Here is a 54,722-nt window from a genome sequence, read left to right on the forward strand (position 1 = left end):
CGTCCGGCATGCTCCAACCTCTCAGCGACATAACGGGATTGACGTGTGGCGGCCCAGGGAGGGAAACCGGCCGTTGGCGGGGACGGTATCAGGCCGGTGACGTGGGCCGACACGGGGATGTCACGCTCGGTGAGGGGAAACGGTTCTGTAGCCCGTGGGCCGTGCGGTTCCGCGGCCGCCGAAGCCACCGCGGACCACCCGGGCACAAGCTCCCCGGAGCTATCCCGCGAGATCGCCGAGCGTCTCCGCCAGCACCCGCGCCGCCCGCTCCACGTCCGCGAACCCGACGTACAGCGGCGTGAACCCGAACCGCAGGACGTCCGGGTGCCGGAAGTCCCCGACCACCCCCCGCTCGATCAGCCGCTTCATCACGTTCCCGGCGTCGTCGCAGCGCAGCGCCACCTGGCTGCCGCGCTCCCGGTGGGCGAGGGGGGTCAGCGACTCCACCCGCCCCTGGGGGACGTACGCCGACACGCACTCCAGGAAGAAGTCCGTCAGCGCCAGGGACTTGGTGCGGACCGCCTCGATCGAGACCCCGTCCCAGACCTCCAGCGCCGCCTCCAGGGCGAGCATGGACAGGATGTCCGGCGTGCCGACCCGGCCGCGCAGGGCACCGGCCGCCGGTTCGTACGCGGACCGCATCCCGAACGGCTCCGCGTGGGAGTTCCAGCCGGGGAGCGGGGAGTCGAAGCGGTCCTGGAGGTCCTGGCGGACGTACAGGTACGCCGGGGAACCGGGGCCGCCGTTCAGGTACTTGTAGGTACAGCCGACCGCCAGGTCGACGCCGTGCTCGTCCAGCCCGACCGGCAGCGCGCCCGCGCTGTGGCACAGGTCCCAGACGGCCACCGCGCCCGCCGCGTGCACGGCGGCGGTCAGCGCGGACAGGTCGTGCAGGCGGCCCGTGCGGTAGTCGACATGGTTCAGCAGGACGGCGGCCGTACGGGCGGACAGCGCGTCCGGCACCTCCGCCGGGGTCACCGGACGCAGCGTGCACCCGGTCATACGGGCCGCCGACTCGGCGATGTAGCCGTCGGTGGGGAACGTCGTCGCGTCCACGAGGATCTCGTCCCGGCCCGTGCCGGACACCAGCCGTACCGCTCCCACAAGAGCCTTGAAAACATTGACACTTGTCGAGTCACCCACGACGATCTGCCCGGCCGCCGCCCCGACCAGCGGAGCGATCCGGTCGCCGATCCGCTCGGGCGCCGTCCACCAGCCGCTCTCGTCCCAGGAACGGATGCGGAGCGCACCCCACTGCCTGCGTACGACGTCGTCCACCCGCCCCGGGACCGCAGCCGGCAGGGCGCCGAGCGAGTTCCCGTCCAGGTACACCACCTCGTCCAGCACGAACTGCTTGCGCGCTCCGGCCAGTTCGTCGACGGCGTCCAGCTCCCCCGCCCGTGCCTTCAGCCCGAACACCTCGGATGTCTCAGACATGGGACCTCGCCGTCCACAGCTCGGGGAACACGTTCTTCTGCGCGCGCTTCTCCAGCCAGGCGACGCCCGCCGAGCCGCCCGTGCCCGGCTTGGAGCCCATCGCGCGGCGGGTGGCGACCAGGTGGTCGTTGCGCCATCGCCACACCAGCTCGGCGACGTCGGTCAGCGCCTCGCCGAGGCGCGCGAGCTCGGCGTTCTCGTCGCCCGCGTAGATCGCGGTCCAGGCGGCCTCGACGGCCTGAGACGGCTCGTACCGCCGTGAGACGTCGCGGCGCAGCACGGAACCGGGGATCGCGCAGCCGCGCCGCGCCATCAGCCGCAGCACCTCGTCGTAGAGGCTCGGCTCGGCGAGGGCCTTCTCCAGCTCGGCGTGGACGCGGGGCGCGCCGCGGTGCGGGACCAGCATGGACGCGGACTTCTCGCCGAGCAGGAACTCCATGCGGCGGTACATCGCCGACTGGAAGCCGGAGCCCTCGCCGAGCGCGCTCCGGTAGGAGTTGAACTGGACCGGGGTCAGCTGGCCGAGCGGCTTCCAGGAGGCGTTCAGCGCCTCCAGCTCCCGTACCGAACGCTTCAGCGCGGCGACGGCGGTCGGCACGTCGTCGGAGCGCAGGGCGTGCGCCGCGGTCTCCCACTCGTGGACGATCACCGTGAACCACAGCTCCATCACCTGGGTGGTGACCAGGAAGACCATCTCTCCGGGGTCGTCGGAGAGGGTGTGCTGGAGGTGGGTGAGCACGTCCGCCTTGACGTAGTCCTCGTACGGCGTCGTACCGGCGAAGTCGAGATGCGGAGTCTCGGGCTCCGAAGCCTCGTGGGGCTGAGCCTGGTGGGACATCGCTGTCTCCTGTTGTTGCTCCGGGTAGCGGTCCGCCCCTGCCGTTACCGACACGGGGGCCCCGGTCCCCGCCGGGCATCTTCTTCGATGGTCCGCCCGGAACGCAAGGCCCGCCCGGTCACCGGCTCGTCGAGTCGCCGCAGGGCCCGCAGTACGCTCGGCGCGCACAGGACCCGTTGTCGAACCCTTTGACGAAAGGCACGGCTGATGTCTGAGAAGAGCACCTCGTCCGAGGTGGTCTCCGTCCCGGTGGGCCGGGTGGTCGGCGGACGCGAGGAGGTCCGTGACGACGACTGGGGGAAGGTCGAGGCCGTCATCCGCCTGGACGGCGACCAGTTCGACGCGGATGCGCTGGCGGGCCTGGACGCCTTCTCCCACCTGGAGATCGTCTACCACTTCGACCGCGTGCCCGTGGCGAGGATCGAGACCGGTGCCCGCCATCCGCGCGGCAACACCGACTGGCCGATGGTCGGCATCTTCGCGCAGCGCGGCAAGAACCGCCCCAACCGCCTCGGTGTCTCCCGCTGCCGCCTGGTGCGCACCGACGGACTCGACCTGCACGTCCAGGGCCTCGACGCCGTCGACGGCACCCCCGTCCTGGACATCAAGCCCTACATGAGCGAGTTCGGTCCCCAGGGCGCCACCACCCAGCCGGACTGGGCCACCGACATCATGAGCCGCTACTACTGATCCGCCCTCCGAAAGCCACTGCTCAGCGCGGCACAAGGCCCGCCCGGTCGCACCGGGCGGGCCCGAGAGGAAACCGCGGCGGACCGCTAGCCCAGGGTCTGGGCCGCCGTCGGCGAGGAGTCCTTCAGGAACTGGGTGCAGCGCTCGTACTCCTCCTGCTCGCCGATGGAACCGGCGGCGCGGGCGAGGGCGTGCAGGGCGCGCAGGAAGCCGCGGTTCGGCTAGTGCTCCCCGAGGCCGAGCAACGCGGCGAACGGGTTCCCGGTTCCCTCTCGAGCAGACGAAATCTGAACCGTGGGCCTCTTCGCCCCGAGCCGGGTTCGGTCCAGATCGATACCTGTCCGCTGTCCGGTTCCGGCGTGCGCGAGCATCCCGCGGGCGCGGTCGGGGCGTCAGCCGAGGGCTTCGCTATAGGCCGGCTGGGCGGCTGTCTCGTCGGCGCGGGACTCGGAGGGAACGGAGTACGCCCAACACTCCAGCTGTACATCGTGACCTTCATGTCTGGGATACGACTTGTCGCTGGTAATGGCTGGCGCGTGATCTTGCTTGATGGCGGCGGCGCCGGTCGCACCAGGAAAGGTGGTGGGGCCGCGTTCCCGACGGGCCGGACGACGAGCGCGATGAACAGGCGGCAGATCTACGACTTGCTTGGAAACCTGGAATATTGCGGCCACTTGACGAGACATCATTCAAAGGGTGCTGGCACCGGCCTATCCTGCTTGCGGTCGATCGCGCACGATCGGGGGATCAATGGTTCGGATGGGCCGCTGGGCAACTGCGGTACTCGTGTCACTGCTGGTGTTCGTGGGCTGCGCCGCGCTACTGATGGGTGTCCGCTTCCCGTGGACACCTGACGCCGAGAGCGACCGGTGGTTGGTCGCGCTCACGGTCGCCGCGTTCCTCGGCACCGGAGTCGGTGGTGGGCTGGCCTGGTGGGCCGGCCGTGAGGAAGCAGTCGACGGAGACGGCGGCGCCGCGCGGAATCTCGCACCGGCCGAGGGCAAGAGGGTCACGCAGCGGGCGAAAGTGGGCCGCAGCGGCACGAACATCATGGCCGGTCGAGACGTACGCATCCGTCGCCACGGCGAGCGCCCCGATGGGCGGCCCGACCATGAGTGGGAGTGAGCAGCCGCCGCGACGGCAGGTGTCACAGCGGGCGAACGTCAGGCCACACGGCAGGAACATCATGGCCGGCCGGGACGTGAGCACCACAGAGATCAACAACTACCTGGGCCCGAACAGCGGCCCTGGCCGGGGCATCAGCCGGAAAGGGCTGGCGTTGCTCGTCGTCGGCATACTCGTCCTGAGCGCCGCTGGTTTCCGGGCCCTGTGGTGGGAGAGCGGCCAGCACACCGCGGACACCCCGCAGACGCAGCGCACCACGCCGTCATCCGCGTACAGCACAGACACCACGACGGCTCCTGCGGCCAGTGCCACGACGGCTCCTGCGGGCAGTCCCACGACGTCGGCGGCCAGTGCGGGACCGCCGTTCGTCGCCCGGTCGTCATTCCCGGGCAGCGAGCTCGATCCGATCGCGACCGGCTCGCAATGGGCATTTGTCCTCGATCACACGCTAACGCCGAGTCAAATCGCCGGCCTTGAGCGACTGGACGGACTCGACGGGCAGGCAGTGTGGGACTATCTGCGCCCCCTCGGGGCGCGGATCGCGTCGGACAACTGGGCGACCGGGCCCCGGATGACCTTCAAGCTGCTGTTCCTGCGCGATACCAGCACAAGCCTGAGCATCCAGAGCATGCAGCCTGAACAGATCGCCTGCACGCCGAGCACCGCTCTGACAGTGATCGACTTCGCCAGCGAGGGCGACGATGCGGTTCCGACCGTCGCATTCTCCCTGCTGAAACCGCACGTGCCACTCGCCGGGGTGAACAGCTCAGGCGAACCGACGGGCCCCTATTTCAGCAGTCACCAGATCGATCTCGGTGCTGGCGCCACCCCAGGAGCCCTCGACGTCCAGGCGACTGGTGAGGCGGGCAAGTCCTGCACTTGGCGATTCAAGGTCGGCTTCGCCACCGCGTCCGGCCAATCCGCCCAGGTAGTCGACAATGCCGGCAAGCCGTTCACCATCGAGGCCGCCCCGCTCCATCCGCTACAGCACATCCAGTACGGACTCGACACGTCCGGCCGCAAACGCTGGGCAGACTGCACCGCGGCCGGCGACTGCAACTGAGCCCCCAACGCAGGCATGACTCGGTCAGGAAGCTCGGTTCCGAAGCGGGGCCGGAAAACGCAGCCACCAAGTCCGCCACTGCTCCTTCTACCAGGCCGCGCACCTCTCATCGCCATCGGCGACCAGATCCATTCTCGACGGGGCGTGGCATCTGTCGGTGACGCCGATCCGTACGAGATCGTCCGTGACGCGCCGGACGGATACCCGGGCCAAACGGCACGAGGTGTGCGGCTTCGCCGAGGTCTTCGGCATCGACCTGCGCAACCTCGTCGGCCCCCCGCAACTCGCCGCCCAGGCCCGCGCCATGGAACTGATCGACGAGGTCGTCGACGCCTTCCGCGAGACCCAGCGCGCCAACGCCGCCTTCGCCAGAGCGCGCGACGCCCTCGACGCCTACCTCACCGAGCACCCCGACGTGAGCGAGGAAGCGGACGTCATGGTCTCCAACGCCCTCGCCGAGGCGTCCACCAAGCACCTGCTGCAGACGTACGGGCCACCGCCCGGCGACCACGACGCCGACGAGGCATAGCCTCCCGCCTCTACTCCCGTCCTGGGCCCGCAAACCCCCGGCACGGGCACCTCACCCCATCCCCAGTGATCGACCGGCGGTCCGGCGTTGCCGCGCCACGCCCGCCAGAAGGGGACTCACCCCTTGCGCCAACCTGCAATTCCGCTTGCACCCGCATTTACCCCGCAATCGGACGTCCGGCCTCCCATGCCTGCCTCACCGTGTCCCCCCGCCGCGTTTCCGCCCATCCGGCGGCCACGGCAGTGCGGCGCGGGAGGTCAGGCTCTTTGACTGAGGGCGAGTGGCTGCGCCGACTGGAGGCTCAGCTCCCCGAACGGGACGAGGAGTGGGTCGATGACCTGCTCCGGATCTTCGGCATGGACCGCGCGTGAACGAACGAAGCCGGGCCCCATCCACAACGGAGCCCGGCTTCTCCACGTCACCTGAGCACTGGCTCGATGTCCGCCGGCTCGAAGATCGGCCCGTTCGAAGCGGGCTTGACGACGACCGCACGGAAGACCTTGAGGACAGCCGCGCGCTGCTGCTCGATCGTCAGCTTCTCCCACCGCTCCCTTATGTCGATGGGCCCGACTTCGAAGGTCGCGACCTCGGCGCGGTGCAGCGCACGTTCCCGGTGCAGTTCCGCGATCTGTTTCTCCAGGTCCTCGGTGAGCGCGATGTAGCGAGCGGCCGACATGCGCTTCTCCTGCCACGCCTGCTTGAACTCCGCCATGTCCCGTTCCAGGGAGGCGAGTTGCTCCTCCTTCGTCCACTCCGGCGGGCGCTGGCGCACGTGCGCCAGCGCCTTGTCCGAGCTGAGGAACACGGCGTTCCTGATGAGGCGGTCGACCGGTTCGCCGGCCCTGGCCACTCCCCCGCATCCCCCGTCGTTCTTGCCCGGGCACGCGTACCGGAACTGGGATGACGTCTTCGACTTCCGGTAGGACGGGAAGGCCCGCATCTTGGCGCCGCATCGACCGCACCGAGCGATACCGGAGAGCAGATACTTGGTGGCGTAGTCCCGTGCGGTGCGACCCTCCGACTCCTTCCGGACCTTCTCCATGAGCAGGTACCACTCGTCGGGGGTGACGATCGGCTCCCAGTCGCCGACGACAGGGGCACCGTGCTCGTCCAGGAACAACTCCCCCTGGTGCATCCGGTAACCGCAGATCCGCGGGTTCACGAGCATGCGCTTGATCTTGGAGTCGTCGAAGACGCCACCGCTGTGCGACCTGACCCCCTTGTCACGCCACTCTCGCGCGATGGACGCCCATCGGACGCCGCCCAGGAAGTCCCGCACGGCCTTGCGGAGGTTCTCCGCCTCGTCGGGTACCAGCGTCCTGCGATCCTCGCGGTTCCAGCCGTACGGCGCCCGGCCGCCCGGCAGCTTGCCCTTCGCTGCAAGTTCCAGGTGTTTGCGCTTCGTCCGCTTCGACGTGTCCGCCGAGGACTTGTTGGCGATGGTCACCTTGATCCGCGCGATGAACCGGCCGTTCTCCGTGGACAGGTCGATGTCCGACGCCGAGACGGAGTCGAAGACGAGGTGGCGCTTGCGGCGCTCGGCATCCTCGTACTCGTCGATCCACGCCTCCAGTTCGCGTGGCTGGCGTGTGAAGCGGTCGATGTCCCAGGCGACGACTCCGTCGATCCGCCCCGCCTTGAGATCCTCCAGCATCTGGCGGAACTCCGGGCGCACGGTCTTGCGCTTGTACGCCGAGAGGTCGTTGTCCTCATAGACCCTGGCCACCTCCCAGCCCCTGGCGGCACAGTGCAGTCGGCAGTCCTCCTCCTGCCGCGCGACGCCCAGCCCTTCGGCCTCGTCGTCCTTGCTGATCCGGGTGTAGATGCCCACCTGTATGGCCCCGGAGGACCCCCGTCGTGCTGCCATGCGCCGGATCGTCGCACATCGCGATCAGGTACATCAACCGCCGTTCTCATTTACCCTCGGGCCACGGCCGATTCCTCGTGCGGACGTCCCGAACGCCTGGCCACAAGTGGCAGACTGGCGGCATGACGACGCACAAGAACCTGCTCGGCGGTCCGGATCCGACATACCTCCCGGAGAACGAAGAGGCGTACCGCCTGCTGGGCGAGGAGTCCCGGTCACCGGCCGAGGTGGCGGCGAAGTACCCCACGTTCTCGCTCGCCTGGGCCATGCTCGCCGACGACGCCTTCGAGGCGGGGCGAGTGATCGAGTCGTACGCCTACGCGCGCACCGGCTATCACCGCGGTCTGGACTCGCTGCGCCGAGCCGGGTGGAAGGGGCACGGCCCCATCCCTTGGGACCACCGGGCCAATCGCGGGTTCCTGCGCTGTCTCGCGGCCCTCGCCCGTGCCGCCGGCGAGATCGACGAGAAGGACGAGACGGAGCGTTGCTGGCAGTTCCTCAAGGACAGCAGCGCCGAGGCATACACCGAACTGAAGCGGTAGTCACCGCAGTTGAAACGTCTGTGCCGCCGTCACTCAGACAGCGGCGGCGGCACGGAATACAGAAACGATACGGGCACCGGGCCGTGGCCCTTCCAGCCGCTGCGGCGCAGAGCGTCCAGGCCGCGGTGGTAGCCCGTGCGGGCGTAGGCGTACGACTCCACGACGCTGCCCCGCTCGAACGCCTCGTCGGCCAGCTGGGCCCAGGCCAGTGAGGACGTGGGGTACTTGGCGGCGACGTCCGCGGGCGCGGTGCCGCCCGCCAGCAGCTCGCGGGGCGCGGGGTCGTCGGGGAGGTGGGTCGGGGGCGGGCCCCCGAGAAGGTTCTCGTGAATCGACATGTGAACCAGTGTCGCCCCTGCTGGGGGCTGCCGCCCCCAGGCCCCCGCTTCGGCCCTTGAGGGGCCTGGTCCTCAAACGCCGGACGGGCTGGTTGCAGCCGACCCTGGCTGAAAAGCCTCGGTCACGCGATCCGCTTCTGCGCGCGCGTCCCCTCCAGCGGCGGCGCCGTCACCGAGCCGTGCGTACGGCACTCCGGGCGGCGGCAGCCGGGCGGCAGCGGTCGTATCGTCGCGAAGGCGACGACCGAGCCGATCACCAGGACCCCCGCGCACAGCAGCATCGCCCGGTGGAAGGCGTCGTCGAAGGCGCCCGGGGAGAGATACGCCTCCGGGCCCATCCCGGCGAGCAGCGGCAGTGCGGCCACCGCGATCAGGCCGGCCGCGCGGGCCGCCGCGTTGTTGATGCCGCTGGCCAGGCCCGCCCGCGCGGTGTCCACGGAGGCGAGGACGGTGGCCGTCAGCGGTGCCACCAGGGTGACCATGCCCGCGCCGAGGACCAGGACCGCGGGCAGGACGTCGAGCACGTACGAGGCGCCCGGGCCGACCCTCAGCATCAGCAGCATCCCGGCCGCGCACAGGAGCGGGCCGACGGTGAGCGGGATGCGCGGCCCGATGCGGTCGGCGAGAGCGCCCGAGCGTGCGGAGAACAGCAGCATCAGGGCGGTCGTCGGAAGCAGGGCCGTGCCGGCGGCGAGCGGTGACCAGCCCACGGCGACCTGGAGCTGCAGGGCGGTGAGGAAGAAGAAGCCGCCGAAGGCCGCGTAGACGCAGAGCGTGACCAGGTTGACGGCCGTGAACTCGCGGGACTTGAAGATGGCCGGCGGCATCATCGGGTCCGGGCGGTGCTTCTCGACGTACACGAAGGCCACGCCCGCGCCCAGCCCGGCCACCGCGGTGACGGCGACCACGAGGGAGCCCTGCCGGGCCTCGATCAGGGCGTATGTCACCAGGGCGAGCGCGAGGGCGCCGAGGACCGCGCCGAGCACGTCGAAGCGGCCGTGCGTGCGGCCGTCGGCGGACTCGGGGACGTGGCGTACGGCGATGGGGGCGCACAGCAGCGCCAGCGGGACGTTGAGCAGGAAGACCCAGCGCCAGCCCGGGCCGTCCACCAGCCAGCCGCCCAGGAAGGGGCCGACGGCCGCGCCGATCCCGCCGAAGCCGGACCACAGGCCCACCGCCCGCCCCCGGTCGTCCGGGTGGAAGGACGCCTGGATCAGCGCGAGGGAACCGGGCGTGAGGAGTGCCCCGCCGACCCCCTGCAGCGCGCGGGCCGCGACGAGCACGCCCGCGCTCGGCGCGAGACCGCACAGCAGGGACGCCGCCGCGAACCACACCACGCCGATCACGAAGACCTTGCGGCGGCCGTAGTGGTCGCCCAGGGAGCCGCCGAGCAGGATCAGCCCGGCCAGCGTCAGCATGTACGCGTTGACCGTCCACTGGAGGGCGGCGAGGTTCGCGTCCAGGTCGCGGCCGATGCGCGGCAGGGCGACATTGACGACGGTCGAGTCCAGCAGGGCCATGCTGGAGCCGAGCACGGTGGTCAGCAGGATCCACTTGCCCTGCGGGGTGGCGATCCGGACGTCGGGCATGCCCCCAGGTATACAGGGAGCCCGGTGCCGAGGCACCGGGCTCGCCAAAGACCTTCGTGTACGACGGCCTTACTTGATCTTCGTGCCCGTGGAGCGCAGGTTGGCGCAGGCCTCGGTCACGCGCCTGGCCATGCTCGCCTCGGCCAGCTTGCCCCAGGTGCGCGGGTCGTAGGTCTTCTTGGAGCCGACCTCGCCGTCGACCTTCAGGACGCCGTCGTAGTTGCGGAACATGTGGTCCGCGACCGGGCGGGTGAAGGCGTACTGGGTGTCGGTGTCGAGGTTCATCTTCACGACGCCGTTGTCCAGCGCGGTGGCGATCTCCTCGGCCGTGGAGCCGGAGCCGCCGTGGAAGACGAAGTCGAACGGGGACTGCTTGCCGTACTTGGAACCCACGCCCTCGTTGAGCTCCTTCAGGAGCTCGGGGCGCAGGACGACGTTGCCCGGCTTGTACACGCCGTGCACATTGCCGAAGGACGCGGCCAGCAGGTAGCGGCCCTTCTCGCCGAGGCCCAGCGCCTCGGCCGTGCGGATGGCGTCGTCGACCGTCGTGTACAGGGAGTCGTTGATCTCGTGGGAGACGCCGTCCTCCTCGCCGCCGGTCGGGGTGATCTCGACCTCGAGGATGATCTTCGCGGCGCGGGCGCGCTCCAGGAGCTCCTGGGCGATGGCCAGGTTGTCGGCGAGGGTCTCCGCGGAGCCGTCCCACATGTGCGACTGGAAGAGCGGGTTGCCGCCGGCCTTCACGCGCTCCTCGGAGATCGCGAGCAGCGGACGTACGTACCCGTCGAGCTTGTCCTTGGGGCAGTGGTCCGTGTGCAGGGCGACCGTGACCGGGTACTTCTCGGCCACGATGTGCGCGAACTCGGCGAGGGCGACCGCGCCGGTCACCATCTCCTTGCTGTACTGACCGCCCAGGAACTCGGCGCCACCCGTCGAGATCTGGATGATGCCGTCGCTCTCCGCCTCCGCGAAACCGCGCAGGGCCGCGTGCAGGGTCTGGGTCGAGGTCACGTTGATCGCCGGGTAGGCGAACTTGCCTGCCTTCGCCCGGTCCAGCATCTCGTTGTAGACCTCGGGAGTTGCGATGGGCATCTGTCCGCTCCTTGGTATGTGCGGGTTGGCGTGCTGCGTACTGCGGCCCTGACCTAGACCTTGGGTGGTGACGTCATCGTCGGGCCCATCTTTCCAGACTTGGCCTGATGCTTTGCCCGCCGTGTCCGTCTTGTGGACAACGCGGCCGGGGTACCCGGGAGTAGCCCGGCCGGGGGCGTCAGTCGAGGCCCAGGTCGTCCTTGGAGTAGGCGAAGAGGTACGGCACTCCCGCGCCCTCCTGGATCTTCTCGGCGGCGCCGGTGGCCCGGTCCACGATGGTCGCGACGGCGACGACCTCGGCGCCGGCCTCACGCACCGCCTCGACGGCGGTCAGCGGGGAGCCGCCGGTGGTGGAGGTGTCCTCGACGACCAGCACCCGGCGGCCCTTGATCTCCGGGCCCTCGACGCGGCGCTGCAGCCCGTGCGCCTTGGCCGCCTTCCGCACGACGAAGGCGTCGACGCGCTTGCCGCGGGCGGCGGCCGCGTGCAGGACGGCCGCCGCGACCGGGTCGGCGCCCATGGTGAGACCGCCCACCGCGTCGAAGTCGAGGTCGGCGGTCAGGTCCAGGAGCACCTGTCCGACCAGCGGGGCGGCCTCACCATCAAGGGTGATGCGGCGCAGGTCGATGTAGTAGTCGGCCTCCAGACCCGAGGAGAGGGTCACCTTGCCGTGCACCACGGCCTTGTCCTTGATCTGCTGCAGCAGCTCGCCACGTACGTCCGTCGTCATGCCGCCCAGCTTAAAGGCGGTGCCAGGTCCAGGTGGTCGAGGCCTCGAGCGGCTCCAGCGGCGTGACCAGGCGCGGCAGGGTGTTCAGGCCGTTGGGCGGGCCGGTCTGGGGTTCCACGCAGACCGCCTCCTGCTGCTCGTCGTAGACGACGACCCACTCCTCGCGGCTGGTGACCTTCAGCTCCAGCTGCCCCGGCCAGGTGAGGGTGACGTCGACGCCGCCGGGCATGCCGAAGCAGTCGTCCCAGGGGCCGGGGCGCGGGTCGACGCGGTTGCCGGTGGGCAGATGGTCCTCGCCGCGCTCCTCCTGCCAGGCGGGAGTGAAGTCGAGCTGTACGTCCTTGCCCCCGAGGTTCCGGTTGAACCAGGGGTGCCAGCCGATCTGCGCCGGGAAGGAGGAGTCGATCGTCTCCACGGACATCGTCAGGGTCAGGGCGTCGGGCGTGAGCGCGTACTGCTGGGTGACGCGCCCCGCGTAGGGCCAGGGGTCGACCAGGTCGTACGTGAGGACGGCCTCGTCGGTGTTCACGCGCGCGGGGTGCCAGGCGCCGTCGCGGACGGTGCCGTGGATGGCGTGCGGCGGGGAGTTGAGCGGCATCTGTTGGACGGTGGCGCCGTCCCGGAAACGGCCGTCGCGGATCCGCCCGCACCAGGGGACCATCGGGAAGCAGCCGAACCGTTCGCCCTGGCGGAGCAGTTCCATGCCGCCGACGCGCAGTCCTGAGACCCGGCCGCCGTTGCCCGGCTGCACGGTCACCTCCGCGTCGCCCGCGGTCAGCGTGATGTCTTCGTTACTCACGGGACGACCCTACTGGGGCGATCAAGACCGCCGTCAGTGACGCCTGCGCAGCAGCCGGCCCACGACGATCGCGGACGCGACCACGAGGGCCGCCGCGGGGGCCGCCCAGCGCAGGGAGGAGCCCGGGGAGACCGTCTGCGGGGCGGGGACCGGGGCGTAGCGGCCGCGGGGCGGGGCGTGGTCGACCTCCTCCGCGCTGCGGCCGATCATCGTGCGGCGGGCGTGGGCCGCTTCGGCGGGGGGTGCGCCCACGTCGTCACTGTCCCCCGTGTCCTCGGCGAGCGGGTCGAGGGGCGGTGGGGGGACCTCGGTGTCGTAGACGGAGGTGTGCTCGGCGGCGGGGGCAGGCGCGTCGTCGGCGTCCGGGGTCGTTTCGAAGTCGCTGGTCGCCTTGGGCTCGAACTCCTGGGTGACGAGGGGCTCGGTTTCCTCGGGTTCCTCGGGTTCCTCGGTTTCCTCGGGTTCCTCGGGTTCCTGGGGCGCCGCGGGCTGCTCCTGCGCCCCCTCTTCCGCGCCCGCCGCCAGGCTCTCCGCGAAACGGTTCAGCAGGCGGGTCGCGGCCGAGGCGACCTGCTCGGCCGGCAGTTCGGTGAGGCGGCCGTCCGCGGAGGCCGTGCCCTCGAAGGTCAGCCGGGAGCCGCCCTCGGCCTCCTCCACGCGGAGGGTGAGGGCGAGCTTGACCGAGCCGGTGCCGCGGGTCTCGGTGGCGTCGCCCTCGGCGGCGTACGAACCGTCGTCCTGCGCGGTGATGCGGACAGTGCCGCGGTAGGTGACGGAGTGGCTGCCGACGCGCATTTTCAGCCGTCCGGTGACGGGCTCGGCGCCCGCGTCCTGCTGGAGCCCGGGAACCGCCCGGGCCACCTGCGCGGGGTCGGCGAGGGTTTCTTTCAGCCGTGCGGCCGGAACCGGAACGAACACCTCATGCTCCATGTCGGCCGAGCCTACCTAGATGGCCGGGTCATGCACCCGTGTTGGTCGAAAGTGAGCGCGCGTCGGTGTCGGCCTGCTGGGGGCTGAAAGTGGCCGGACGGGCTGAAAGGAGCTGTCCGGCGCTAAGCCGTCCCCCCGGGCATCACCAGCCCCGTCTCATATGCCACGACCACCACCTGCGCCCGGCTCGCCAGTCCCAGTTTCGTCATCGTCCGGTTCAGATACACCAGCGGGTAGGCGACCGCCTGGGCGAGCACCGACGCCATCGAACTGCCGTCGGTCACCAGCCCGGCGTAGACCCAGACGCCGCCCATCACCGCGGCGCAGACCGCCGTGGTGCGGGCCGGGCGCACTGACGCCACGGTGTAGACGGCGAGCATGGGTCCGAAGGTGATGACCACCGGCCAGTAGCCGAGGCTGATGTAGAGGACGCCGACCGCGTGGACGAAGGCGAAGACGGTCACCGGGGCCTTGGTGCGCAGGGCGAGCGGCAGAGTCGCCACGAGGACGAGTATCCAGGCGAGCGGGTCGAGTGCGGGCCACCCCTGCGCGACGGCTTCCCTGCCGAGCAGGACGGCCACGGTCGTCAGCGCCGTGGCGATGAGACCGTCGGCGGCGAGTGGGTGGATCCGCATCGCCGCAGCGTAACCCCGGTGCGCGGGTCGGGGCGTCAACCTCCGGCAGTACCACGGAAGTTGCAGGAACCGCCCGGTTACCGCAGGGGTTGGGCCGCGGATCCATCCGCTGCGGGATTCGGGGCGGACGGGGACGCCCGTAGATTCTCGGTGCTGAGGGGGGAGGCGCACGGCGGTTCGTCCCGAGCTCGGGGGACGGGACGGGCCGCCGTCCGTGGCCGCCTTCAGTACCGGGGGTGGATCAGCGTCGACGCGGGCAGGCCCGTGATGCGGGTGGCCGCCGCGGCCCTGCCGTCCGCGGTCAGGGTCCGCTGGGTGAGGGTGCGCGGGTGCGGCTCGTGCGGGTCCAGACGGAGGCGGGGGCGGGTGTCCGCGCCGGCCAGCACGAACCCCCAGTCGCGCGGGCCGCGGGCGGCGTCGGCCGTGCGGTCGGGGCCCGCGGCGAAGCCGGAGTCGCGGCCGCCCACCCGGTAGGGGACGGTGTGCAGACCGGCGGCGCGCAGGGTCGCCACGACCGTCCAGAACACCCGCGGGCGGGTGGCGAACGGCCCCGCGTGCACGACCAGGCGGCCACCGGGTGCGAGGGCGCGCCGGGCGAGGCCGTAGAACTCCTGGGAGTACAGCTTGGTGCTGGCGGTGATGCCCGGGTCGGGGAGGTCGGAGATCACCACGTCGTACGTCGAGGTGGGCGCCGTGCGCAGCCAGCGGAAGGCGTCGGCGGTCGTCACGCGCACGCGCGGGTCGTCGTAGGCGTGGCGGTTCAGCTTCGACAGGGCCGGGTCGTGGCGGGCCAACCGGACGATTCCCGCGTCGAGTTCGACGATGTCCACCCGCTGTACGCCCGTGTGGCGCAGCACTTCGCGGGCGGCCAGGCCGTCGCCGCCGCCGAGGATCAGCACGCGCGCGTGCGGGCCGTTCATCGCGGGGTGCACCAGGGCTTCGTGGTATCGGAGTTCGTCGCTGCCGACCCTCAGGCGGCCGTCGAGGTACAGGGCGAGGGGGCGGCCGTCGGTGCCGCCGGTGAGGACGATCTCCTGGGTGCCGGTCTGCAGCGCCACGCGCATGTCGTGGCCGTACACGGCGTGCCGGGCCGCCTGTTCGAAGTCGTCGACCAGGACGGCGGCGGTCGCGAGGAGGCCGAGCACGGTGAGGTTGGCGATCAGCAGCAGCCAGCGGGTACGGCGGGTGAGGTCGCGGCGGAACAGACCGAGGACGAGGGTGCCGCCCGCGACCGCGTTGACCGCGCCGGTGATCAGCGCGCCGGTCAACTGGCCGAGCTGGGGCAGCAGCAGGAAGGGGAAGGCGAGACCGCCGACCAGTGCGCCGACGTAGTCCGCGGCGAACAGGTCGGCCACCGCGCCGCCCGCGTCCTGCCGCCGGATGCGCTGGATCAGCTCCATGAGGAGAGGAACCTCGGCGCCGATCAGCAGACCGATGGTGAGGGAGAAGGCGACCAGCAGCCAGCGCGGGCCGCTCGCCCACAGGCCGCCCCAGTCACCGGTCCATGCGAACACCGCGTACAGGGCCATCGCGCTGCAGCCGCCGACCAGCGCGAGCGTCGCCTCGATCGCGCCGAAGGCGGCCGCGGCACGCCAACGCAGACGCTTGGCGGCGAGCGAGCCGATGCCCATGGCGAACACCATGACCGACAGGACGACCGAGGCCTGGGTGACCGAGTCGCCGATCAAGTACGAGGCCAGGGCGACGAGTTCGAGCTCGTACACGAGTCCGCAGGCCGCGCAGACGAAGACGCATGCGAGCACCAGGAACCGTCCGGTGCTCGGCTGGACGGGCAGCCGCGCCGGGCCCGCCCAGGGGGGCGGGGAGCCGGGTGGTGCCGGCGCGTGCGGTTCGATCACGACTGCGACGTTACGTCACTGCAACTTCACGCTTCGTCACCCACACGTGTGGAACTGCCGGACAGTTCGTTCCCGCGTGTTTGAGGCCGTGTGTTCGGGTCAGGCGTCCGGCGGACCGACCTGCGGCGCGGGAACGCGGGCTCCCACCCGGGTCCATGTGGCCACCAACTGCCCGTCCTGCGGGTACGCGTGCCAGGTCCGCCAGTGGACCTGGCCCTCGTGCCACTGGGCCAGCAGTGCGGTGAAGGCGTGCGGGCTGCCGGGGAAGACGCCCGCAAGGCCGTGCGGATGGTCGGAGACCAGCGCGAGCAGCTCCTGCGCGCGCCCCGCGAACGACCCCGGTGACAGGACCTCCACCCGGGCCGCGAACTCGTACTCCCAGTCGCCCACCCGTTTGGCGACGCCCAGCGGCAGCGGTGTGCTGCTGCCCGGCATGCACGCCACCGTCTCCGAACAAGTGCCCCGCTGTTCCTCCAGGAGCACCTGGTGGGATGCGCCGAGGAGTCTCAACTGGAGCTTGGCCCCGGCCAGTTCGAGATCGAGCGTGGCCAGGGCGGGAAGCGGCTCACGCCCAAGGGCCCAGGCGAGGTCGGCCGCGCGCGTGTCGGTGTATGAGGTGTTCAGGGTCGTGAGCATGGGTCGGCTCTCCGCTGGCACACAAAGAAAGGTAAGGAGGAAGGCGTGGGGGGTCCGGCACACCGGGCGGCTCCGGGGGATCGGCCCGGACGGCCCGGTCGGCCCAGTCGGGAGATCAGGGAGGTCAGGAAGGTCTCAGCAGGACGTCCGAGGACCGCACCGGTGTTTTAGAGGGAATCATGAACGGTGGCGCCGTCACAGCGTTTTTACCCAACTTCGTGGGGTTTCCATCCCTCAGAGGGCTCCACTGCTCAACTGTTCAACCACGGCGTACGCCACGGCGGGCGTTGCGTGCGCCGGAGCATTCGGGCACCCGCCGGGGCGCGGACCCCGGCGGGTGCTCGGCGGGTGTGACGGGCGGATATGCGGCTCCCCCTCGATGAGCCCGGCTGCCCCGTGTCAGCTGCCTCCGCCGCATCCACCGCCACCACCACAGGACGACCCGCCCCCGCAGGACGACCCGCCACCACAGGAGGAGTGACCGCCCCCGCAGGAGTGGTGCCCCCCGGAGTGGTGACCACCGGAGTGGTGCCCGCCCGAAGAGCCGCCGTCTCCCCCGCCGGCCCACCAGCTGCTGCTCCCCGTGCTGCTGTCACCGCTGTACGACCCGCTCCGGCTCCCCCCGCCCAACCCCTTCGCCCCGCCCTTGCCCGCTGCCTTCGCGACGATCGCCACGAACGCGATCACGATCGCCACCACGATGAAGCCGGTAACCATGGCGCCACCGTCCTTTCGATGTCCCCCGAAGCAGCCCCCCGTGGGTGCCTCGCTTCTTGCGTGAACGGGGGATGCCCGGCGCCCTCGGCGGTCAAAGCAGAGTTGAGGAACTTCAGAGGTGCGTGTACAAGGCCCTTCCCGGGGCAGCAGGACCACACAGACCCCAGTCCCCGCCCTTTCTCGCCCAGTGGAGAGCCACTCATGGCCTTCTTCGCGGTCTCCCGATCGCAGCCCCTGAAGTTCCTGTCCAACACCGATCTGGTCATGGAGCACGAGCGCCTCGAAGCGGAGTGCGCACAGCTGGAGCAGGCGGTCAGCTCGCATGCGATCGTCGACCAGGCCATCGGTGCCGTCGTCGTGTTCGGACGGATGGCGCCGGAGGAGGCCTGGCGGGTCCTGCGTGACGTGTCGCAGCGCACCAACACCAAGCTGCGGGTCGTCGCCGAGCACGTCATGGCGTTCACGCAGGGGGCAGAGCTGCCGGAGGCCGAGCGGATCGAACTGCGGAAGGCGATCGCCCGGTACCAGTCGTGGAAGCGGTGAGTTGAGGAACTCCGCAGCCCGGGCGCAGGATGACCGGCATGACCTCCAGCACCCGTCCTCTCCTCAACCGCCGCCTCGCCGAGTTCGGGACGACGATCTTCGCCGAGATGTCCGCCCTGGCGGTGCAGACCGGCTCCATCAACCTGGGCCAGGGCTTCCCCGACACGGACGGCCCCGAGGAGGTCCGTGAGGCCGCCGTACGGGCCCTGCGCGACGGGCGCGGCAACCAGTACCCGCCGGGCCCCGGCGTGCCCGAGCTGCGCACGGCGATCGCCGCGCACCAGGAGCGCCGCTACGGCCTGGCGTACGACCCCGACACCGAGGTGCTGGTCACCGCCGGCGCCACCGAGGCCATCGCCGCCACCCTCCTCGCCCTGCTGGAGCCCGGAGACGAGGTGATCGCCCTCGAGCCGTACTACGACTCGTACGCGGCCTGCATCGCCATGGCGGGCGGGACCAGGGTGCCGGTCACACTGCGGCCGCACGTCGACGAGGGCGCCGGCTTCCGCCTGGACCTCGACGAACTGCGCGCCGCCGTCACCGACCGCACCCGCCTGCTGCTCGTCAACACCCCGCACAACCCCACCGGCACGGTCCTCACCCGCGCGGAACTGACCGCGATCGCCGAGCTGGCGGTGGAGCGCGACCTGCTGGTCGTCACGGACGAGGTGTACGAGCACCTGGTCTTCGACGCCGCCGAGCACCTGCCGCTCGCGACCTTCCCCGGCATGCGCGACCGGACGGTCACCATCGGCTCGGCCGGCAAGACGTTCTCCTTCACCGGCTGGAAGGTGGGCTGGGTTACCGGAACCGCAGAACTGGTGACCGCCGTCCGTTCCGCCAAGCAATTCCTGACGTACGTCGCCTCCGGGCCCTTGCAGTACGCCGTCGCCGAGGCACTGGCGCTGCCCGACACATACTTCGAGGGGTTCCGCGCGGACATGCAGGCCAAGCGGGACCTGCTCAGCGCCGGCCTCACCGACGCCGGCTTCACCGTCTTCCGGCCGACCGGCACCTACTTCGTCACCACCGACATCCGGCCCCTCGGCGAGGCCGACGGCCTGGCCTTCTGCCGCGCCCTGCCTGAGCGGGCGGGTGTCGTCGCCATCCCCAACGCCGTCTTCTACGACCACAAAGAGGCCGGCGCACCATACGTCCGGTTCGCGTTCTGCAAACGCGTCGAGGTATTGGCGGACGCGGCGGAACGGCTGCGCAAGGCGTTCGCACACTGACCGCCGCTGCATGGGGCCAGTCGTCCTTGGCGCGGCCGTCCTCCGACTCCGGTCGGCCCGCCACCTGCGCCGCAAGATCCCATCGCAACCCGCGCCCCGGTTCGCCTCGCCTTCCGCACGGGCGAAACACCGGAGGCTATTCGGTGTCCTTCGGGTGTCGCGGGGAGGCGTACACAAGGATCACAGTCGAGGTGTCCGGGCTGACCAGGTAGCGGACCCGTCCGCCGCTGGTGATCTCGTACTCCCACTGCTCCAGCTCAGAGCCCTTCCATTCCCTGGTGGCGTGTCTGCCTCGGAGCTGGTGCTGGCGGTTCCAGTTGGCCCGCGACAGCGGGTCTGCGCGAAGGGCTTCCAGGCAGCGGTGCGCATTCGGCAACGCCACCCGGCACAGCTCCTCCCAACCGGTCGCGGCCTCGGTCGTGCCGTAAATGACGTTCCAGCCGCTCAGCGGAGGAACACTGACGCGATCGCCTTTCTTCGGACTCACTCGTGCACCTCGACGGGGCCGAGGTCGACGTCACCGAGCGGACGGAGCGCTTCCCTGAGCTGGTCAGGATCGGCGTTGATGCGGGCGGTGGCCCGCCACGAGACGATCGCTCGGTGCACAGCCTCCCTGGCGCCCAGTTCAGCGGCGTCGGACAGCGCTTCCAGAAGCTCGACAGTGAATTCCCGGACTTCCTCGGCGTCCAGGTGGCGCACCCAAGGGAACACCTCGGGCAGCGCGAGCAAAAGCGACTTGGCACCGTCGTCCTGCTTCAGCAGTGCCAGGAACAGCCGGGACGCCGTGGTCAGGTTTTCCTCGGCGCGCTCTGCGTATATGGCCGTGGTCAAGACCATGTCGGGCGCGTCCCGGTGCGTGACGCGCAGACATCCCAGGGCGGCGGCCCTGGCTGCGACAGCCTTCGGGTTCCGCGACAGATCGGTGAACGAGACGGACTCCGATTCGGATGCCAAGGGTGCGATACTCATACTCAGACTGTACTCAGATTGTGCTCTGATTTCTATCGCGCGACGTGGACAGCAGCTGAAAGCCCCACTCCTGCGACAGGACCCGCTCCCTCCGACGCTGCTGCTGCTGCGCCGGCAACGAGTTCACCGGGGAGGGCGAGGTTGTGCAGGCGGGCGATGCCGAGCATGGCGTGGCGGACGCCGTCGCCTTTCAGGCGGCGGTCACGAAGCTCCCACGCCTTGCAGTCGTTGCGGTTGCCCGGCAGCGGCCGGGCGACCGCGACGACGAGCCGAGTGTCGGCATCGATGACGACCTGGTGGTTGGTCGAATACCGGTAGTTCTTCGACTGCTCGGCGATGCTGTGGTCGCGGGTGGGGACCAGGGTTCCGTCCACGATCAGCACGGTGTCCGTGCGGAACCGCTTGCGCTGCTGGAGCGCGAGCGAGGGGCCGAGGTGGTCGATGATGCGGTCCGCGGCCGACTTCGACACCCCGAACAGCGGCGCCAGCTGCCGCAGCGTGAGGTTGGTCCTCCAGTACGCGGCGACCAGCAGGACCCGGTCCTCCAGCGGCAGGCTCCACGGCCGGCCCTTGCGCACCGGGTCCGCGCCCTCACGCCGCAACGCGGTGATCAGCTTGCCGAACTGACGCGGGCTCAGCCCTGTGAACGGGGCTATCCAGGACGGCTCCGCCGCCGTGATCACACCAGCCACAGAAAGATCATCTAATCCGTGACCAGCAGTTACGGGACAGCCCTCAGAAACAAATGGAGAGTCATGCCGGCCCCGCAGAACACGAACCCGAGCTGGGCTCTACGCGGAAGGTGATGGGCGGGCAGTAGCCCTCCTCCGCCAGCCAGGCGCGGGCCCGGCCGCGCTGTCGCTCATCGCGGAACCGGTGGTAGCGGCTCCAGGAGCGCTCGTCACCCGCGAGGACGGCCTTGAAGCGCCGGAAGGCGCCCCGCCCGCCGATGGCGATCCGCAGCCGGTCGGCAAGGGCAGCGTCCTCCATCTCCTCGATGAACAACTCCATGTCCCGGTAACCGGCCCTGGACCCCAGAGCCGGCACATACAGCCATCGCTCCGGATCGTCGTCCTCCTCAGCCTCGGGCCCAGGCCCCAGCTCATCGGTGAACGCCGGCCAGCACTCCCCGGTGGACAGATCGATCCGGCCACCGGACTCGGCCGGGTCGCCCTCCAGCAGCATGGCGAGCATCTCCAGATCGACCGCGAGCGGACGCAGGAGGGGGATCGCCGCATCTCCCGTGGCCACGCGCAACCGGTCCGCCAGCTCCCTGTCGCCCCGGAAGCCACGCTCCTGGAGCGCGGCGAGAAACAAGGCCGCCGTCTCCGCGGCCCCCGGCAGCCCCTGCTCCCCGGCCCACCGGACCAGCCGGTCGACCAGCAGCCCGCACGCCGTCTCGAACTCGTCCTCGGCCTCGGGTTCGAACCGCATCCGCATGAATTTCGTCCAACCGTCAGCAGCAGCCCTTGCCGTGCCACGTTATCGCCGAACCGGGGTCGGCAATTCGGCCAAGGACGAGCGGCCCGCTACCTCAAGGGCAGTACATGGTGGTTGTCGCCCGCAGCAAACGCGGCCTTGAACTTCCTTGTGGCGAACCGGACTTCGCCGTACAGACTCACGACACAGAACGGCACGCTCCGTGGCCGATCCCGAAAGACCAGGCCATCCCAGCCGTCTGCCCCGACCAGGAACGACCAGGGCCGGCGACGGCGGTGCCGACGGCACGGGCCTGGCCGGCGGGGAGCCCCTCGTCAGCGGGCGTCCGCCTCGGGCTCCGGACGCGGGAGCTCGTCGAGGTCGAGGGTGAAAGTGCGGCCGTCGGCCAGGTGGATGGGGAGCTTGCCCGTGCCGTACTTGTGGGTGTGTGCCGCGATGTAACCGGTGGCGGTCGGCTGGGTGTGAAGGACGACTTCCTGGGCGTAGGGGTCCACGACCAGGTAGATCGGGATGCCGTAGCGGCCGTACTTCGCGGTGCAGTCGTCGTAGTCCTTGCGTGCGGAGGAGGTCGAGACGACCTCGGAGACCAGCAGGACGTCGTCGAAGCTGTAGCGCTTGCCCTCCCGGCGGGCGTCCTCGCGCAGGATGGCCAGGTCGGGTGCGGAGTGCTCGTCGGCGGGGAAGTCGATGTAGACGTCGGAGACGGTCTTCGCATGGCGCCCGAGGGACACGATGGTGTCGAACTGCATCGACTTGATCGTGCTGGAGTGCTCGACGCTCTGCGGGGTCATGATCACCTTTCCGTCGGCCCCGAACAGGACCGTGTACCCCTTGGGGAACTCGGTGTGCACGATCGCGTCGACGCTCATGGACGGCTCCTTCCCGTGTGCGGTCAGGATACGACGGACAGTGCCGCGTCGCCGAGCCCGGCGGTACGGCCGGGAGACCGGTCCGGACGGCTTGTGCGGCCGGCTCACCGACGATGCCGGAGATCCGCAGGGGGCCTGTCGCACCGCCAACGAATAGGTAGGCCAACGAGGTGCCGGCTGGGTGACGGCGGCCCCGGGGCTGGTCTCGGCGGTCCGCTCCGCGAAGCAGTTCCTGACGTACGTCTCCTCCGGCCCCTTCCAGTACGCCGTCGCCGAGGCGCCGGCACTCCCGGACAGCTACTTCACCGCCTTCCGCGAGGACATGCTGGCCAAGCGCGACCTGCTGGCTGCGGGCCTCGCGGACGCCGGCTTCAAGGTCTTCCGGCCCGCCGGCACCTACTTCATCACCACCGACATCCGCCCCCTCGGCGAGAGTGACGGCTTCGCCTTCTGCCGAGCCCTGCCCGAGCGCGCCGGGGTCGTCGCCATCCCGAACGCCGTGTTCTACGACCACCGCGAGGCGGGCGCCCCCTACGTGCGGTTCGCGTTCTGCAAGCAGACGGCGGTCCTGGAGGAGGCGGTCGGGCGGCTCAAGGCGCTGGCGGGCTGATCCGGGGCCTGTCACGGCGCCACGCCGAGCGCCGCGAGACCGTACCCGGCCGGACGCCCAGGGCTCGCGCATGCCCGGTTGACCCTGCACTGTGCCGGTGTGACCCACGCCAGCACCCTCACTCGTTCCGCCGTCGCGGAGCCTGCCGCCCAGGGGCGTGTCCATGCGACCCGGGTGGCGGCCATGGCCACCGCGCTCGGTCTGTTCCTCGCCGTCCGGCTGCTCGGTGTCGCCACGCTGGCCCTGGTGGCCCGGGCGACGACCGGCAGGGACGCCCTCGGGCTGCTCGGGCGGTCCTGGGACTCCGTGTGGTATTTGGGGATCGCCGCCCACGGGTACGGCCGCATCCAGCACCCCCGCACGGGGGTCATGTTCAGCGACATGGCGTTCTTCCCGCTCTACCCGGCGCTGGTGCGGGCCCTGCGCGCCGTGAGCCCGCTGGGCGGGGGCGCGTCCGGGCTGGTGCTGTCCTGGACCGCGGCCGCCGTCGCCGCCTGCGGGATCTACGCCATCGGTGCCCGGCTGCACGGCCGTGCCGTCGCGTTCGCGCTGGTGCTGCTGTGGGCGCTGCTGCCGCACTCCGTGGTGCTGTCCATGGCGTACACCGAGCCCCTGCTGACCGCGTTCGCCGCCTGGTCGCTGTACGCGGTGCTCGCCGGTCGCTGGCTGTGGGCGGGTTCGCTGGCGGCGCTGGCGGGGCTGGCCCGGCCCAACGGGTTCGCGGTCGCCGCGGCGGTGCTCGCGGCGGCCGCCTGCGAGGTGTGGCGGTGCCTTCGTGAGCGCCGCAAGGTTTCCCACAGGCTGTGGACGGGCGCCGCGCTCGCCCCGGCCGGGTGGACGGCGTACATCCTGTGGGTCGGGCACCACCAGGGCGATCTCCTCGGCGGCTACTTCGCGGTGCAGCGGCAGTGGGGCTCCCGGTTCGACTTCGGGCGGGGCTCGCTCCAGTTCGTCAAGCACCTGCTGCTGCACGGGGACCGGTTCGTCTTCCCGATGACGATGGTGATCGTGGCGGCGGGCGTCGTGCTGTACGCCCTCCTGCTCGCCGACCGCGCCCCGCTCCCGCTCCTCGTCCACAGCGGCGTGCTGCTGCTGATCGCGCTCGGCGGCTCCGGCTTCTTCGAGTCGAAGCCCCGCTTCCTGCTCCCGGCGTTCCCGCTCCTGCTGCCCCTCGCCCAGGCCCTCGTCCGTACGGCGAGAGCCCGGCCGTGGCACGCGACCGTGGTGGTCGCCGCCCTGGCCGGGCTCTCGTTCGCTTACGGGGCGTATCTGATCGTGATCGCCAACATGCCCCTGTAGGGCTGTGGCGTGGTGGAAGCGGGCGGGAGGACTACTCCTCGTCGTCCCCGGGCTTCTCGTCCGCCTCGTTGATCTCCTCTTCGAGGCCGAGCTGCTCGACGAGCCACTTGTCGAACTCGATGGCGGCCCGTACCCAGCTGACCGTGGAGGAGACGAAGTGCTCCAGGCTGACGCCGGTGCCGATCAGCATCTGCGCCTCACCGATCAGACGGACGGTGCCGTCGTCGTGGGTGTGGCTGTAGACCTTGGGCCACAGGGTCCGCCGGTTCCAGTCGTCGATGGACTCCAGCAGCTGGGGCTTCTCGTCGATCTGGTGGGGGCGGTCGTAGAACGTCCGCACCGAGAAGACCTGCTGGTCGCCCTCACCGCGGAACATGAAGTACGTACGGAACTGCTCCCACGGCGCCGCGAGGTCACCCTCGTCGTCGACGACGTACTTGAGCTCCATCTGGTCGAGGAGCTGCTTCACGAGGTCCTGATCCGGGACGACGGGGCCCGCCGGTCCTTGGGGCTGCGGCTCGGGCTGGCCCCCGAAGTTCGGAATCGAGGACGGGTCGATGCTCACCGTGTTTTTCCCTTCGTACGGATGCCGCCATCCTCCCCCATGCGGGGAGGGGGGTGGCAACCCCGGGCGGCCCTGTCAGCCCGTGGCTGACACGATCCGGTGTCCCGGGAACGCGACCTGCGGATACCCGGCCAGTGCGATGATCCTTCCGTGCGTCTGCCGAGAGCGCTGCGTTGGTTGCTGTGGACCCTGTGGCTGGGGTGCCTGGTGTTCGCGGTCTGGTTCTTTGTCACCGTGTACCTCGCCATGACCGACGTATGACGTGCGGCGGGCCCGCCACCGGGAGGTGGCAGGCCCGTGCGGCATGTGGCCGGTCACAGCGTCTTGCCCGTGGCGGGCCCCACGATCAGCCCCTCGCCGAACGCGTCCACCCGGACCGTGTCGCCGTCCTTGACCTCGCCGGAGAGGATCTCCTTGGCGAGGCGGTCGCCGATGGCGGTCTGGACGAGGCGGCGCAGGGGGCGGGCGCCGTAGGCCGGGTCCATGCCCTCGTCGGCGAGCCAGGCCAGGGCCTCGTCGGTGACCTCCAGGGTGAGGCGGCGCTCCGCGAGGCGCTTCGCCAGCCGGTCGATCTGGAGGCGGGCGATGCGGCTCAGTTCGTCCTTGGACAGGGCGGAGAAGACGACCAGGTCGTCGAGGCGGTTGAGGAACTCCGGCTTGAAGGAGGTGCGGACGACCTCCAGGACCTGCTCCTTCTTCTCCTCCTCGCCGGTCAGCGGGTCCACCAGGAACTGGCTGCCCAGGTTGGAGGTCAGGACCAGGATCGTGTTGCGGAAGTCGACCGTGCGGCCCTGGCCGTCCGTCAGGCGGCCGTCGTCCAGCACCTGGAGGAGGACGTCGAAGACCTCGGGGTGGGCCTTCTCGACCTCGTCCAGCAGGACCACCGAGTACGGGCGCCTGCGCACCGCCTCGGTCAGCTGGCCGCCCTCCTCGTAGCCGACGTAGCCGGGCGGGGCGCCGACCAGGCGGGCCACGCTGTGCTTCTCGCCGTACTCCGACATGTCGATGCGGACCATGGCCCGCTCGTCGTCGAAGAGGAAGTCGGCGAGGGCCTTGGCGAGTTCGGTCTTGCCGACGCCCGTCGGGCCCAGGAAGAGGAAGGAGCCGGTCGGGCGGTCCGGGTCGGCGATGCCGGCGCGGGTGCGGCGGACGGCGTCGGAGACGGCCTGCACGGCCTCCTGCTGGCCGATCAGGCGCTTGCCCAGCTCCTCCTCCATGCGCAGGAGCTTCTGCGTCTCGCCCTCCAGGAGGCGGCCGGCGGGGATGCCGGTCCAGGCGGCGACGACGTCCGCGATGTCGTCGGAGCCGACCTCGTCCTTGACCATGGTGTCCTTGGACGCCTCCTCCTCGGCTTCGGAGGCGGCCTCCAAGTCCCTTTCCAGGGTGGGGATCTCGCCGTAGAGGAGCTTGGAGGCGGTGTCGAAGTCACCGTCGCGCTGGGCCCGTTCGGCCTGTCCGCGCAGCTCGTCGAGCTTCTCCTTCAGTTCACCGACGCGGTTGAGGGACTGCTTCTCCTTCTCCCAGCGGGCGGTCAGGCCCCGCAGCTCCTCCTCCTTGTCGGCGAGGTCGCGGCGCAGCCGCTCCAGGCGCTCGCGGGAGGCCGGGTCGGTCTCCTTCTCCAGCGCCAGCTCCTCCATCTTCAACCGGTCGACGGCGCGCTGGAGTTCGTCGATCTCCACGGGGGACGAGTCGATCTCCATGCGCAGGCGGGAGGCCGACTCGTCGACCAGGTCGATGGCCTTGTCGGGCAGGAAGCGGGAGGTGATGTAGCGGTCGGAGAGGGTGGCGGCGGCGACGAGTGCGCTGTCGGCGATCTGGACCTTGTGGTGGGCCTCGTAGCGGCCCTTCAGACCGCGCAGGATCGCGATGGTGTCCTCGACGGTCGGCTCGGCGACCAGGACCTGCTGGAAGCGGCGCTCCAGGGCCGGGTCCTTCTCGATCCGCTCGCGGTACTCGTCGAGCGTCGTCGCGCCGACCATGCGCAGCTCGCCACGGGCCAGCATCGGCTTCAGCATGTTGCCGGCGTCCATGGCGGAGTCGCCGCCGGCGCCCGCGCCCACGACGGTGTGCAGCTCGTCGATGAAGGTGATGATCTGGCCGTCGGAGTCCTTGATCTCCGCCAGGACCGTCTTCAGCCGCTCCTCGAACTCGCCGCGGTACTTCGCACCCGCGACCATCGCGCCGAGGTCCAGCGCCACCAGCCGCTTGTCCTTGAGGGACTCCGGTACGTCGCCCTTGACGATCCGCTGGGCGAGTCCCTCGACGACGGCGGTCTTGCCGACGCCGGGCTCGCCGATGAGGACCGGGTTGTTCTTGGTGCGGCGCGACAGCACCTGCACGACGCGGCGGATCTCCTGGTCGCGGCCGATGACCGGGTCGAGCCGGCCCTCGCGCGCCGCGGCCGTGAAGTCCGTGCCGAACTTCTCCAGGGCCTTGTACTGGCCCTCCGGGTCGGCTGTGGTCACCCGGCGTCCTCCCCTCGCCTGCTGGAAGGCCTCCTGCAGCTTCTTCGCACCGGCCCCCTGCCCGGACAGTACGTCACCGGCGGCGCCGCCCTTCGCGGCGATGCCGATGAGCAGGTGCTCGGTGGACAGGTACTCGTCGCCGAGGTCCCTGGCCCGCTCGGCGGCGTCCGCGATCACGGCGAGCAGCTCGCGGTTGGGCTGCGGGGGCGCGACGGTGGAGCCGGTCACGCTGGGCAGCCCGGCGAGGATCTTCTCCGCGCCGGCCCGTACGGCCGCCTGGTCGGCGTCGACGGCGGCCAGCAGGTCGGTGATGTTCTCGTTGTCCTGGCCCTGGAGCAGGGCCAGGAGCAGATGGGCCGGTGTGAGGTCGGCGTGCCCGTCGGTCAGGGCCCGCTGCTCGGCCGCCCTGAGGGCGTCCCGGCTCCGGTTGGTCAGCTCGGCGTCCACTGTCGCGTTCTCCTCCTGATGTCAGCCGTCGGCCGCGTCTCCCAGTACTGACTCAGTCAGCGTACACAAAGTTGAGTCTATTCCACTCAAGGAGGCGGCCGGGAGGGTCCGGGGGCTAAGTTCCGGAGCCATGGCGACCTACTCGCAGGACCCGGGTGCCCCCGACGCCGCGTATCTCGACTTCTGGCGGGAACGGCACTTGTGCACGCTGACCACCCCGCGCCCGGACGGCAGCCCGCATGTGGTGCCCGTCGGGGTCACCTACGACCCCGGCGCCGGTCTCGCTCGGGTGATCACCAACAGGACGAGCGCCAAGGTGCTGAACGTGCTGGCGGCCGGCGACGGGGGCGCCCGGGTCGCGGTGTGCCAGGTGGACGGCCGGCGCTGGGCGACGCTGGAGGGCCTGGCCGTGGTACGGACCGAGCCGGAGCGGGTGGCGGAGGCGGTGCGGCGTTACGCCGAGCGCTACCGGCGCACGCCCGGGCCGAACCCGTCACGTGTGGTGATCGAGATCGAGCTGACGCGGGCGATGGGCCTCGTATGACGGCTGGGGCGGTCGTGGCGCCGGGGACTGCTTTCAGCCAGTCCCCGGCGGCGGCCGAGTATGCCGATATGTCGAAATGTCCCGCAAAACTGCAGCGGCGTCACCGTGTTCAGGTCACGGTGACGCCGCTGCGGGGGGAAGCACCTGAGCGAACTGTTACGACGGGGGATTCGCGTCAGGCACTGCGGGGGGTGGCTGAGATGGTCCGAACATCGGGGGTTTCCGGTTCCACCAGCCGGTGGTCTCGTTGGTCGAGATTCACAAAGATCATTCCGTACCGAATGGCACATCGCACAGGCTGCGGCGCCCCCCGAGGCCGCCGCAGACACCGGTACGCCCGTACGTCCTCGTCCTCGTCGCGCGTGACGACGACCGGCTCACCGAAGACGGTCACCATCAGCGAGTCACCGGCGTGGGGGATCGCGGTGACAAGGTCGATGAAGTGCCAGCCGGAGCGGTAGGCCGTGGCCATTTCGCGGCGGAAGGAGCGGTCGTCGGGTGGGGTGGTCATGACCCGGCGACCCACGTGCTGTCGCTGGGAGCGCCCCAGGTGCTGTCACCCGGGACGTCGGACGCCCTCACCAGCCACGTGCTGTCGCCGGCATGGGCGGCAGACACGGACGTCGTCTTCCAGGTGCTGTCCTGCGCGGCATCGCCCTTCGCCCCCGAGAGGCCGCCCAGTGCTCCGAGGGCCACGGCGGCGGAGAAGGCGGCGACAAGCGCCGAGCGAAGCATTCTCTTATGCATAGTCGGCTTCGTCCTCATTTGAAGGTCACCTCTCCCCCGTCCGAATACGACGATGGCCCATTCCGGCACGTCATGGCCACACAAACGATGCATCATGTTCCTGCACGTTCAGGACCCTGGGGGGTGGAGATTTGGCGATAAATGAGACTAAGCGGACACATCCTCATGGACTGACGGACCTGTGCGAGGACGGACGCCGCCTCTACGGGAGCGCTCTCCGGACGGGACGCATCGCCCGTACCGATGTGGAGCCCGCGCCATGCCTGATGGAGTTCGCCCTCCTTCATCCCGATCCCGACGACCCGAACTGGCTGCGCCCGGTCCCCCCCTCGGTCGCGCTCGCCCAGCGGCTCAACCCGATCGAGAACGAGATCACCCAGCGCAGGCGGCTGTCCATCGAACTCGCTGACGCTTTCGAGCCGTTCATGACGCTCAGCGCCCAGTCGACGGCGACCACGCACTCGATCACCGTCCTGGAGGGCCTCGACCGGATCAACGCGGCGCTCGATCTGGCCACGGCCCAGTGCCGGACCGAGATGCTCACCGTCCAGCCGAGCCGCCGCCGGCTCGAGCACACCCTCGCCCAGGGGCTGAACCGCGACCGGCCGCTGATCGAACGCGGCTGCCGCATCCGCACCCTCTACCAGCACCCGGCCCGCTACAGCCCGGAGACGCTCGCCTACGTCGCCCAGTTCACCGACGGCAAGGTGGAGTACCGCACGATCGACGAACTGGTCGAACGGCTGATCATCTGTGACGAGACGGTGGCCTTCATCCCGACCCGCGACGACGGCGAGGTCGCTCTCGAACTGCGTCATCCGGGACTCGTCCGTTACCTGATCAAGGTCTTCGAGTTCATGTGGAACCGTGCGGTCCCGCTGAGCGCCGGCGCCCCCTACGAGACCGCCCCCGACGGCATCACCGAGATCCAGCACTCCATCGCCAAGCTCCTCGTCGAGGGCCATGTCGACGAGGCGATCGCCCGGCGCCTGGGCATGAACGTCCGCACCTGCCGCGCCCACATCGCCAAGCTGGCGACGGCCCTGGGCAGCGGCAGCCGGGCCCAGCTCGGCTTTCTCATCGCGCAGTCGGGTCTCCTGAAGCAGGAGCCCTGACACACGTTCGGAACGTTCGCAGGAAGCCGTCGGAAGAAGCCGGAGGAAGAGGTCACTCGTGACGACGCAGGCGCACCGGCACGGCCCGGAGGAGCTGTGCGAAGCGGGCCTCGAGCTGTACGGCCGCGCCCTGCGGCCGACCCGGGCGGCATCACGACCCGCCAACGCACCATCGCCGCGCTCCTGGTGGAGGGCCACACCGACGCCGTCATCGCCGCCCGCCTCGGCATGAACGTCCGCACCGCCCGCGTCTACATCGCCAAACTGGCGGCCGCACTGGGCAGTGAGAGCCGGGCGCAGCTCGGCTATCTCATCGGACAGTCGGGGATTCTTGACCCGGAAGGGTGACCGACGGGGCGACGTCCGCCGGGTGGCCATGCCCGTCGAGGCCCACCTGGGCGATACGGACGCCGAGTTGGGTGCGGCTGGCCGCGCCGAGGGTCTCCGAGAGCCGCGCGATATGGGCGCGGCACGTACGCACGCTTATGCCGAGCCGCTCCGCGATCACCGCGTCCTGGTGGCCCTCCGCAAGGAGCGCCGCGATGGACTGCTCCCGGTGCGAGATGCCCTCGATGCCGGTGTCGGGCAGCGGCGCGGTCAGCGGGATCGCCAGCCGCCACAGCCGGTCGAAGACCGTGACCAGGTACTCGACCAGCGCCGGGTGGCGCAGCTCCAGCGCCAGGGTGCGGTCCGCGTTCGCCGGGATGAACGCCACCGTGCGGTCGAAGAGGATCAGCCGGTCGATGACCTCGTCAAGGGTGCGGGCCTCGACCGAACCGCCCATGAGTTCGAGGTAGTTGAGCAGCCCCTGCCCGTGCCGGGCCACATGCGTGTACAGGTCGCGCATCCGCACGCCCCGCCCGCGCAGCGCCAGCGCCCGGTGCAGCCCCTCGGTCAGCTCGTGCTCGGGGCGGATGCCGCCGGGCTGGACGGTGAGGACCTCCGTGGTGCACGCCTCCGTCGCCTGGTCCATGGCGGCCTGGATACGGGAGAGCCCGTCGAGGACGCGGATCGCGGCCCCCTCCCCGACGCCCGGACCCCGCGTGGCGGGGCCGAGGCCCGCGTACCGCTCGACGGCGGCGACCGCCGCGCCCACCCGCCGCTGGCTCGCGCTGACCTCGTCGTACACCCCGCGCAGCAGTCTGGTCATGACCTCCTGCGGGGACGTCGGGACCAGCCAGTCCATGTCGTCGGGGTCCGGGTGCAGCAGGGCCAGCTCCAGCAGGCACGGCACCGGTTCGGCGTCCCGGCGCGCCACCCGGCCCCGCCGTACGGCCCGGGAGTACACGCGGTCCCCGGCGTCGCACAGTCGGTCGGCACCGTGTGGATGCTCATCCGTCCCGTGCCCGGCCATCGCCCATCCCACCCCCGGTTCCACCGTCTGTCGCAGCGCAACTATGCGCGGCCCGGACCAGCTCCGCAACACGGCTCGGTCCGAACCGAGCGCCCGAAACCACCCGTAGGTACTGCTATTTCCGGCCCTCCGCCGACCGTTCCGCAACAAGCTGACGGTGGTTCGCGGCAATCGCGGGTTGCCACGAAGAAACCGCTGTCTCGCGCAAGCTCCCGGAAATACGTCAGTGATCACCCCGTTACACACCGCCCTTAACGTCCCCTCATGGCGGACATATTTGACGCATACGCGTTGGCCGACGCGTGGGACGAGATGTTTGAGCGGCCGGGTGAGGTCAGGACCGCCTACGAGCCGGTGCTGGCGGCGCTACAGCCCATCGAGCCGAGCGAACTGAGATTCCGGGCCGACCAGATGGCCAGATCCTTCACGGACCGCGGCGTGACCTACGCCTTCGCGGGCGAGGAGCGGCCCTGGCCGCTGGACCTGGTGCCGCGCATCCTGGACGCCCTCGAATGGGATCTCATACAACGCGGGGTGAGCCAGCGAGTCAGGGCCCTGGAGTCCTATCTCGCCGACGCCTACGGGCACTGCCGCGCCTTCGAGGACGGCGTGGTGCCCTGGCGGCTGCTGCTCAACTCCCCGCACTTCCACCGGGCGGCCCAGGGCGTCGAGCCACCGGGCGGTGTCCGCATCCACGTCGCGGGCATCGACCTCGTTCGAGACGAGGCCGGGGACTTCCGGGTGCTGGAGGACAACGTACGGGTCCCCAGCGGAGTCTCGTACGTCATCGAGAACCGCCGGGCGATGACCCGGATCTTCCCGTCCCTGTTCGCGGAACAGCACGTGGTGCCGGTCGACGGGTATGCGCAGAAGCTGCTCGCCGCGCTCCGGGCCGCCGCCCCCGGCGGGGTGCAGGACCCGCGGGTCGTCGTCCTCACGCCGGGCCCCAGCAACGCCGCCTACTTCGAACACGCGCTGCTCGCCCGGCTGATGGGCGTGCAGCTGGTCGAGGGGCACGACCTGGTGTGCCGCAACAACCGGGTGTGGATGCGCACCACACGCGGTGAGGTGCCCGTCCATGTCGTATACCGGCGCCTGGACGACGACTTCCTCGACCCGCTCCACTTCCGGCCCGACTCGGTGATCGGCTGCCCCGGCATCATGGGCGCCGCCATGGCGGGCAACGTCACACTCGCGAACGCCGTGGGCAACGGGATCGCCGACGACAAGCTGCTCTACACATACGTTCCGGATCTCATCCGCTACTACCTCTCCGAAGAACCGATCCTCCCCAATGTCGAGTCCTACCGGCCCGACGAACCAGGGCAGTTGGAGGCGGTTCTCGACCAGATCGACCAGCTCGTCGTCAAGCCCGTCGACGGCGCCGGAGGGCAGGGCATCGTGATCGGCCCCAAGTCCGACAAGGACACCCTGGAGCGCACTCGCAAAGCCGTCACCGCCGACCCGCGCGGCTTCATCGCCCAGCGGCCCGTCGCCCTGTCCACCTCGCCCACCCTCGCGGGCGAGCGCCTGGCGCCCCGCCACATCGACCTCAGGCCGTTCGCCGTGAACGACGGCAACGATGTCTGGGTGCTGCCCGGCGGTCTGACCCGCGTCGCCCTCCAGGAGGGCAACCTGATCGTCAACTCCAGCCAGGGCGGCGGCTCCAAGGACACGTGGGTGCTCGCGGAGGGCCCCGCCGAGCAGCCGGCGCCCGAGCCGGTCGGCGCGCTCCCCTCCGTCGCCCCGCGCCGGCTCGGACCCGACGGCACCCGTGCCGTCGTACAGGAAGGGGCCCAGCAGCAGTGAACGACGTGATCCTGTCCCGGATAGCCGAGGCCCTGACCTGGACCGGCCGCTACGTGGAGCGCGCCGACGCCACGGGCCGCATCCTCGACGCGTATCTGCACCGGCTGCTGGAGGACCCCTGGCGCGACGAGGACGCGGCCTGCCGGTCGCTGTACGCGATCCTCGGCATGGACGCGGGCGACGGCCCCTGCGACATGCAGCAGGTGCTGGACCAGTTGGCCTTCGACGCCCTCTCGACGGGCTCCATCGAGGGGGCACTGGGCGCCGCCCGGCTGAACGCGCGCAGCGCCCGTGAGGCCATCTCCTCCGAGATGTGGGAGTGCCTCAACTCCACCTGGCACGCGCTGGCCGACCAGCGGATGGCGGCCCGCCGTACCGGCCCGTACGCCTATCTGGAGCTGGTCCGCCGCCGGGCCGCGCTCTTCTTCGGGCTCGCCGACTCGACCATGAGCCGGGACGACAGCTGGCGTTTCGTGGTGCTGGGCCGCAGCCTGGAGCGGGTGGACATGACGGTACGGCTGCTGTCGGTGCGCGTGCTGGACGCCGTGCACGCGCCCGACTGGCCGACGCTGCTGAGCGCTTCGGGCGCCGACGAGGCGTACGCCCGTGTGTACGGCGGTTTCGGCGACACCCCTCGGGTGGCCGAATTCCTGCTGCTGGACCGGGACTTCCCGCGCTCGGCGCTGCATGCGCTCACGACGGCGGAGGAGTGCCTCACCGCGCTCGGCCGCCCCCGCCAGGACCCCGCGCGCCGCCCCATCGGGCGGCTGCGCACCCGTCTCGAATATCTGGACACGCACGCTCTGGAGAACCAGCTGCCCGCGCTGCTCGGCGATCTGCAGCAGGCCTGCATGGCGTCCGCGGACGCGGTGGCCGAGCGGTTCTTCCCGTACCAGGGGCCCATCGAGTGGGCCCAGGAAGGAGCGTGAGATGACCGCCGAACGCGTACGCCGCCTCCGTATCGAGCACACCACCCGGGTCTCCTACGCCCAGCCCGCGGCCTCCTCGCACAACGAGGTCCGCATGACCCCGCTGACGCTCCCGGGCCAGACCACCCTGGACGCGCGGGTCACCGTCAACCCCACGACCTCCACCTGGGCGTACTGGGACTACTGGGGCACCCAGGTCACCGGCTTCGACCTGATGGACCCGCACGGCGACCTCACCATCACCGCCTCCAGCCTGGTCGAGACCTCCCCGCCGGAGGCGCTGCCGCCCGCGCCCACCTGGGCCGAGGTGGCCGAACGCATCGCGAACTCCCGGCTGCTGGAGTTCGCGAGCCCGACCGGCCGTACGACGGTCCCGGCGAGGCTCGTGAAGAAGGCGCGGAAGGCGGCGGCCGGCCTCGATCCGCACGAGACGGCGGTCGCGGTCTCCGCGCTGGTCGCCGACCGGGTGTCGTACCTGCCCGGCGCCACCAGCGTGAACACCTCCCCCGCGGAGGCCTGGGAGCAGGGCGCGGGTGTCTGCCAGGACATCACCCATCTCACCGTCGCGCTGCTGCGGGGCGTGGGCCTGCCGGCCCGCTACGTCTCCGGCTACCTCCACCCGGAGCGCGAGGCCGAACTGCACCGGCCCGTCGCCGGGCAGAGCCACGCCTGGATCGAGTACTGGGCGGGCGACTGGTGCGGCTACGACCCCACCAACCGCACCCGCGCCGACGAGTCCCACGTCGTGGTGGCCCGCGGCCGCGACTACGACGACGTCACTCCGCACAAGGGCATCTACCGGGGCGTGGCGGGCGGCCCGCCGGACGTGTCGGTGGTGTTCACGCGGGTGGGATGACCCGAACCGGCGGCGAAGGGGCCGGGGCGCAGCCGCCCCGGCCCCTTCGAGTGCCGCCCGCCTCCGGCTACTTGAGGCCGATCGCCGAGCACTCCGACGCGAACTTCGACGTGCAGATCTGGGAGACCTTGTAGATGCCGTCCGCGACGACCGTCGACTTGATGTTCTTCCTCGTCAGCGCGGTCACGGTGACGAGCTGCGCGGGGATGCCCTTGTCGGTGGGGCTGTCGACGGTGTCCTGGGTGAGGGCCTCGAACTCGATCTCCTTGCCCTGCACCTTGGCCACCGCCATCTGCGCGGCCGCGGCGGCTTCCTGCGGGTACGACTTGTACACGCTCATGTACTGCTCGCCCGAGACGATCCGCTGCACGGCCTCCAGCTGCGCGTCCTGGCCGGTGAGCGGCGGCAGCTTGGTGACGCCGGCGTTCTCCAGGGCCGTGACGATGCCGCCGGCCATGCCGTCGTTGGCGGAGTAGACGCCGGCGATGTTGTTCTTGCCGATCGCCTCGATGGCCGCCTTCATGTTGGCCTGGGCGTTCTTCGGGTCCCAGTCCTTGGTGTCGTACGACTTGGCGATCGTCACCTTGCCGTTGAGCTCGGACAGGGCACCCGCCTTGAACTGCTTGGCGTTCGGGTCGGTGGGCGAGCCGTTCATCATGACGATCTTGTAGGAGGTGTCGGCGTTGCTGCCCAGCGCCTCCAGCAGGGAGCGGCCCTGCACCTCGCCGACGAGCTCGTTGTCGAAGGAGATGTACGCGTCGATCGGGCCCTCGGCCAGCCGGTCGTAGGCGATGACCGGGATACCGGCGTCCTTCGCCTTCTTCACCTCACCGGCGATGGCGTGCGAGTCCACGGCGTCCAGCAGGATGATGTCGACCTTGTCGTCGATCATCTTCTGCATCTGGGCCGCCTGCTTGGCCGCGTTCTGGTCGGCGTTCTGGTAGTCGACCTTGCCCTGCTCCTTGGTGAGCGAGGCGACCTGCTTCTTGATGATGGGGTAGTCGAAGTCCTCGTACCGGGTGTTGGCCGTCTCCGGCAGCAACAGCCCGATGGTGACGTCGTTGCCCTTCGTGGGGCTCGCCGAGCTGCTGTCCCCCGTCACGTTCAGCACGCCGCAGGAGGAGAGCGACAGAGTCATCGTGGACGCTGCCACGGCGATGGCGGTACGACGCGTGGGACGCATGCAGGAGCTCACTTCTGGTGTCTTGCGGACGCGGGCGCAAAAATGCGACCCAGGTGACTGAAAAGCCAACGCGGAGCGGCCCCCAGGCGTCAAGCGCAACTACTTAACGAGTGCGCAACGCAACACTCCGCCGACCATGTAAAGACATGACGGAAACGCCTCCAAAGGTCCTTTACGGACTCTCCATGGCAGCGACAGGAAGGGAGGGACCCGAGGCCCCGGCGCCCGAGCCTGGAAGCGAATGAAGTCAGCCATGGGCGGACTTTGCATTGCCTTTACCTGATGCCCTACATACGATTACCCCGACCATCACAGCCGTCACAGCCCTCCGACCAAGGGCGCCTACGGCCGAGCAGCAAGGCACGGGGGTGCTGAATGACCACTGGCGAGCTGTCCGTACTCGGGCTTCCGGAACTCGAAGAGCGGCTCTACCGCCACTTCCTGAGACATCCGGGGACGACGGCGTACGACATCCACATGCACCTGGACGCACCACCGGCCGAGGTCGAGACGGCGCTGGAGCGGCTCGTCGCACTGTGCGTCCTGACGGAGGGCATGGCCGGCACATATCTGCCCGCGGCGCCCGAACTGGTCGTGGACACCCTGACCGACCTGCGACTGAAACAACTGCATGATGAGATGCGGGCGGTGACGCGGGCCCGGCATCTGGTCAGCTCCTTCTGGCGCGAGAAGGAGGAAGCCCCGGCCGTGCCGCCGGTCGTGGAGAAGATCGACAGCCTCGACACCATCCGCAGCAGGATCGACGCCCTCGCCTTCTTCGCCCGCGAGGAGATCCTGTCGGCCGAGCCGTACACCGCGCTCACCCACGACAACATCCAGCACGCCCGCCCCCTCGACCTTCGCTGCATCAAAAGGGGCGTGCGGATCAGGAACGTCGTGCTGAGTGCCGCCATGGAGGACCCCCTCACCGCCGACTATCTGCAAGAACTGGCCTCGCTGGGTGCGGAGATACGCGTGGTGGACGAGATCGCCACCCGCATCCTGGTCTACGACCGCCGCACCGCACTGACGCCGGTCGACCCGGCCGACAGTTCGCGCGGGGCGCTGGTGGCGCAGGAGGCCGGGCTCGTCGCCAACATCGTGGCGCTCTTCGAGAAGATCTGGTCCGGCGGCGTGGAGTTGGAGGCCTTCGCACAGGAGGACGACGAGAACCGGCTGCCCGGAGTGGAACAGCGCGTCCTGGAGGCCATGTGCCGGGGCACCAAGGACGAGATCGGGGCGCGCGATCTGGGCGTCTCGGTGCGCACGTACCGCCGCTACGTCGCCAACATCCTGCTGACCCTGGACGCCGCGAGCCGTCCGCAGGCGGCGCTGCTCGCACGGGAACGCGGCTGGATCTGAAGGGTCCCGCCGGGCGGCGGTCCGGAAATCCTTCCGGGTCGGGAGTCCGATGGACTTGCCATGATGGAAAGTCGAGTTAGACTTTCCATCATGGAAAGCAGCCTTCCCGAAGACCCCGCCGCCGCCCGCGCGGCTCTCGACGACGCGCACAGCGCCCGCGCCGCAATCGCCGACCGCGCCACCGCCCCCTGGTGGTACCACGCCGGCCTCGGCCTCGGTGTGGGCCTCGTCTTCGCCTCGATCGACGCCGGTGGCAGCCTGGTGCCCAGCGGCGTGATCGTCGGAGGCCTCGTCCTGCCGACGGCGCTCACCCTGAGCGTCGCCCGCCTGCGGGGCGTCTCCGTCAACCGCTCCGTGTCCGCGCCGGGCACCCGCGGACTCAATGGCCTGTTCCTGATCGTGCTCGTCGTCCTCGGCGCGGCGGGCCTGACCCTGAAGTTCGCCGCGGACCTGACGGGGGCCATGACGGTCGCCGGTCTCCTGGCCCTGGCCCTCACCGTCTACGTCAGCCGGCGCAACGACGAGGCGCTGCGCCACGACCTACTGCGCCGGACCTGACCGTGCCCGGTCTCGACGAAGTGATCCATCCGGCCCACCGGCTGCAGATCTGCGCCATGCTCGCAGCCGTCGAGTCCCTGGAGTTCTCCGTGGTCCGCGAGGCTCTCGGGGTCAGCGACTCCGTCCTCAGCAAGCAGATGAAGGTCCTCCAGACGGCCGGCTACGCGACCGTCAAGAAGGCCCCCCTGAACTCCCGGACCCACACCTGGCTCGCTCTCACCGACAAGGGCCGCGAGGCCCTGGCGGGTCACCTGGCGGAGCTCCGCCGGATCGCGGCACTTGCGGACCCGGCGAAGCGGTGACTCGTACGGCTCCGGTGCACTCCTCGGCGGTGCACCGGAGCCGTACGGCCGACAGCGCCTGCCTCAGCCATGGGCGGCCGGCACGGGGACCAGCTCCCTCGCCCGGTCCGGGGTTACTGCGCCGAGGAGAACGGTGTCCATCTCGGCACCGAAGAGTTCGGCGCCCGCCCGGGCGACCTCCTCGGCGGGGACCTCGCGCAGCAGCCGGGGCAGGCGGGGCAACAGGTCGCAGGCGCGGCCCGCTGCGGTCAACTGGCGCAGCAGGTCGGCCTGGGCGGCCGGAGAGTCGAAGGCGCCCAGGGCCTGGGCGGCACAGAACTCCCGGGACCGCGCCACGTCCGCCTCGGTGAACGGCTCCTCCCGGGCGCGGCGCAGCTCCTCGCGGATTCCGGTGATTGTCTCGTCCGCCAGGTCCGGTGCCACCCGCGCCCGTACGAAGACCCGGGGAACGTCCAGGACCATGTCCCGCCCGCTGTACGCCTCGTGGCCCGCGCTCGTCACCCGCCGCAGGCGGGCGGCCAGCCGGGAGCCGAACCAGCCACCGAACACCGCCGTCGCCAGATAGCGGGCGGCCTCGGTGGTGTCCGCGCCACAGGTGCTCCAGCCCGGCGCCGTCGGCTCGGGTGCGCAGAGGGTGAGGTGCAGTTCGGGCTCCGCCGGTGAGCGCAGTACGAGGAGCCGTCCGCCGCCACCATGGTGCCGGTCGGTCACCGCGGGGCGGGAGACCGTGCCGACCGGACGGCCGGAGAATGCGTCCCGCGCCGCCGCGGCCGCCCGCTCCGGGTCCACGTCGCCGAGCAGCACCAGGACGCCACCCCTCGGGTCCCAGGCGAACGACTCTCCCATGGGGTCGTCCGCGGCCCAGTACCGGCGGATCGCGTCGTCCATGAGGCGCCCCGCAGCCGGGCGAACGGTCCGGTGATCGGTGGGCGGTGCGCCGAACGGCCCCGGCGGTGTGGTGAGTTCGGCCAGGGCAGCCAGCCAGCCGGCCAGCTCCCGCGGCGGCACGAATCCCGTGACGTCCAGCCACTGTCCGTCCACCTCCGCCCGCAGGGAGCCGCCGAGCGCGGCCGCACGCTCGGCCGCACGGGTACGGCCCAGAGCGCGGCCGAGCAGGGCCTCGGCCGCGGTCGGCTCCCGCCAGCCGGACGGACCCAGCGGCAGCCGGAGCCGGATCTCCACCGACGGAACCCGCCGGTCCGCGACTGCGACCACCCGCGTCCCGTTGTCGAGCACCACCTCGTGCGGCGGCGCCGGTTCGGGATCGAAGGGCGGCCCGTACGAGGGGACGGGCCGAGCGGGCCGAAGGGTTCGGGCCGGCGAACGTCCGGCTGTTCCGGCCGACTTGACGCCACCGTCGGTGAGCCGGGCCTGAGGCCGGGTGCGCTCGGCGCCGGGTCGGAGCACCAGCACCGCCGCCGGGGCCCGACCCAACTCCCTTGCCGCATCCGCCACTTCGGCGGGCCCCACGGCGGACAGGTGGGCCGGGAGCGCGTCCAGCAGTCCGGCCTGTCCGAAGAGGATCTCCAGCCGCCCCAGTGCACGGCACCGCGCCTGCAGATCGCCGTGGGCCCGGTGATGCTCGGCCGTCATCAGCCGTACGGTCCGCCGTACCGCCTCCTGCGGGGGCCGCCGCGCCCAGTCCGCCCACCGTCGGGTGATCGCGTCCACCGCCTGCCTCGGCCCGGCGCCCGACGGCAGCAGGGCGGTGACCACCAGGGCGTCGGGGTCCTTCGCGTCCAGCGGGCCGAAGAAGCCGCAGCTCGTGCTGACCGGGGGCAGGCCCGGCCCCGGCGGGCCCTGTTCGGCGGTGAGCCGGGCCAGTACGGCGTGCGCCAGGTAGGCGGGCAGGTCGGCCGCCGGGTCGGGCAACCGGTGGCCGGTCGCCAGCGCGGTCGCCGTGACGCCCGGCTCGGTGCACTCCACCCACCGCTCCTCGGCGGGGCGGGGCTCGGCCAGCGCTGGGCCGGGCGGCACCGGGCGGGGAGGAAGGCCGGCGAAGTGCTGTTCGATCAGGGCGCGTGCGGCCACGGGATCGGATGCGCCCACCACGGTCAGGACGGCGTTGCCAGGGGCGTAGTGCGCCGCGAAGAACTCCTCGCAGTCCGCCACCGTGGTGGTGTGCAGGCGGTCGGCGTCACCGTATCCGTCATGTGCGTTGGCGAACGTCCGGAACACGGCGCCGGGCAGCAGCGGCCAGGGGAACCCGCCGTACGGTCTGCCGTGCACCGCCTGGTGGATCTCCTGTGCCACCCCGGCAAGCTGCTCGGCCAGCGCGGCCTCGGTGAACAGCGGGGCGCGCATGCGGTCCGCCTCCGCGAACAGGGCCCGCTCCAGCGCCTGGGCCGGTACGACCTGGTAGTAGTCGGTGTAGTCCTGATGCGTGGTGCCGCCCGCTCGGGCACCGAAGCGATGTACATGGTCGTAGTAGCGCCCGCCTGGCAGGCTCGCGCTGCCGCGGAACATCAGGTGCTCGAAGAGGTGGGCGAACCCCTCCCGGCCGGGCGGCTCGGAGCGGAATCCGGTGCCGTAGTGCACGGCCACGGCCACCCTCGGCTGCGGGAAGCGGCAGTCCAGCACCACCCGCAGCCCGTTCGGCAGGGTGAACCGGACAAGCCGTGGACCGTTGGCTCGCATGACGAACATCTCCCGTGGGTGGTGGCCCGGTCGGGCCTGCGATCGGCCTGGTCAGAGGTCGACGAGGAACATCAGAAATTTGGCGTAGTGGTCGAACCCGGCCGTGTGCCAGTCGACATAGGAGGCGATGTCATGGACGTGCAGCAGGATCCGCAGCGCCGCCATGTGGTTCCACCGGTCGCCGAGGTCCCGGCCGTACCCCTCGAAGAACACCTCGAGGAGCAGCTGCCAGCCCTGCTGGTCCCCGCCCAACTGCCACTTGAGCTCGACGAGTTCGCCGAGCACCCAGCCCAGGTCGAAGTACCATGGAGCGACGGCCAGGTCCTCGCCGGTCAGCAGGGCAGCCGGGCCGTCGGCACTCGGGACCACCAGCGAGCCGAGGCCCGGAGCGCCGTGCACCAGGGTCACCTCGGTGTCCTCGGCGAGTTCGCGGCACCAGCCGGTGACCTTGGACCACCTCTCGGGCCCCAGTCGGCCACGCAGTCGGGCACCGACGTAGGCGGCACGCGGGACCGGAGCCCGGCCCGCCAGCCAGGTGTCGAGGCGCACCAGGCCGCGCGGCGGGCCGAGCCGACGCTCCGGGGGCGGCGGTCCGTCCGCGTGCAGCAGGCTCAGTGCCCGGCCCAGGCCTCCCAGCGCCCCGCGCAACTCCGGCCGGGGGCCGCCCGACAGCAGCCGGTTGGCCACCGACTCACCGCCCGCGACGGTGTACCGGCGGCTCGTCGCGTCGCCGCGGCCCAACGCCAGCCGCACTGCGCCGTCGCGGCCGACCGCGGTCAGCCTGTCCTCGATGGCGCCGACGGGCCGGAAACCGGCAGGCGCCAACCGGCCGGGAGACCTGGACCATTCGTGCTCGCCCGAGGTCAACTGCCGTACCCGGGTGCGCAGCAGGTCGGTGCCGTATTCGACGCGGTGTTGCGCGATGGGCGCTTCCGGGCCGCTCATGCGCGGGCCAGGTCTGCGGCGAAGCCGGCCAGGGAGACAGGCGGTTCGCGGTCCGGGGCGGCTGCCGCGAGCTCGGCGCGACGGTGTTCCAGCATGCGGATGACCTCCGGCAACAGGGGCGGCACCCAGGCGTCCGCGCGACCGGTGGTCAGGCTGACGCCGGGGTGCGGCGGGACGAGGACGGTGTGGGGGCGGGCGGCCAGCGTGGCCCAGTGCGCCTGGAAGGCGGCACTGTCCAGGCCACCAGGCGGCAGGGCGGGGGCGACGGCCACGGGAGCGCGCGTGCAGTGACAGGCGAGCAGCGCGGGCGAGTCGGCAAGACCCAGCGCCAGCCGGGCGGTGAAGTGGAAGGTCGCCGGATACACCACGATGCCCTGGGCCCATTCGGCCAGTTCGACATGGCGGGCGGTCGGCTCGTCCTCGGGCCACTCGTCGAGCAGTACCTCACCGCGCCGGTGCAGCCGGCCGGCGAGCGCCTGCCGGGTGACGAACCGCTGGGCGGTGCGGGTGAGGACGAGCTTGATCTCCAGGTCCGGATAGGAAAGGCGCAGCCAGTCGGCCCAGTACGGCATGCCGGTCGCGAAGGCGGAGCCGGCGCTCACCACCAGGAGCCGTTCCATGTTCAGCGCGGGCGGCGGCGCGTCCGGCACCGTGCCGGCCGGCAGCGGTGAGCCGTGTTCCGTCATGACGTCACCTCGGCGAGGATCGCCTCCAGCTCGCGCAGCGCGCTCCGGCCGCCGTACGTTCCCTGCACCCCGGTCACGTTCAGCACGATCTCGTCGACACCGGCTTCGTGATATGCGGCGAACTCCTCGGCGAGCACCTTCGGTTCGCCGTAGAGGAAGGCACGCCCCGCCACGAGCCTGGCGGCGCCGGCGGCCGGGTCCGTGCTATCGGTCTCGATGCCGGAACGGCGCAGCATGTCCACGTAGTGCGGCAGCCGCAGATGCCCGATGTTGCTCGCCAGGGCCAGGGCGGCCGGGTCCCGGTCCGGGCCCGCCAGGGCGACCGGCACGATGGCCACAAGCCGGGGTACCTGACGCCCCGCGGCCTCGGCGCCCTCGCTCAGGGCGGGGACGATCGTGTCCCGCAGATAGGCCGCGGGCGTCAGCCAGGTAATGGCTGTGTCGGCCACCTCGCCGGCCAGCCGGGCCATTCCCGGGCGCAGGACGCCGAGCCCCACCTCGATGGGCGGCCGGGGCACCGGCAGCAGCTTCCCATGGCAGGTGAAGTAGGTACCGTCCTGCTCGACCGGCTCGCCGTCGAGCAGGCCCCGCACTGCGGTCAGGTACTCGCGCGCGGCGGTCAGCGGACTGCGGTACGGGGCCCCGCACATGCTGCGCTGCAACACCGCCGCGCCCGGCCCGAAGCCCGCCACCACGGAGTGCCCCGTGGCCGCGGCCACCGACTGGGCCTGCAGCGCGGCCTCGTAGGGGTGCGTGAACGGCATCAGCGTCACGCCCAGTCCGACCGGCACCCGGAAGCCGGAGGCGGCGGCGTAGGCGAAGGCCTGGTGCGGCTGGTTGAGCATGGCCTGGCCCTGCCACAGCCGGTGCGCACCGCTCCACTGGGTGAGCGCGGCGTACGGCAGGATCTGCTCGGGTCGCGGCGATGCGAAGGGCATGAGGACGGAGTAGGTGGGTGTCGTGCGGTTGCTCACGGTGCGGCTCCTGGCCGGTGTCATCGGGACGAGGTGCTCAGGACCTGGCCGCTCACCAAGTCGGCATAGTCGGGGCAGCGGTCGAGAAGGCCGAGGTGGGTGCCCTGGTCCAGCACCCGGCCGGCGTCGAGCACGATCACGTGGTCGGCGTGCTGGACGGTGGAGATGCGATGGGCGACGACCAGGACGGCACGGTCGGCGGCCAGTTCGTCGACCACCTCGCGCAGTTTCTGCTCATTGACGGAGTCCAGCTGGGAGGACGGTTCGTCGAGCAGCACCAGGCGGGCGTCGGCGAGCAGGGCACGGGCCAGGGCGAGCCGCTGCCGCTGTCCTCCGGAGAGGTCGGCGGCACCGCCCAGGACCGTGTCCAGACCCTGCGGCAGCCGCCGTATCTCCGCCGCCAGGCCGACCCGGTCGAGGGCGGCCAGCAGGATCTCGTCGGCCGGGGAGTCCTCCCGGCCCAGCAGCAGGTTCTCCCGGACCGTGTCCTGCAGCAGCGTGCAGGACTGGTCGACGTACGCGATCCGGGACCGCAGTTCGTCCAGCGGCCAGTCGGTGAGCGGGCGTCCCAGCACCTCGATACGGCCCCGGTTCGGCTCCATGAAGCCCTCGATCAGGCCCAGCGCGGTCGTCTTGCCCGACCCCGACAGGCCGACCATCGCGGTCAGCCCCGTCGTGGGGACGGTCAGGGCGGCATCGCGCAGGACGGGGCAGCCGTCGTCGTATCCGAAGCCGACATTCTCGAAACGGACGGCCACGGGGGCGGCGTCCGGGGCCGCAGCCGCCTGGCGGGCCGTGATCCGCACCGGCCGCCCGGACGTCTCCGTCGGCATGGCGAACAGCCCCTCGAACCGACCCCGGGCCGCCAGCCCCGTCTGCAGCCCGCTCACTCCGGAGGCCGCCATGATCAGCGGTGCAGTGAGCTGGAGCAGATACAGCAGAAAGGAGACGAAGTCGGCCAGGGTGAGGTGACCGTGGAGCATCCGGCTGCCGCCGCCGATGACCACGCTGACCAGAGCGATCTGCTGGCCCAGGTTGATGATCGGGACCATCAGGGACTCCATCCGGGCCGCCCTGACGGACAGTGCGGCGACCTCGCTGGCCCGCTCGGCGAGTCGGTCGCCGACCGCCTTCTCCGCGCGGTGGGCCTTGATGATGGTCAGCGCGCCCAGTGCGGCGACGAACTGCTGCGCCAGCGTGCCGACTTCGCCCTGGACGGCGACGTAGGTGCGGCGCAGCCCCCGGACCACCAGGACGACGAGTGCGGCGGCGACCAGGAAGGCCAGCACGGTGATCAGCAGCAGGACCCAGTCGAGCAGCCCCATGATCACCAGGGTGCCCAGCACGGTGACGCCGGCCATCGGCAGCTGGATCGGGCCGATGTCGACGAGGTTCTTCACCATCGCCGCGTCCGCGGTCACCCGGGACACCAGATTGCCGGGGCCCTCGCGCCGGGCGTCGCCCAGCCGCAGCCCAAGGGCGTGCCGCATGGTGCGCACCCGCAGCCCGAGGATCAGCTCCTGCCCCATCCGGCTGAGCAGATATGCGGCCAGCGCCCCCGCGGCGGCCGAACCGAAGCCGGCGCCCACCATGACCAGGACCCACCAGGTCGGGCTGGAGCCACGCTGGATGACAGCCAGCAGCCTGCCCACCACCATGGGCAGGGCCAGCGTCGCGCCGGTGGAGACCAGCGCGAGCAGGGCGACGGCGCCGACCTGGACGCCCTTGCCCCGGGTCAGTTCGCGCAGGATCCGCAGCCGCTCCGGCCGCCCCGCGTTCCGTTCGTTCTCCATGTCCGCTTCCCCCTCCTCGACCAGCCCTCAGTGCGCCGCACCGCGCAACGCCTCCCCGACCTTGACGATGCCGCCGTACCTGAGCAGGCCGCCGCGGTAGACGCGGCCGCCGACCCGGATCAGCAGGGCGATCGCCAGCAGCATCAGGACGAACGCGACCCCGATCTGCCACCACGGCACCGCTGAGGCCGCCATACGCATCGGCATAGCCGCCCAGGACAGGCCGGGCACCATCGACACGACGGTCAGCGGTATGTCGTCCGGACCGCCGCGCGCCGCAAGTGCGGGTCCGGCCAGGCTCAGCATCTGGAGCATGTTCACCGGCCCGATGACGTGGTTGACGTCCTCCTGGCGGGACACCAGCGCCCCGGCCACCGCGTAGAGCGTGACGAAGAGGACATATCCCGGTACGAACCACAGCAGCAGGTTGGCGACGGTGCCGATGGCGCCGAGCGGAGCGTCCAGTGCGCCGAAGCCGATCGCCGCGGACAGGGCCGCGGCCGCCATCAGCAGAATCTGCACGAGCGCCGCTGCACCCAGTCCGGCGATCTTGCCCGTCAGCAGATGCCAGGCCCGGACCTTCGCCAGCAGCACCTCGACGATGCGGCTGGACTTCTCCTCCGCGACGCCCTGGGCGATGCCCAGACCGGAGATCAGCATCAGGACGAACAGCAGGACCACACCCAGCCCGGCGGTCATCGTCCGCTCCTGAACCTCGTCCGCGTCCGCGTCGAGGGCACTGACTCTCAGCACCGGAGGCTCAAGGGCCCGCTCCTGCTCGGCTGGTGGCGCCCCGAGCCGTGCCAACCGCTCCACCGACGCGGCCGTCCGCTCGGCCTGCCGGATCGTGCGGCCCAGGTCGGCGGGGAGCTTGCGCAGCACCAGCACCTCGCCGCCGGGCAGCACCGCGGCATCCACCGTCTCCTCGCGTACGGCCGCGCGGGCGGCGGCCGCGTCGTCGTACTCCTCGACGCCGACCTCGGTCCGCAGGGCCGCGGCGACCGTGGTCCGCTCGCCGACGACCCCCACCTTGGGCGGGTCCTCGCCGTCGCCCGTGATCACGCTCGTCAGCCCGAACGAGAGGCACATCATGGCGGCGGTCACGATCACCGACGCCCAGAAGGCCTTGTTGCGCAGCTGCCGGGTGATCTCGCGGGAGGCGACGATCCTGATCAGTTCCAGGTCCGTGCGGTGCGTCACGCCTCTACCGCCTCTCGGAAGATGTCGCCCAGGCCAGTCTCGTGGCGCCCGAAGTGCTCCACCCGTCCCACGGTCTGCGCAGCGGCCAGCACATCCTGTGCCGCCCGGTCGGACTCCAGCTCCAGGGTGGTGACGCCGTCCCGTTCGGCCAGCACGCGCGCGCCTGTCAGACCGCGCGCCCACAGCGGAGGCACGTCCCGCACCGTGATGCGGACCCGGCCGGGACCGGCGGCGCGGCGCAGCTCCTCCACCGTGCCTTCGGCGACCAGGCGGCCGTCGCGCAGGATGCCGACCCTGTCGCACAGCCGCTCCACCAGCTCCAGTTGGTGGCTGGAGAAGACGACCGGCACGCCTTCCCTGGCTCTCTCGAGAAGGACGTCGGCCATGGCGTCCACCGCCACCGGATCGAGCCCGGAGAACGGTTCGTCGAGAACGAGGACGACCGGGTCGTGGATGAGCGCCGCGATCAGCTGGACCTTCTGCTGGTTACCGAGGGACAGCTTCTCCAGGGGATCCCTGGGGCCGGCCACCACGCCGAGCCGCTCGATCCAGCGCGCGGCCCGCTCCCTCGCCTCCTTCACCCCGAGCCCGCTCAGCCGCCCGAAGTACACGAGCTGGTCGAGGGGTGTCATCTTGGCGTAGAGGCCTCGCTCCTCCGGCATGTATCCGAAGCGCCGACGCGAGTGGGCGTCCACTGCGGCGCTGCCCCAGCGCACGCTCCCGGAGTCCGCGGCGAGCACGCCGAGGGCGATGCGCATCGCAGTGGTCTTGCCGGCCCCGTTGGCCCCGCAGAACCCGAACAGTTCACCGGGCCGCACCTCGAAACTCAGCGCGTCGAGGACGCGCCGGCCGCCGAACCCCTTGCTGACGGCATCGAAACTCAGCACGGCGAGAACTCCAGAATCGAACGGACGGGGGTGACTGGTCCCTGCCGGGTCAGGCGCAGACCCGCCGCCGCGCCGAGCGTCGTCAGCTGTTCCACGGTGCGCACGGGTGCGGGCATCGTGGCCCGCAGCCACAGCTCCAGGGCCGCCGAGTCGGGTGCCTCGCGTGGGACGTGCAGATTCACCTCGGCGACCAGGACCTTGCCGGACGGCCCTGCCGCTTCGGCGCAGCGGCGCAGGATCGCCGTGGCCTGCTCGTCGGTCCAGTCGGCGAGCACCGCCGACAGCAGGTAGACGTCGGCGCCCGCGGGCAGCGGCTCGAAGAAGCTGCCCACCACCGCCTCGGCCCGGTCGGCCAGACCGGCTTCGGCGATACGGCGGCCGGCGACCTCGGCCGCGTTCTTGAGGTCGAGCAACGTGCCGCGCAGATGGGGCCGGCGGCGCAGCAGCTCGATCAGGATGACGCCGCTGTGGCCGCCGACGTCGACCACGTGCCGGGCCCCGCTCCAGTCGTGACCGTCGAAGATCAGCTCGGCTCCCCAGCCGGGTCGCCCCTCGGGCTCGCTCTGCTCCAGTGCCTCGACGAAGGCGGGGTCCTCGTTGACGCTCTCCCAGTAGCCGCGGCCGAAGACGCCGGTGTGGGCCGGTTCGCCGGTGCGCAGCGTGTGCAGGATGTTGACCAGCGCGAGAGCGGACCGGCCGTAGAGGCCGTCGGTCGTCAAGTGCCCGCGCAGGCTTGCCGGATGGTCCTCGCGCAACGGCGCACCGAGTTCGGTGACGGTGTAGGTGCCGTCCTCGTCCCGGCTCAGCACCCCCTTCGCGGTGAGGTGGCGCAGCAGGAGGCCCAGCAGGTCCGGGCGGGTGCCGGTGAGTTCGGCCAGCTTCGCCAGGTCACCGCTGCCCGCACCCAGCCGGTCCGCGATGCGGAGGGTGGCCGCGGCACGGATCGCGGCGGGTGTCAGGAGGTCCGCCATCTCCAGCAGATCTGCATGGTCCGGTTGATGCGGCAACGGTCGGTTCCCATCTGGTGCGCGGGTGAACAAATCCGAAAGGGGGTGGGGGAAGACCGCCGGGCGGCCGACCGCGGAGACGGGCCCGTTCCGCGGGCGGCCGGCCGGCGAGCCACGATCAGCAGCCGCCGGCGATCGTCCTGGCCGAGAACTGGCTGGCGACGAAGCTGGCGGTGGCGCTGGCGATGCAGGCGGGCGACGTGGCGGGCGCCTCGGCGACGGCCGCAACGTGCAGCTCACGCGCGTCGCTGTAGGCCTCGTAACCGGCCATCAGCTCCATGATCGCGGTGGTCTTCTCCATGGGTTTTCCCTTCCTCGTGCGCTCCTTGCGGAGCACTGCCGGCGTTCGCCGACAGGTTCTGGGGGGTGCGGTCAGCAGGTGATCTCGTACGTGGCACCGCTGACCGCGCTCGCCGACGCGGCGCACCAGCTGGAGCTGGCGACGCTGGCCGCGCAGACGGGCGTGGTGGCCGGAGCGTCGGCCGCCGCCGTGATGTTCAGCTCGTCGACGTCCGCGTAGGCGCCGTAGTTCGAGACGAGCTCCATGATCGCCATGGACTTGTCCATAGGTGTCTCCCTGTAGGAATTCGGTGACGATGATTCACTGACGACGATTCACTGACGGTTTTCAGTGATGGCGATTCAGTGATGGCGTTTCAGTGATGGCGTTTCAGTGATGGGATTTCTGCGCCAAGTCCGAACAGGCGCAGGGCATTTCCCGGCCCGGTCCTTTCAGGCAGGCACCGGGTCGTAATCCCGCGGGCTGTCGATTGCCGCGGGAAACTCGGGGGAGGCGCTGTTGCGCGCGGGACGGGCGGGGTCGATACCCGCCTCGGTGAAGCGGGCGACGACGGCCTGTTCCAGAAGAATCGGGTCGGCGGCGCCGTCGAGCAGGGCACGGGCCAGAGCGGTGGCCCGGTGCTGGCCGAAACTGAGGCCCGACATGCCCGGGCGTTCGTCCTCCGGCTCCCAGGCGACGGCGACGCCCGGGCCGAGCGGCTCGGCGAAGACGGACGTCTCCCTCCCGAGTCCGGGAGTCCCGCGGAGCGTCTCGGCCAGCCGGGGCGCCTCCTGCCACGACTCCTGGCTGAGGTACACCACCAGCGCGTCCCGGCGCGGGTACAGCGCCTTGGCGGAGAGGATCTTCGAGCGGTACGCGATCCCGCGTCCCTCCAGGTGGCCGAGCACCCGCGCCCAGACCGGCGCGGCGTCCTGCCACCGCGTGATGTGGACGTACACGCGCAGCAGTTCACGCTGCGGGCTGCGCGGCTGTGAACCGTCCACGACGAAGAACCCGGGTGACAGTGCGGGGCGGCGTGCAGGCACGTCGAGCGTCACCACCTGACCCGCGGCGAGCGGCCCGTCCTCCTGTACGGCGGAGGCCGGCGCCCACACCCGCACCCCGTCCCGCTCGACCAGCGCCCGCTCGGGAGAACCGTCGGCCGCGGGAATGTGCACCCGGGCCCGGGCTGTGCTCCGCTCGTGCGGTACGGCCGCGCCGAGGACGCGTTCGAAGGGCTCGTCACGCAGCCGGAATGACAACGCACCCTTCTCCACGAACTGCCCCGCGTGCAGGATGTCGTAGAGGGCCTCGGCGAGCAGTCGGCGCATCTCGCGCGGGCTGTCCGCCTCTACGTCCCGGTCGTCCACGCGGGCACTGGTGCCGCCGGCCGCGACGGTCACCCGGCCGAGGGCGTCCCGCAGGCGTGGCGCGAGCACGGTGTGCCCGGGGTTCCCGCTCATGCGGCCTCCTCGTGTGTTCCTACGGGTTCCGCCACTTCGTGGGGTTCCGCCGCTGCATGGGGTTCCTCGAATCCCAGCGTGGTCACGAACTTCTCCGGTGTGATCAGTGCCGCCCGGCCGATGCCGGCCGCGGCCCGCTCGATGCCCGAGAGGCGCGACGTCCGGGACGCGCCGGCCATCAGGCGGTCCAGCAGATGCCAGCCGGCGTAGGCCGTGGCCCGTGTGGCGAGGCCGGTGTCCAGACCGGGCCGCACCTGCCGGTAGCCGTGCCAGAAGGCGCGTACCAGCGGCAGCAGCCGCTGCATCTTCTGCACCCCGCGGCCGATCACCGCCTCGTGCGTCAGCTCGATGTCCGCGAAGACCGTGTCACCGCGGGTGGTGACGATGTCCAGGATCGAGCGGTGCAGCCACTCACCGGCAAACGCGCCGACGTCACGGGCCGGGTCCGCCAGCCGGAACTCCTCCCAGTCGGTCACCAGGAAGTCGTCCCCGGTCACCAGGAACTGGTCGACACGCAGATCGCAGTGGGACGGCACCCGGGGTGCCTGGCGCTCCCGTTCCCGCAGCTCTCCGATGGCCCTGACCAGCGTCTCGTCGGTCTGCATCAGCCGCCAGCCCTGCAGTTCCGCAAAGCTCAGCGACTCGAACACCGGTAGCGGCAGCCCCTGCAGGAAGCCCAGCGGCGGATGCGGCGGCCAGGATCGGTCGAACTCCTCGATGTCGGCGGTCGGCGCCTCGTGCAGCAGCCCGATCGCCCGGCCGATGTTCTCGGCGAGGCCGGAGCCGAAGGTCTCGTCGATCATCAACTCGGCGCCACTGCGTGCCCCTTCGACACAGTCGTACGCCACCAGTGCCCCGGCCTCGTCCGCGCCGAGGAACGCGGGTCCGCGCAGTGCCGCCGTCGGCAGCCCCTCGGCGAAACGCTCGAAGGACAGCAGCCGGCCCATCCTGGAGCGAACGTCCTCGGCGGGCCCGAGCAGATGCTTGACGAAGACCTTCCGCCCACTGGTGGTGGCACCCACCCAGGAGTCGTTGCGCCCGACCGGGGCGGTCAGCGAGTCCCGCTCGAACGGGCCCAGTCCCAGTCCGACGAGGAGCGCGTCCACCGATGGAACCTCGTCAAGGTCTCGCGGCTTGAACGTGGCCGCGCTGTTCTTCTCCACCATGGCCCTCACTGCCAGCCGTTGACGCGGCTGGCGAGCCCAAGAATGCTCTCCACGATGTCGGCGGCCGGTGGCAGGCGCTCGCCGTCCGTCGCGGTGGGATGCGCCACGGTCCCGTGGGCTTCCGCCGCGACGGCTGTCTGGGCCAGGACCGGCACTCCGGCAAGCACGAGCGCCGCGCCCGCCGTGAAGCCGATACGGGCAATGGACAAAGAAACGATCGAATGCGATTTCCTGCTCACGGTTCCCCCTGCAATTCGTCTGCCCATGACTCTGTCAGCCTGCGGACCTGCGTTCCACAGGGATCGTTGGCAGCTTCGTGCAGAGAGCAGTCAGCTTGATGTCGCGCCCCCCGACGACACACAGAAAAGGCCCGGAGGTTCGGGAGAACCTCCGGGCCTTTTCCGACATCCCCTTCTCACACCCGCGGCCGTCCGGCTAGTCCCTCGCCTTCTTCGGCCGCCACACCACCAGCGCGCTGGTCTGCTGCACCTCCTGGTACGGGACCAGATCGCGGCGGTACGACGCATGCACCGCCGCCTCGCGCTGCTGCATGGCCGCCGCCGCGCCCTCGACCGCCGACTGGAGTTCGGCGACGCGCTGCTGGAGCGCGGCGACCTGGTTCTCCAGTTCGATGATCCGCTTGATGCCGGCCAGGTTGATGCCCTCGTCCTGCGACAACTGCTGGACGGTGCGCAGCAGTTCGATGTCGCGGGCCGAGTAGCGGCGGCCGCGGCCGGGGGTGCGGTCGGGCGAGACCAGGCCGAGGCGGTCGTACTGGCGCAGGGTCTGCGGGTGCAGGCCGGAGAGCTGGGCCGCCACCGAGATGACGTAGACCGGGGTTTCCTCGGTCAGCTCGTACGGGTTGCGTCGACGGCCGTCCATCTGGTCATGCTCCCTTCGCGGCCTTGAACAGCTCCGCCCGCGGGTCCTCGCCCGCGGTCGCCTCGCGATACGCCTCGAGTGCGTCACGAGCCTTCCCCGTCAGATCCGCCGGAACACTCACCTCTACGGTGACCAGGAGGTCGCCGCGGGTGCCGTCCTTGCGGACCGCGCCCTTGCCGCGGGCGCGCATGGTGCGGCCGTTGGGCGTGCCCGGGGGCAGCTTCAGGGTGACGGGCGGGCCGCCCAGGGTGGGGACCCTGATCTCGCCGCCGAGCGCCGCCTCCGCGAACGTCACCGGGACGGTGACGGTGAGGTTGTCGCCCTTGCGGCCGAACACGGGGTGCGCGTCGACATGCACCGTGACGTACAGGTCGCCCGCCGGGCCGCCGCGCTCGCCCGGTGCGCCCTTGCCGCGCAGCCGGATGCGCTGGCCGTCCGACACCCCGGCCGGGATGCGGACCTGCATGGTGCGCGAGGACTTGGCACGGCCCGAGCCCTTGCAGACCTCGCAGGGGTTCTCCGCGATCAGACCGCGGCCCTTGCAGTCCGGGCAGGGGTCGGTGAGTGAGAAGCCGCCGCCGGAACCCCGCGCGACCTGGCCGGTGCCGACGCACGTCGGGCACACCCGCGGGTTGCCGTTCGCGTCGCCGGTGCCCGAGCAGGCCTTGCAGGGCGCCTGCGAGGACATGCGCAGCGGGACCGTCGCCCCCTCGATCGCCTCGGTGAAGCTGAGGCTGACCTCGGTGTCGATGTCCTGGCCGCGCCTGGGCTGCACCCGGGTCGTGCCGGAGCTGCCCCGGTTGAACAGGCCCCCGAAGACGTCACCGATTCCGCCGCCGAAGCCTCCGGAACCCCCGCCCTGGGCGCCGCCTCCGAAGAGGTCGCCCAGGTCGAAGTTGAAGGAGCCGCCCGCGCCGCCCGGCCCGGGGCGGAAGCCGCCGTTGCCGAAGAGGGCGCGGGCCTCGTCGTACTCCTTGCGCTTCTTGGGGTCGCCGAGTATGTCGTTCGCCTCGGAGATCTCCTTGAAGCGCTCCTCGGCCTTGGCGTTGCCCTTGTTGGCGTCCGGGTGGTTCTCGCGGGCGAGCTTCCGGTAGGCCTTCTTGATCTCGGCCTCGGTGGCGTCCTTGGGGACGCCGAGGACCTTGTAGTAGTCCTTCTCGATGAAGTCCTTGGTGCTCATCCCCGACGCCCCTCCTCTCTCATCGATTCAGCGGTCGGTGCTGCGACCGGTTCGAGCTCAGCCCTCGTCCGGGCCACCGCTCTCCTTGTCGTCGCCCGCCTCGGCCTCTTCGGCCTTGACGGTCTGGGCGCCGGGCTGCGGCTCGGCGACGGCCACCCGCGCGGGACGGATGGTGCGCTCGCCGAAGCGATACCCGGGCTGCAGAATCGCCACGCAGGTCGTCTCGGTGACGTCCGGCGCGTACGAGTGCATCAGGGCCTCGTGGATCGTCGGGTCGAAGGGCTCGCCCTCCTTGCCGAACTGCTGCAGTCCCATCTTCGCCGCGACGGTCTCCAGCGACTCCGCGACGGACTTGAATCCGCCGACGAGTTCGCCGTGGTCCCGGGCGCGGCCGATGTCGTCGAGCACGGGCAGGAGCTCGGTGAGGAGGTTCGCGATGGCGATCTCCTTGACCGTGATCCGGTCCCGCTCGACCCGGCGGCGGTAGTTCTGGAACTCGGCCTGGAGCCGCTGGAGGTCCGCGGTGCGCTCCTCGAGCGCCTTGCGCACCTGGTCCAGCTGGGCCGTCAGGCCTGCGATCTGTGCTGCGTCCCCGGCCGGGGCCGCCCCCTCCCCCGAGGAGGGGGAGGCGGCCTGCGGCTCGGCGTCTTCGGGGGTGGCGCCGGAGGGGACGTCGGGCTTCTCGTCGAAGCCCGGGGTCTCCTCCGTCACGCGGCACCGTCCTTGCGCTCGTCGTCCACGATCTCGGCGTCCACCACGTCGTCGTCGGCCTTGGGGGCCTCGGCGCCCGCGGCGCCGCCGGCGGCCTGCGAGGCCTGGGCGTCGGCGTACATGGCCTGGCCCAGCTTCTGCGAGACGGCCGCGACCTTCTCGGTGGCGGTGCGGATCTCGGCGGTGTCCTCGCCCTTGAGCGCGGTCTTCAGCTCCTCGACGGAGGCCTCGACCTCGGTCTTGATCTCGCCGGGGACCTTGTCCTCGTTGTCCTTGAGGAACTTCTCCGTCTGGTAG

At 70.9% G+C, this 54,722-nt stretch carries 56 protein-coding genes and 5 pseudogenes (2 of these 61 running past the window's edge); 18 read left to right on the forward strand and 43 right to left on the reverse strand.

The annotated features are described in order from the left end of the window. From ACWCRD_RS05200 to ACWCRD_RS05210, 3 genes are all read right to left on the reverse strand, one after another. Positions 1-10, reverse strand: the start of a protein-coding gene (locus ACWCRD_RS05200; protein WP_450964597.1) for an alpha/beta hydrolase. The gene continues 872 nt to the left of window position 1, outside the view; 10 of the gene's 882 nt are visible here — the first part of the coding sequence; its start codon is at positions 8-10; the stop codon falls past the left edge of the window. 209 nt (positions 11-219) lie between these two features. After that, a complete protein-coding gene (gene kynU, locus ACWCRD_RS05205; RefSeq protein ID WP_450964598.1) occupies positions 220-1,437 on the reverse strand; it encodes a kynureninase in 1,218 nt (405 codons plus the stop codon). Continuing rightward, a complete protein-coding gene (locus ACWCRD_RS05210; protein WP_450964599.1) occupies positions 1,430-2,275 on the reverse strand; it encodes a tryptophan 2,3-dioxygenase family protein in 846 nt (281 codons plus the stop codon). The genes kynU and ACWCRD_RS05210 overlap by 8 nt, the downstream gene beginning before the upstream one ends. Before the next feature lie 207 nt (positions 2,276-2,482). Between ACWCRD_RS05210 and ACWCRD_RS05215 the strand changes: the two genes are divergently transcribed. After that, entirely contained in the window at positions 2,483-2,965 is a 483-nt protein-coding gene (locus ACWCRD_RS05215) for an SAM-dependent methyltransferase (RefSeq protein WP_450964600.1), read from the forward strand. A gap of 86 nt (positions 2,966-3,051) precedes the next feature. Here ACWCRD_RS05215 and ACWCRD_RS05220 read toward each other — a convergent pair. Both ACWCRD_RS05220 and ACWCRD_RS05225 read right to left on the reverse strand, forming a co-directional pair. Further along, a pseudogene (locus ACWCRD_RS05220) lies at positions 3,052-3,186 on the reverse strand (DUF3151 family protein); the annotation flags it as partial. Between the two features lie 274 nt (positions 3,187-3,460). Beyond that, positions 3,461-3,602 (reverse strand): annotated as a pseudogene (locus ACWCRD_RS05225) (IS701 family transposase); the annotation flags it as partial. Positions 3,603-3,724: 122 nt separating this feature from the next. Here ACWCRD_RS05225 and ACWCRD_RS05230 point away from each other — a divergent pair. The 3 genes from ACWCRD_RS05230 (at position 3,725) to ACWCRD_RS05240 (ending at position 5,682) form a co-directional block, all read left to right on the forward strand. After that, positions 3,725-4,090, forward strand: coding sequence for a hypothetical protein (locus ACWCRD_RS05230; protein WP_450964601.1), 366 nt, complete (start codon positions 3,725-3,727; stop codon positions 4,088-4,090). 76 nt (positions 4,091-4,166) lie between these two features. Continuing rightward, complete coding sequence (locus ACWCRD_RS05235) at positions 4,167-5,153, forward strand: hypothetical protein (protein WP_450964602.1); 987 nt, start codon at positions 4,167-4,169, stop codon at positions 5,151-5,153. A 184-nt stretch (positions 5,154-5,337) separates the two neighbouring features. Continuing rightward, a complete protein-coding gene (locus ACWCRD_RS05240) occupies positions 5,338-5,682 on the forward strand; it encodes a hypothetical protein (protein WP_450964603.1) in 345 nt (114 codons plus the stop codon). Between the two features lie 418 nt (positions 5,683-6,100). Here ACWCRD_RS05240 and ACWCRD_RS05245 read toward each other — a convergent pair whose 3' ends face one another. After that, a complete protein-coding gene (locus ACWCRD_RS05245; RefSeq protein ID WP_450964604.1) occupies positions 6,101-7,549 on the reverse strand; it encodes a recombinase family protein in 1,449 nt (482 codons plus the stop codon). 122 nt (positions 7,550-7,671) lie between these two features. Between ACWCRD_RS05245 and ACWCRD_RS05250 the strand changes: the two genes are divergently transcribed. After that, positions 7,672-8,091 carry a DUF3151 domain-containing protein gene (locus tag ACWCRD_RS05250; protein ID WP_103545664.1) on the forward strand — a complete coding sequence of 140 codons (420 nt, stop codon included), beginning with the start codon at positions 7,672-7,674 and terminating at the stop codon, positions 8,089-8,091. Between the two features lie 71 nt (positions 8,092-8,162). Here ACWCRD_RS05250 and ACWCRD_RS05255 read toward each other — a convergent pair. From ACWCRD_RS05255 to ACWCRD_RS05295, 9 genes and pseudogenes are all read right to left on the reverse strand, one after another. Next, positions 8,163-8,429, reverse strand: a pseudogene (locus ACWCRD_RS05255) (DUF3151 domain-containing protein); the annotation flags it as partial. A gap of 122 nt (positions 8,430-8,551) precedes the next feature. Continuing rightward, on the reverse strand, positions 8,552-10,018 hold the full coding sequence (locus tag ACWCRD_RS05260; RefSeq protein ID WP_450964605.1) for an MFS transporter: 1,467 nt from the start codon (positions 10,016-10,018) through the stop codon (positions 8,552-8,554). Between the two features lie 69 nt (positions 10,019-10,087). Further along, positions 10,088-11,110, reverse strand: coding sequence for a class II fructose-bisphosphate aldolase (fbaA, locus tag ACWCRD_RS05265; RefSeq protein WP_450964606.1), 1,023 nt, complete (start codon positions 11,108-11,110; stop codon positions 10,088-10,090). Between the two features lie 178 nt (positions 11,111-11,288). Continuing rightward, a complete protein-coding gene (pyrE, locus tag ACWCRD_RS05270) occupies positions 11,289-11,840 on the reverse strand; it encodes an orotate phosphoribosyltransferase (RefSeq protein ID WP_450964607.1) in 552 nt (183 codons plus the stop codon). Positions 11,841-11,850: 10 nt separating this feature from the next. Further along, complete coding sequence (locus ACWCRD_RS05275) at positions 11,851-12,639, reverse strand: aldose epimerase family protein (RefSeq protein ID WP_450964608.1); 789 nt, start codon at positions 12,637-12,639, stop codon at positions 11,851-11,853. A gap of 33 nt (positions 12,640-12,672) precedes the next feature. Next, on the reverse strand, positions 12,673-13,569 hold the full coding sequence (locus ACWCRD_RS05280; protein ID WP_450964609.1) for an SRPBCC domain-containing protein: 897 nt from the start codon (positions 13,567-13,569) through the stop codon (positions 12,673-12,675). A gap of 122 nt (positions 13,570-13,691) precedes the next feature. Next, positions 13,692-14,204 carry a DUF7134 domain-containing protein gene (locus ACWCRD_RS05285; protein WP_450964610.1) on the reverse strand — a complete coding sequence of 171 codons (513 nt, stop codon included), beginning with the start codon at positions 14,202-14,204 and terminating at the stop codon, positions 13,692-13,694. A gap of 224 nt (positions 14,205-14,428) precedes the next feature. Then, positions 14,429-16,063, reverse strand: coding sequence for a polyamine aminopropyltransferase (locus ACWCRD_RS05290; RefSeq protein WP_450964611.1), 1,635 nt, complete (start codon positions 16,061-16,063; stop codon positions 14,429-14,431). Between the two features lie 99 nt (positions 16,064-16,162). Further along, the gene (locus ACWCRD_RS05295) at positions 16,163-16,699 is read right to left on the reverse strand and encodes a DUF2617 family protein (RefSeq protein WP_450964612.1); all 537 of its coding nucleotides are present in this window, start codon (positions 16,697-16,699) and stop codon (positions 16,163-16,165) included. A gap of 918 nt (positions 16,700-17,617) precedes the next feature. Between ACWCRD_RS05295 and ACWCRD_RS05300 the strand changes: the two genes are divergently transcribed. Both ACWCRD_RS05300 and ACWCRD_RS05305 read left to right on the forward strand, forming a co-directional pair. After that, a complete protein-coding gene (locus ACWCRD_RS05300; protein ID WP_450964613.1) occupies positions 17,618-17,959 on the forward strand; it encodes an ANTAR domain-containing protein in 342 nt (113 codons plus the stop codon). 29 nt (positions 17,960-17,988) lie between these two features. Beyond that, positions 17,989-19,191 carry a pyridoxal phosphate-dependent aminotransferase gene (locus ACWCRD_RS05305; RefSeq protein WP_450964614.1) on the forward strand — a complete coding sequence of 401 codons (1,203 nt, stop codon included), beginning with the start codon at positions 17,989-17,991 and terminating at the stop codon, positions 19,189-19,191. Positions 19,192-19,327: 136 nt separating this feature from the next. Here ACWCRD_RS05305 and ACWCRD_RS05310 read toward each other — a convergent pair whose 3' ends face one another. From ACWCRD_RS05310 to ACWCRD_RS05330, 5 genes are all read right to left on the reverse strand, one after another. Beyond that, positions 19,328-19,678, reverse strand: coding sequence for a hypothetical protein (locus ACWCRD_RS05310; RefSeq protein ID WP_354720386.1), 351 nt, complete (start codon positions 19,676-19,678; stop codon positions 19,328-19,330). Then, positions 19,675-20,160, reverse strand: coding sequence for a prevent-host-death family protein (locus tag ACWCRD_RS05315; protein ID WP_390647022.1), 486 nt, complete (start codon positions 20,158-20,160; stop codon positions 19,675-19,677). Before ACWCRD_RS05315 ends, ACWCRD_RS05310 begins: the two co-directional genes overlap by 4 nt. A gap of 32 nt (positions 20,161-20,192) precedes the next feature. Then, positions 20,193-20,852 carry a transposase family protein gene (locus ACWCRD_RS05320; RefSeq protein WP_450964615.1) on the reverse strand — a complete coding sequence of 220 codons (660 nt, stop codon included), beginning with the start codon at positions 20,850-20,852 and terminating at the stop codon, positions 20,193-20,195. 61 nt (positions 20,853-20,913) lie between these two features. After that, the gene (locus ACWCRD_RS05325) at positions 20,914-21,594 is read right to left on the reverse strand and encodes a UPF0158 family protein (RefSeq protein WP_450964616.1); all 681 of its coding nucleotides are present in this window, start codon (positions 21,592-21,594) and stop codon (positions 20,914-20,916) included. A gap of 320 nt (positions 21,595-21,914) precedes the next feature. Next, on the reverse strand, positions 21,915-22,469 hold the full coding sequence (locus ACWCRD_RS05330; RefSeq protein ID WP_450964617.1) for a Uma2 family endonuclease: 555 nt from the start codon (positions 22,467-22,469) through the stop codon (positions 21,915-21,917). A 175-nt stretch (positions 22,470-22,644) separates the two neighbouring features. On the opposite strand from ACWCRD_RS05330, the pseudogene ACWCRD_RS05335 reads away from it, so the two are divergent. Further along, positions 22,645-23,079, forward strand: a pseudogene (locus ACWCRD_RS05335) (aminotransferase class I/II-fold pyridoxal phosphate-dependent enzyme); the annotation flags it as partial. Between the two features lie 99 nt (positions 23,080-23,178). Then, on the forward strand, positions 23,179-24,378 hold the full coding sequence (locus ACWCRD_RS05340) for a mannosyltransferase family protein (RefSeq protein WP_450964618.1): 1,200 nt from the start codon (positions 23,179-23,181) through the stop codon (positions 24,376-24,378). A gap of 31 nt (positions 24,379-24,409) precedes the next feature. Here the strand turns inward: ACWCRD_RS05340 and ACWCRD_RS05345 are convergent, their stop codons facing one another. Both ACWCRD_RS05345 and clpB read right to left on the reverse strand, forming a co-directional pair. Next, positions 24,410-24,943 (reverse strand): YbjN domain-containing protein, encoded by a 534-nt coding sequence (locus tag ACWCRD_RS05345; RefSeq protein ID WP_344406035.1) that lies wholly within the window; start codon positions 24,941-24,943, stop codon positions 24,410-24,412. A 314-nt stretch (positions 24,944-25,257) separates the two neighbouring features. After that, positions 25,258-27,855 carry an ATP-dependent chaperone ClpB gene (gene clpB, locus ACWCRD_RS05350; RefSeq protein ID WP_450964619.1) on the reverse strand — a complete coding sequence of 866 codons (2,598 nt, stop codon included), beginning with the start codon at positions 27,853-27,855 and terminating at the stop codon, positions 25,258-25,260. Positions 27,856-27,985: 130 nt separating this feature from the next. Between clpB and ACWCRD_RS05355 the strand changes: the two genes are divergently transcribed. Further along, on the forward strand, positions 27,986-28,399 hold the full coding sequence (locus ACWCRD_RS05355; RefSeq protein WP_344406039.1) for a pyridoxamine 5'-phosphate oxidase family protein: 414 nt from the start codon (positions 27,986-27,988) through the stop codon (positions 28,397-28,399). 175 nt (positions 28,400-28,574) lie between these two features. On the opposite strand, the gene ACWCRD_RS05360 is transcribed toward ACWCRD_RS05355, so the two are convergent. Together ACWCRD_RS05360 and ACWCRD_RS05365 are read right to left on the reverse strand one after the other, a co-directional pair. Next, a complete protein-coding gene (locus ACWCRD_RS05360) occupies positions 28,575-28,910 on the reverse strand; it encodes a Rieske (2Fe-2S) protein (RefSeq protein ID WP_030942119.1) in 336 nt (111 codons plus the stop codon). After that, complete coding sequence (locus ACWCRD_RS05365) at positions 28,907-29,134, reverse strand: hypothetical protein (protein ID WP_450964620.1); 228 nt, start codon at positions 29,132-29,134, stop codon at positions 28,907-28,909. The genes ACWCRD_RS05360 and ACWCRD_RS05365 overlap by 4 nt, the downstream gene beginning before the upstream one ends. Positions 29,135-29,316: 182 nt before the next feature. On the opposite strand from ACWCRD_RS05365, the gene ACWCRD_RS05370 reads away from it, so the two are divergent. Together ACWCRD_RS05370 and ACWCRD_RS05375 are read left to right on the forward strand one after the other, a co-directional pair. After that, on the forward strand, positions 29,317-30,261 hold the full coding sequence (locus ACWCRD_RS05370) for a helix-turn-helix transcriptional regulator (protein ID WP_450964943.1): 945 nt from the start codon (positions 29,317-29,319) through the stop codon (positions 30,259-30,261). Positions 30,262-30,405: 144 nt separating this feature from the next. Further along, positions 30,406-30,609 (forward strand): annotated as a pseudogene (locus tag ACWCRD_RS05375) (LuxR C-terminal-related transcriptional regulator); the annotation flags it as partial. Here the strand turns inward: ACWCRD_RS05375 and ACWCRD_RS05380 are convergent. Then, positions 30,572-31,615, reverse strand: a complete 1,044-nt coding sequence (locus ACWCRD_RS05380) for a LuxR C-terminal-related transcriptional regulator (protein ID WP_450964621.1) — start codon at positions 31,613-31,615, stop codon at positions 30,572-30,574. The pseudogene ACWCRD_RS05375 and the gene ACWCRD_RS05380 overlap by 38 nt on opposite strands. A 264-nt stretch (positions 31,616-31,879) precedes the next feature. Between ACWCRD_RS05380 and ACWCRD_RS05385 the strand changes: the two genes are divergently transcribed. From ACWCRD_RS05385 to ACWCRD_RS05395, 3 genes are read left to right on the forward strand one after another with little or no spacing between them, the layout of a single operon-like run. Beyond that, complete coding sequence (locus tag ACWCRD_RS05385) at positions 31,880-33,424, forward strand: circularly permuted type 2 ATP-grasp protein (protein WP_450964622.1); 1,545 nt, start codon at positions 31,880-31,882, stop codon at positions 33,422-33,424. Beyond that, positions 33,421-34,353, forward strand: coding sequence for an alpha-E domain-containing protein (locus ACWCRD_RS05390; RefSeq protein ID WP_450964623.1), 933 nt, complete (start codon positions 33,421-33,423; stop codon positions 34,351-34,353). The genes ACWCRD_RS05385 and ACWCRD_RS05390 overlap by 4 nt, the downstream gene beginning before the upstream one ends. A 1-nt stretch (position 34,354) precedes the next feature. Beyond that, complete coding sequence (locus ACWCRD_RS05395) at positions 34,355-35,209, forward strand: transglutaminase family protein (protein ID WP_450964624.1); 855 nt, start codon at positions 34,355-34,357, stop codon at positions 35,207-35,209. A gap of 67 nt (positions 35,210-35,276) precedes the next feature. Here the strand turns inward: ACWCRD_RS05395 and ACWCRD_RS05400 are convergent, their stop codons facing one another. Further along, positions 35,277-36,392, reverse strand: coding sequence for a sugar ABC transporter substrate-binding protein (locus ACWCRD_RS05400; protein ID WP_450964625.1), 1,116 nt, complete (start codon positions 36,390-36,392; stop codon positions 35,277-35,279). A 375-nt stretch (positions 36,393-36,767) separates the two neighbouring features. On the opposite strand from ACWCRD_RS05400, the gene ACWCRD_RS05405 reads away from it, so the two are divergent. From ACWCRD_RS05405 to ACWCRD_RS05415, 3 genes are all read left to right on the forward strand, one after another. Then, positions 36,768-37,754, forward strand: a complete 987-nt coding sequence (locus tag ACWCRD_RS05405; RefSeq protein WP_450964626.1) for a helix-turn-helix transcriptional regulator — start codon at positions 36,768-36,770, stop codon at positions 37,752-37,754. Positions 37,755-37,844: 90 nt separating this feature from the next. Beyond that, on the forward strand, positions 37,845-38,312 hold the full coding sequence (locus tag ACWCRD_RS05410; protein ID WP_450964627.1) for a hypothetical protein: 468 nt from the start codon (positions 37,845-37,847) through the stop codon (positions 38,310-38,312). 2 nt (positions 38,313-38,314) lie between these two features. Then, positions 38,315-38,614: a transcriptional regulator gene (locus ACWCRD_RS05415; protein WP_450964628.1), complete on the forward strand. Its 300-nt coding sequence runs from the start codon at positions 38,315-38,317 to the stop codon at positions 38,612-38,614. Between the two features lie 63 nt (positions 38,615-38,677). Here the strand turns inward: ACWCRD_RS05415 and ACWCRD_RS05420 are convergent, their stop codons facing one another. The 17 genes from ACWCRD_RS05420 to dnaK all read right to left on the reverse strand — a co-directional run. Next, entirely contained in the window at positions 38,678-41,251 is a 2,574-nt protein-coding gene (locus tag ACWCRD_RS05420; protein ID WP_450964629.1) for an insulinase family protein, read from the reverse strand. A gap of 51 nt (positions 41,252-41,302) precedes the next feature. Beyond that, entirely contained in the window at positions 41,303-42,196 is an 894-nt protein-coding gene (locus ACWCRD_RS05425) for a hypothetical protein (protein ID WP_450964630.1), read from the reverse strand. Further along, entirely contained in the window at positions 42,193-42,882 is a 690-nt protein-coding gene (locus ACWCRD_RS05430) for a flavoprotein (RefSeq protein ID WP_450964631.1), read from the reverse strand. The genes ACWCRD_RS05425 and ACWCRD_RS05430 overlap by 4 nt, the downstream gene beginning before the upstream one ends. Next, positions 42,879-43,856, reverse strand: a complete 978-nt coding sequence (locus tag ACWCRD_RS05435) for an LLM class flavin-dependent oxidoreductase (RefSeq protein WP_450964632.1) — start codon at positions 43,854-43,856, stop codon at positions 42,879-42,881. Before ACWCRD_RS05435 ends, ACWCRD_RS05430 begins: the two co-directional genes overlap by 4 nt. Positions 43,857-43,876: 20 nt before the next feature. Beyond that, positions 43,877-45,649 carry an ABC transporter ATP-binding protein gene (locus ACWCRD_RS05440; protein WP_450964633.1) on the reverse strand — a complete coding sequence of 591 codons (1,773 nt, stop codon included), beginning with the start codon at positions 45,647-45,649 and terminating at the stop codon, positions 43,877-43,879. Between the two features lie 27 nt (positions 45,650-45,676). After that, complete coding sequence (locus ACWCRD_RS05445) at positions 45,677-46,849, reverse strand: ABC transporter permease (protein ID WP_450964634.1); 1,173 nt, start codon at positions 46,847-46,849, stop codon at positions 45,677-45,679. After that, complete coding sequence (locus tag ACWCRD_RS05450) at positions 46,846-47,736, reverse strand: ABC transporter ATP-binding protein (protein WP_450964635.1); 891 nt, start codon at positions 47,734-47,736, stop codon at positions 46,846-46,848. Before ACWCRD_RS05450 ends, ACWCRD_RS05445 begins: the two co-directional genes overlap by 4 nt. Then, positions 47,730-48,743: a methyltransferase gene (locus tag ACWCRD_RS05455; protein WP_450964636.1), complete on the reverse strand. Its 1,014-nt coding sequence runs from the start codon at positions 48,741-48,743 to the stop codon at positions 47,730-47,732. Before ACWCRD_RS05455 ends, ACWCRD_RS05450 begins: the two co-directional genes overlap by 7 nt. A gap of 118 nt (positions 48,744-48,861) precedes the next feature. Further along, positions 48,862-49,044, reverse strand: coding sequence for an LxmA leader domain family RiPP (locus ACWCRD_RS05460; RefSeq protein WP_450964637.1), 183 nt, complete (start codon positions 49,042-49,044; stop codon positions 48,862-48,864). 71 nt (positions 49,045-49,115) lie between these two features. Beyond that, a complete protein-coding gene (locus tag ACWCRD_RS05465; protein ID WP_450964638.1) occupies positions 49,116-49,310 on the reverse strand; it encodes an LxmA leader domain family RiPP in 195 nt (64 codons plus the stop codon). 165 nt (positions 49,311-49,475) lie between these two features. Further along, positions 49,476-50,486 carry a T3SS effector HopA1 family protein gene (locus tag ACWCRD_RS05470; protein ID WP_450964639.1) on the reverse strand — a complete coding sequence of 337 codons (1,011 nt, stop codon included), beginning with the start codon at positions 50,484-50,486 and terminating at the stop codon, positions 49,476-49,478. After that, complete coding sequence (lxmK, locus tag ACWCRD_RS05475) at positions 50,483-51,652, reverse strand: class V lanthionine synthetase subunit LxmK (RefSeq protein WP_450964640.1); 1,170 nt, start codon at positions 51,650-51,652, stop codon at positions 50,483-50,485. Before lxmK ends, ACWCRD_RS05470 begins: the two co-directional genes overlap by 4 nt. Positions 51,653-51,657: 5 nt before the next feature. Then, on the reverse strand, positions 51,658-51,891 hold the full coding sequence (locus ACWCRD_RS05480) for a hypothetical protein (RefSeq protein ID WP_450964641.1): 234 nt from the start codon (positions 51,889-51,891) through the stop codon (positions 51,658-51,660). A 196-nt stretch (positions 51,892-52,087) separates the two neighbouring features. After that, positions 52,088-52,534, reverse strand: a complete 447-nt coding sequence (locus ACWCRD_RS05485; protein ID WP_450964642.1) for a heat shock protein transcriptional repressor HspR — start codon at positions 52,532-52,534, stop codon at positions 52,088-52,090. 4 nt (positions 52,535-52,538) lie between these two features. Then, on the reverse strand, positions 52,539-53,714 hold the full coding sequence (dnaJ, locus tag ACWCRD_RS05490; protein WP_450964643.1) for a molecular chaperone DnaJ: 1,176 nt from the start codon (positions 53,712-53,714) through the stop codon (positions 52,539-52,541). 57 nt (positions 53,715-53,771) lie between these two features. Continuing rightward, positions 53,772-54,425, reverse strand: coding sequence for a nucleotide exchange factor GrpE (gene grpE / locus ACWCRD_RS05495; protein ID WP_450964644.1), 654 nt, complete (start codon positions 54,423-54,425; stop codon positions 53,772-53,774). Beyond that, a protein-coding gene (gene dnaK / locus ACWCRD_RS05500; protein WP_450964645.1) for a molecular chaperone DnaK crosses the window boundary here: on the reverse strand, positions 54,422-54,722 show its 3' end. It continues 1,541 nt past the right edge of the window; the window shows 301 of its 1,842 coding nt (coding positions 1,542-1,842); the start codon falls outside the window, past its right edge — the gene reads right to left on this strand; the stop codon is at positions 54,422-54,424. The genes grpE and dnaK overlap by 4 nt, the downstream gene beginning before the upstream one ends.

The sequence above is a fragment of the Streptomyces sp. NPDC002092 genome, assembly GCF_053593775.1.

Bases quoted from the DNA above. Each gene is read 5' to 3' on its own strand.
- kynU (WP_450964598.1), bottom strand. From the start codon at position 1,437: ATGTCTGAGACATCCGAGGTGTTCGGGCTGAAGGCACGGGCGGGGGAG.
- ACWCRD_RS05210 (WP_450964599.1), bottom strand. From the start codon at position 2,275: ATGTCCCACCAGGCTCAGCCCCACGAGGCTTCGGAGCCCGAGACTCCG.
- ACWCRD_RS05215 (WP_450964600.1), top strand. From the start codon at position 2,483: ATGTCTGAGAAGAGCACCTCGTCCGAGGTGGTCTCCGTCCCGGTGGGC.
- ACWCRD_RS05230 (WP_450964601.1), top strand. From the start codon at position 3,725: ATGGGCCGCTGGGCAACTGCGGTACTCGTGTCACTGCTGGTGTTCGTG.
- ACWCRD_RS05245 (WP_450964604.1), bottom strand. From the start codon at position 7,549: ATGGCAGCACGACGGGGGTCCTCCGGGGCCATACAGGTGGGCATCTAC.
- ACWCRD_RS05250 (WP_103545664.1), top strand. From the start codon at position 7,672: ATGACGACGCACAAGAACCTGCTCGGCGGTCCGGATCCGACATACCTC.
- ACWCRD_RS05260 (WP_450964605.1), bottom strand. From the start codon at position 10,018: ATGCCCGACGTCCGGATCGCCACCCCGCAGGGCAAGTGGATCCTGCTG.
- fbaA (WP_450964606.1), bottom strand. From the start codon at position 11,110: ATGCCCATCGCAACTCCCGAGGTCTACAACGAGATGCTGGACCGGGCG.
- pyrE (WP_450964607.1), bottom strand. From the start codon at position 11,840: ATGACGACGGACGTACGTGGCGAGCTGCTGCAGCAGATCAAGGACAAG.
- ACWCRD_RS05280 (WP_450964609.1), bottom strand. From the start codon at position 13,569: ATGGAGCATGAGGTGTTCGTTCCGGTTCCGGCCGCACGGCTGAAAGAA.
- ACWCRD_RS05285 (WP_450964610.1), bottom strand. From the start codon at position 14,204: ATGCGGATCCACCCACTCGCCGCCGACGGTCTCATCGCCACGGCGCTG.
- ACWCRD_RS05295 (WP_450964612.1), bottom strand. From the start codon at position 16,699: ATGCTCACGACCCTGAACACCTCATACACCGACACGCGCGCGGCCGAC.
- ACWCRD_RS05300 (WP_450964613.1), top strand. From the start codon at position 17,618: ATGGCCTTCTTCGCGGTCTCCCGATCGCAGCCCCTGAAGTTCCTGTCC.
- ACWCRD_RS05305 (WP_450964614.1), top strand. From the start codon at position 17,989: ATGACCGGCATGACCTCCAGCACCCGTCCTCTCCTCAACCGCCGCCTC.
- ACWCRD_RS05315 (WP_390647022.1), bottom strand. From the start codon at position 20,160: ATGAGTATCGCACCCTTGGCATCCGAATCGGAGTCCGTCTCGTTCACC.
- ACWCRD_RS05325 (WP_450964616.1), bottom strand. From the start codon at position 21,594: ATGCGGTTCGAACCCGAGGCCGAGGACGAGTTCGAGACGGCGTGCGGG.
- ACWCRD_RS05330 (WP_450964617.1), bottom strand. From the start codon at position 22,469: ATGAGCGTCGACGCGATCGTGCACACCGAGTTCCCCAAGGGGTACACG.
- ACWCRD_RS05355 (WP_344406039.1), top strand. From the start codon at position 27,986: ATGGCGACCTACTCGCAGGACCCGGGTGCCCCCGACGCCGCGTATCTC.
- ACWCRD_RS05360 (WP_030942119.1), bottom strand. From the start codon at position 28,910: ATGACCACCCCACCCGACGACCGCTCCTTCCGCCGCGAAATGGCCACG.
- ACWCRD_RS05365 (WP_450964620.1), bottom strand. From the start codon at position 29,134: ATGCTTCGCTCGGCGCTTGTCGCCGCCTTCTCCGCCGCCGTGGCCCTC.
- ACWCRD_RS05380 (WP_450964621.1), bottom strand. From the start codon at position 31,615: ATGGCCGGGCACGGGACGGATGAGCATCCACACGGTGCCGACCGACTG.
- ACWCRD_RS05385 (WP_450964622.1), top strand. From the start codon at position 31,880: ATGGCGGACATATTTGACGCATACGCGTTGGCCGACGCGTGGGACGAG.
- ACWCRD_RS05395 (WP_450964624.1), top strand. From the start codon at position 34,355: ATGACCGCCGAACGCGTACGCCGCCTCCGTATCGAGCACACCACCCGG.
- ACWCRD_RS05400 (WP_450964625.1), bottom strand. From the start codon at position 36,392: ATGCGTCCCACGCGTCGTACCGCCATCGCCGTGGCAGCGTCCACGATG.
- ACWCRD_RS05405 (WP_450964626.1), top strand. From the start codon at position 36,768: ATGACCACTGGCGAGCTGTCCGTACTCGGGCTTCCGGAACTCGAAGAG.
- ACWCRD_RS05410 (WP_450964627.1), top strand. From the start codon at position 37,845: ATGGAAAGCAGCCTTCCCGAAGACCCCGCCGCCGCCCGCGCGGCTCTC.
- ACWCRD_RS05420 (WP_450964629.1), bottom strand. From the start codon at position 41,251: ATGCGAGCCAACGGTCCACGGCTTGTCCGGTTCACCCTGCCGAACGGG.
- ACWCRD_RS05425 (WP_450964630.1), bottom strand. From the start codon at position 42,196: ATGAGCGGCCCGGAAGCGCCCATCGCGCAACACCGCGTCGAATACGGC.
- ACWCRD_RS05430 (WP_450964631.1), bottom strand. From the start codon at position 42,882: ATGACGGAACACGGCTCACCGCTGCCGGCCGGCACGGTGCCGGACGCG.
- ACWCRD_RS05440 (WP_450964633.1), bottom strand. From the start codon at position 45,649: ATGGAGAACGAACGGAACGCGGGGCGGCCGGAGCGGCTGCGGATCCTG.
- ACWCRD_RS05460 (WP_450964637.1), bottom strand. From the start codon at position 49,044: ATGGAGAAGACCACCGCGATCATGGAGCTGATGGCCGGTTACGAGGCC.
- ACWCRD_RS05465 (WP_450964638.1), bottom strand. From the start codon at position 49,310: ATGGACAAGTCCATGGCGATCATGGAGCTCGTCTCGAACTACGGCGCC.
- ACWCRD_RS05470 (WP_450964639.1), bottom strand. From the start codon at position 50,486: ATGAGCGGGAACCCCGGGCACACCGTGCTCGCGCCACGCCTGCGGGAC.
- lxmK (WP_450964640.1), bottom strand. From the start codon at position 51,652: ATGGTGGAGAAGAACAGCGCGGCCACGTTCAAGCCGCGAGACCTTGAC.
- ACWCRD_RS05485 (WP_450964642.1), bottom strand. From the start codon at position 52,534: ATGGACGGCCGTCGACGCAACCCGTACGAGCTGACCGAGGAAACCCCG.
- dnaJ (WP_450964643.1), bottom strand. From the start codon at position 53,714: ATGAGCACCAAGGACTTCATCGAGAAGGACTACTACAAGGTCCTCGGC.